Origin of the sequence: Corynebacterium sp. MSK204 (assembly GCF_030229885.1) — a bacterium.
Taxonomy (GTDB): Bacteria; Actinomycetota; Actinomycetes; order Mycobacteriales; family Mycobacteriaceae; genus Corynebacterium.
This window is the reverse complement of sequence record NZ_JASPGQ010000006.1, coordinates 1-57671: the sequence shown is the minus strand read 5'-3', so window position 1 is coordinate 57671 and position 57671 is coordinate 1. Positions and strand designations below refer to the sequence as shown.

At 59.6% G+C, this 57671-nt stretch carries 51 protein-coding genes (1 of these 51 running past the window's edge); 24 read left to right on the top strand and 27 right to left on the bottom strand.

Features of this window, described 5'->3' with window-relative positions; genetic code table 11:
- Together QP908_RS05290 and QP908_RS05285 are read left to right on the top strand one after the other, a co-directional pair.
- Positions 1–376: the 3' portion of a DoxX family protein gene (locus tag QP908_RS05290; protein ID WP_239269179.1), read on the top strand. The gene continues 38 nt to the left of window position 1, outside the view; only the last 376 of its 414 coding nucleotides appear in the window; the start codon falls outside the window, past its left edge; the stop codon is at positions 374–376.
- A complete protein-coding gene (locus QP908_RS05285; protein ID WP_239269178.1) occupies positions 363–1064 on the top strand; it encodes a zf-HC2 domain-containing protein in 702 nt (233 codons plus the stop codon). Before QP908_RS05290 ends, QP908_RS05285 begins: the two co-directional genes overlap by 14 nt.
- A 20-nt stretch (positions 1065–1084) precedes the next feature.
- Here QP908_RS05285 and pmt read toward each other — a convergent pair whose 3' ends face one another.
- Positions 1085–2710, bottom strand: a complete 1626-nt coding sequence (pmt, locus tag QP908_RS05280) for a protein O-mannosyltransferase (protein WP_239269177.1) — start codon at positions 2708–2710, stop codon at positions 1085–1087.
- A 24-nt stretch (positions 2711–2734) separates the two neighbouring features.
- Between pmt and rsmI the strand changes: the two genes are divergently transcribed.
- From rsmI to metG, 3 genes are all read left to right on the top strand, one after another.
- Entirely contained in the window at positions 2735–3583 is an 849-nt protein-coding gene (rsmI, locus tag QP908_RS05275; protein WP_239269176.1) for a 16S rRNA (cytidine(1402)-2'-O)-methyltransferase, read from the top strand.
- A 282-nt stretch (positions 3584–3865) separates the two neighbouring features.
- Positions 3866–5722, top strand: coding sequence for a BCCT family transporter (locus QP908_RS05270; protein WP_284771805.1), 1857 nt, complete (start codon positions 3866–3868; stop codon positions 5720–5722).
- Positions 5723–5856: 134 nt separating this feature from the next.
- Entirely contained in the window at positions 5857–7689 is a 1833-nt protein-coding gene (metG, locus tag QP908_RS05265; RefSeq protein WP_023028548.1) for a methionine--tRNA ligase, read from the top strand.
- 93 nt (positions 7690–7782) lie between these two features.
- On the opposite strand, the gene QP908_RS05260 is transcribed toward metG, so the two are convergent.
- Together QP908_RS05260 and QP908_RS05255 are read right to left on the bottom strand one after the other, a co-directional pair.
- The gene (locus tag QP908_RS05260) at positions 7783–8283 is read right to left on the bottom strand and encodes a GNAT family N-acetyltransferase (protein ID WP_239269175.1); all 501 of its coding nucleotides are present in this window, start codon (positions 8281–8283) and stop codon (positions 7783–7785) included.
- 10 nt (positions 8284–8293) lie between these two features.
- Entirely contained in the window at positions 8294–8788 is a 495-nt protein-coding gene (locus tag QP908_RS05255; protein WP_239269174.1) for a GNAT family N-acetyltransferase, read from the bottom strand.
- Between the two features lie 25 nt (positions 8789–8813).
- Between QP908_RS05255 and QP908_RS05250 the strand changes: the two genes are divergently transcribed.
- The 4 genes from QP908_RS05250 (at position 8814) to QP908_RS05235 (ending at position 13026) form a co-directional block, all read left to right on the top strand.
- The gene (locus QP908_RS05250) at positions 8814–9653 is read left to right on the top strand and encodes a TatD family hydrolase (protein WP_239269173.1); all 840 of its coding nucleotides are present in this window, start codon (positions 8814–8816) and stop codon (positions 9651–9653) included.
- Between the two features lie 269 nt (positions 9654–9922).
- The gene (locus QP908_RS05245) at positions 9923–11098 is read left to right on the top strand and encodes a resuscitation-promoting factor (protein WP_284771804.1); all 1176 of its coding nucleotides are present in this window, start codon (positions 9923–9925) and stop codon (positions 11096–11098) included.
- An 87-nt stretch (positions 11099–11185) separates the two neighbouring features.
- Complete coding sequence (gene rsmA / locus QP908_RS05240) at positions 11186–12046, top strand: 16S rRNA (adenine(1518)-N(6)/adenine(1519)-N(6))-dimethyltransferase RsmA (RefSeq protein WP_239269171.1); 861 nt, start codon at positions 11186–11188, stop codon at positions 12044–12046.
- Positions 12046–13026 carry a 4-(cytidine 5'-diphospho)-2-C-methyl-D-erythritol kinase gene (locus QP908_RS05235; protein ID WP_239269170.1) on the top strand — a complete coding sequence of 327 codons (981 nt, stop codon included), beginning with the start codon at positions 12046–12048 and terminating at the stop codon, positions 13024–13026. The genes rsmA and QP908_RS05235 overlap by 1 nt, the downstream gene beginning before the upstream one ends.
- A gap of 51 nt (positions 13027–13077) precedes the next feature.
- Here QP908_RS05235 and QP908_RS05230 read toward each other — a convergent pair whose 3' ends face one another.
- The gene (locus QP908_RS05230) at positions 13078–14409 is read right to left on the bottom strand and encodes a hypothetical protein (protein WP_239269169.1); all 1332 of its coding nucleotides are present in this window, start codon (positions 14407–14409) and stop codon (positions 13078–13080) included.
- Positions 14410–14500: 91 nt separating this feature from the next.
- Between QP908_RS05230 and QP908_RS05225 the strand changes: the two genes are divergently transcribed.
- The 4 genes from QP908_RS05225 (at position 14501) to QP908_RS05210 (ending at position 19150) form a co-directional block, all read left to right on the top strand.
- Positions 14501–16309: an ABC-F family ATP-binding cassette domain-containing protein gene (locus tag QP908_RS05225; RefSeq protein WP_239269168.1), complete on the top strand. Its 1809-nt coding sequence runs from the start codon at positions 14501–14503 to the stop codon at positions 16307–16309.
- Positions 16276–18009 (top strand): alpha/beta-hydrolase family protein, encoded by a 1734-nt coding sequence (locus tag QP908_RS05220; protein ID WP_239269167.1) that lies wholly within the window; start codon positions 16276–16278, stop codon positions 18007–18009. The genes QP908_RS05225 and QP908_RS05220 overlap by 34 nt, the downstream gene beginning before the upstream one ends.
- A gap of 138 nt (positions 18010–18147) precedes the next feature.
- Positions 18148–18726, top strand: coding sequence for a hypothetical protein (locus tag QP908_RS05215; protein WP_239269166.1), 579 nt, complete (start codon positions 18148–18150; stop codon positions 18724–18726).
- Positions 18727–18826: 100 nt separating this feature from the next.
- Positions 18827–19150, top strand: a complete 324-nt coding sequence (locus tag QP908_RS05210; protein ID WP_239269165.1) for a putative quinol monooxygenase — start codon at positions 18827–18829, stop codon at positions 19148–19150.
- 225 nt (positions 19151–19375) lie between these two features.
- Here the strand turns inward: QP908_RS05210 and QP908_RS05205 are convergent, their stop codons facing one another.
- Positions 19376–22555: an acyltransferase family protein gene (locus QP908_RS05205; RefSeq protein ID WP_284771803.1), complete on the bottom strand. Its 3180-nt coding sequence runs from the start codon at positions 22553–22555 to the stop codon at positions 19376–19378.
- A gap of 138 nt (positions 22556–22693) precedes the next feature.
- On the bottom strand, positions 22694–23491 hold the full coding sequence (locus QP908_RS05200) for an HAD family hydrolase (RefSeq protein WP_239269163.1): 798 nt from the start codon (positions 23489–23491) through the stop codon (positions 22694–22696).
- Between the two features lie 68 nt (positions 23492–23559).
- Between QP908_RS05200 and QP908_RS05195 the strand changes: the two genes are divergently transcribed.
- On the top strand, positions 23560–24594 hold the full coding sequence (locus tag QP908_RS05195; RefSeq protein WP_239269162.1) for a 3-hydroxyisobutyryl-CoA hydrolase: 1035 nt from the start codon (positions 23560–23562) through the stop codon (positions 24592–24594).
- Here QP908_RS05195 and QP908_RS05190 read toward each other — a convergent pair.
- Genes QP908_RS05190 through QP908_RS05180 form a run of 3 tightly spaced genes read right to left on the bottom strand, consistent with a single transcriptional unit; the run spans position 24584 to position 28761 of the window.
- Positions 24584–25765, bottom strand: a complete 1182-nt coding sequence (locus QP908_RS05190) for a DUF6882 domain-containing protein (RefSeq protein WP_284771802.1) — start codon at positions 25763–25765, stop codon at positions 24584–24586. The two genes, QP908_RS05195 and QP908_RS05190, sit on opposite strands and share 11 nt — an antisense overlap.
- Positions 25766–25790: 25 nt before the next feature.
- Positions 25791–26390: a TetR/AcrR family transcriptional regulator gene (locus tag QP908_RS05185; RefSeq protein ID WP_284771801.1), complete on the bottom strand. Its 600-nt coding sequence runs from the start codon at positions 26388–26390 to the stop codon at positions 25791–25793.
- Positions 26383–28761, bottom strand: a complete 2379-nt coding sequence (locus QP908_RS05180; RefSeq protein ID WP_239269159.1) for an MMPL family transporter — start codon at positions 28759–28761, stop codon at positions 26383–26385. Before QP908_RS05180 ends, QP908_RS05185 begins: the two co-directional genes overlap by 8 nt.
- Before the next feature lie 184 nt (positions 28762–28945).
- Between QP908_RS05180 and QP908_RS05175 the strand changes: the two genes are divergently transcribed.
- Complete coding sequence (locus QP908_RS05175; protein ID WP_239269158.1) at positions 28946–29599, top strand: hypothetical protein; 654 nt, start codon at positions 28946–28948, stop codon at positions 29597–29599.
- A 7-nt stretch (positions 29600–29606) separates the two neighbouring features.
- Here QP908_RS05175 and QP908_RS05170 read toward each other — a convergent pair whose 3' ends face one another.
- The gene (locus QP908_RS05170; protein WP_239269157.1) at positions 29607–30146 is read right to left on the bottom strand and encodes a gamma carbonic anhydrase family protein; all 540 of its coding nucleotides are present in this window, start codon (positions 30144–30146) and stop codon (positions 29607–29609) included.
- Positions 30146–30550 carry a hypothetical protein gene (locus QP908_RS05165; RefSeq protein WP_239269156.1) on the bottom strand — a complete coding sequence of 135 codons (405 nt, stop codon included), beginning with the start codon at positions 30548–30550 and terminating at the stop codon, positions 30146–30148. The genes QP908_RS05170 and QP908_RS05165 overlap by 1 nt, the downstream gene beginning before the upstream one ends.
- A gap of 74 nt (positions 30551–30624) precedes the next feature.
- On the opposite strand from QP908_RS05165, the gene QP908_RS05160 reads away from it, so the two are divergent.
- Both QP908_RS05160 and QP908_RS05155 read left to right on the top strand, forming a co-directional pair.
- Entirely contained in the window at positions 30625–31494 is an 870-nt protein-coding gene (locus QP908_RS05160; RefSeq protein ID WP_239269155.1) for a patatin-like phospholipase family protein, read from the top strand.
- A gap of 153 nt (positions 31495–31647) precedes the next feature.
- Complete coding sequence (locus tag QP908_RS05155) at positions 31648–33210, top strand: aspartate-alanine antiporter-like transporter (protein ID WP_239269154.1); 1563 nt, start codon at positions 31648–31650, stop codon at positions 33208–33210.
- Positions 33211–33226: 16 nt separating this feature from the next.
- Here QP908_RS05155 and QP908_RS05150 read toward each other — a convergent pair whose 3' ends face one another.
- A complete protein-coding gene (locus QP908_RS05150; RefSeq protein WP_239269153.1) occupies positions 33227–34861 on the bottom strand; it encodes a peptide chain release factor 3 in 1635 nt (544 codons plus the stop codon).
- A 24-nt stretch (positions 34862–34885) separates the two neighbouring features.
- Positions 34886–35722 (bottom strand): SDR family NAD(P)-dependent oxidoreductase, encoded by an 837-nt coding sequence (locus tag QP908_RS05145; protein WP_239269152.1) that lies wholly within the window; start codon positions 35720–35722, stop codon positions 34886–34888.
- A 117-nt stretch (positions 35723–35839) separates the two neighbouring features.
- On the opposite strand from QP908_RS05145, the gene QP908_RS05140 reads away from it, so the two are divergent.
- Together QP908_RS05140 and QP908_RS05135 are read left to right on the top strand one after the other, a co-directional pair.
- The gene (locus tag QP908_RS05140) at positions 35840–37192 is read left to right on the top strand and encodes a TrkH family potassium uptake protein (RefSeq protein ID WP_239269151.1); all 1353 of its coding nucleotides are present in this window, start codon (positions 35840–35842) and stop codon (positions 37190–37192) included.
- Positions 37185–37877: a potassium channel family protein gene (locus QP908_RS05135; RefSeq protein ID WP_239269150.1), complete on the top strand. Its 693-nt coding sequence runs from the start codon at positions 37185–37187 to the stop codon at positions 37875–37877. Before QP908_RS05140 ends, QP908_RS05135 begins: the two co-directional genes overlap by 8 nt.
- Here the strand turns inward: QP908_RS05135 and pth (QP908_RS05130) are convergent.
- Positions 37874–38521 (bottom strand): aminoacyl-tRNA hydrolase, encoded by a 648-nt coding sequence (pth, locus tag QP908_RS05130; RefSeq protein ID WP_239269149.1) that lies wholly within the window; start codon positions 38519–38521, stop codon positions 37874–37876. The genes QP908_RS05135 and pth (QP908_RS05130) overlap by 4 nt on opposite strands.
- A gap of 35 nt (positions 38522–38556) precedes the next feature.
- On the opposite strand from pth (QP908_RS05130), the gene QP908_RS05125 reads away from it, so the two are divergent.
- Both QP908_RS05125 and QP908_RS05120 read left to right on the top strand, forming a co-directional pair.
- Positions 38557–39552, top strand: a complete 996-nt coding sequence (locus QP908_RS05125) for a nitronate monooxygenase (protein ID WP_239269148.1) — start codon at positions 38557–38559, stop codon at positions 39550–39552.
- A gap of 63 nt (positions 39553–39615) precedes the next feature.
- Positions 39616–41070 (top strand): glyceraldehyde-3-phosphate dehydrogenase, encoded by a 1455-nt coding sequence (locus QP908_RS05120; protein WP_284771800.1) that lies wholly within the window; start codon positions 39616–39618, stop codon positions 41068–41070.
- A 46-nt stretch (positions 41071–41116) separates the two neighbouring features.
- Here QP908_RS05120 and QP908_RS05115 read toward each other — a convergent pair whose 3' ends face one another.
- The 11 genes from QP908_RS05115 to QP908_RS05065 all read right to left on the bottom strand — a co-directional run bounded on the left by QP908_RS05115 (position 41117) and on the right by QP908_RS05065 (position 52639).
- On the bottom strand, positions 41117–42613 hold the full coding sequence (locus tag QP908_RS05115) for an ABC-2 family transporter permease (RefSeq protein ID WP_239269146.1): 1497 nt from the start codon (positions 42611–42613) through the stop codon (positions 41117–41119).
- Positions 42606–43319, bottom strand: coding sequence for an ATP-binding cassette domain-containing protein (locus tag QP908_RS05110; protein ID WP_239269145.1), 714 nt, complete (start codon positions 43317–43319; stop codon positions 42606–42608). The genes QP908_RS05115 and QP908_RS05110 overlap by 8 nt, the downstream gene beginning before the upstream one ends.
- An 85-nt stretch (positions 43320–43404) precedes the next feature.
- Complete coding sequence (locus tag QP908_RS05105; RefSeq protein WP_239269144.1) at positions 43405–44064, bottom strand: response regulator transcription factor; 660 nt, start codon at positions 44062–44064, stop codon at positions 43405–43407.
- Complete coding sequence (locus QP908_RS05100) at positions 44057–45235, bottom strand: sensor histidine kinase (protein ID WP_239269143.1); 1179 nt, start codon at positions 45233–45235, stop codon at positions 44057–44059. Before QP908_RS05100 ends, QP908_RS05105 begins: the two co-directional genes overlap by 8 nt.
- Positions 45236–45265: 30 nt before the next feature.
- The gene (ppk2, locus tag QP908_RS05095) at positions 45266–46141 is read right to left on the bottom strand and encodes a polyphosphate kinase 2 (RefSeq protein ID WP_239269142.1); all 876 of its coding nucleotides are present in this window, start codon (positions 46139–46141) and stop codon (positions 45266–45268) included.
- 100 nt (positions 46142–46241) lie between these two features.
- Positions 46242–47081, bottom strand: a complete 840-nt coding sequence (locus QP908_RS05090) for a fumarylacetoacetate hydrolase family protein (protein ID WP_239269141.1) — start codon at positions 47079–47081, stop codon at positions 46242–46244.
- A 5-nt stretch (positions 47082–47086) separates the two neighbouring features.
- Entirely contained in the window at positions 47087–47620 is a 534-nt protein-coding gene (pth, locus tag QP908_RS05085) for an aminoacyl-tRNA hydrolase (RefSeq protein ID WP_239269140.1), read from the bottom strand.
- Positions 47621–47807: 187 nt separating this feature from the next.
- Complete coding sequence (locus QP908_RS05080; RefSeq protein ID WP_239269139.1) at positions 47808–48467, bottom strand: 50S ribosomal protein L25/general stress protein Ctc; 660 nt, start codon at positions 48465–48467, stop codon at positions 47808–47810.
- A gap of 469 nt (positions 48468–48936) precedes the next feature.
- Positions 48937–49911 carry a ribose-phosphate diphosphokinase gene (locus tag QP908_RS05075; RefSeq protein WP_005279993.1) on the bottom strand — a complete coding sequence of 325 codons (975 nt, stop codon included), beginning with the start codon at positions 49909–49911 and terminating at the stop codon, positions 48937–48939.
- 16 nt (positions 49912–49927) lie between these two features.
- Positions 49928–51373: a bifunctional UDP-N-acetylglucosamine diphosphorylase/glucosamine-1-phosphate N-acetyltransferase GlmU gene (gene glmU, locus QP908_RS05070; protein ID WP_284771799.1), complete on the bottom strand. Its 1446-nt coding sequence runs from the start codon at positions 51371–51373 to the stop codon at positions 49928–49930.
- A gap of 69 nt (positions 51374–51442) precedes the next feature.
- Positions 51443–52639: an MFS transporter gene (locus tag QP908_RS05065; protein ID WP_239269138.1), complete on the bottom strand. Its 1197-nt coding sequence runs from the start codon at positions 52637–52639 to the stop codon at positions 51443–51445.
- A gap of 137 nt (positions 52640–52776) precedes the next feature.
- Here QP908_RS05065 and QP908_RS05060 point away from each other — a divergent pair, with 137 nt between their 5' ends.
- Positions 52777–53493, top strand: coding sequence for a trimeric intracellular cation channel family protein (locus QP908_RS05060; protein ID WP_284771798.1), 717 nt, complete (start codon positions 52777–52779; stop codon positions 53491–53493).
- Between the two features lie 38 nt (positions 53494–53531).
- On the opposite strand, the gene QP908_RS05055 is transcribed toward QP908_RS05060, so the two are convergent.
- Together QP908_RS05055 and QP908_RS05050 are read right to left on the bottom strand one after the other, a co-directional pair.
- Complete coding sequence (locus QP908_RS05055; RefSeq protein ID WP_239269136.1) at positions 53532–53681, bottom strand: hypothetical protein; 150 nt, start codon at positions 53679–53681, stop codon at positions 53532–53534.
- A gap of 119 nt (positions 53682–53800) precedes the next feature.
- A complete protein-coding gene (locus tag QP908_RS05050; RefSeq protein ID WP_239269135.1) occupies positions 53801–54427 on the bottom strand; it encodes an Ltp family lipoprotein in 627 nt (208 codons plus the stop codon).
- Between the two features lie 739 nt (positions 54428–55166).
- Here QP908_RS05050 and QP908_RS05045 point away from each other — a divergent pair.
- Positions 55167–56075: an NAD(P)/FAD-dependent oxidoreductase gene (locus QP908_RS05045; protein WP_239269134.1), complete on the top strand. Its 909-nt coding sequence runs from the start codon at positions 55167–55169 to the stop codon at positions 56073–56075.
- A 367-nt stretch (positions 56076–56442) separates the two neighbouring features.
- Positions 56443–57228: a DUF4300 family protein gene (locus QP908_RS05040; RefSeq protein ID WP_239269133.1), complete on the top strand. Its 786-nt coding sequence runs from the start codon at positions 56443–56445 to the stop codon at positions 57226–57228.
- The last annotated feature ends 443 nt before the right edge of the window (positions 57229–57671 follow it).

The following is a 57671-nucleotide window of genomic DNA, read 5'->3' as shown; positions in this document are numbered from 1 at the left end:
TTTTCGGTTGGTTCTCGGACTCATTTTTATCGCGCACGGCGTGGACAAGATGTTCATGGACGGAATGGATGAGACGGTAGGGCAGTTTTCCGCCCTCGGCATCCCGCAGCCACAGATTGCCGGTTATGCCGCCGCAATCGGGGAAATGGTAGGTGGCGCCTTCCTCGTCATCGGTTTGTTGACCACTTTTGCCGCGGCGGCGCTGGCCGTGGATATGGTGGGCGCGCTGTACTTCGTGCACTGGGGCAATGGCCTTTTTGCTGGCGACGGCGGCATCGAGTACCCCTTGGTGCTGTGCATGTCCCTGCTGATGATCGTCATTTTTGGTTCTGGCCGGGCGAGCTTGGATAGGGCGTTAAGCAATGTTGACGCATAGCCAAGTACAAGCGGCGATTTCCGCCCAACTGGATGGGGAAGACGCGGAGCTTTCCGCCGATGTCATCGACGCCCACCTAGAACACTGCGCGGAGTGCCGGGCCTTTCGCGATAAGGCAGCGGCGCTATCGCGCTCCTTAAGCTTCGTGGAACCGGCGGACTCCGGCATGGCGCCACCGACCGATCTGTCAGAGGTGATCCTCGCAGGTGTAGAACCGGAGTGGAAGCGGGCCTCGAGCGCCAGGCAGGCCAACCTCACGGTGGCGCGCATCGCCTTGGTGGCCATGGGGCTTGTCTTTGCGGTGTGGGCCATCGTGCAGGTGGTACGCGCCTCCGGCCTAGTGCCCATGGGCGCAGAGGGCTCGGTGCTGGATCCGGCAGCCGACCCGGAGCGCGCCAACCTGCTGATGGAGGGCGCGGCCGTGCGCTTTGGCATGGCGTGCGGACTGCTGTGGAGCGCGTGGCGCCCAGCCTCTGTGACCGGGCTGTTCCCGGTATCCGCCACGATGTTTGCGTTTCTTTTTGGCTTTGGCGTGCGCGATATTGCGCTGGGTACCGTCACCATGGAGCAGGTCTATTTGCTCATCGCTACCGCGCTATCGACCATGAGCCTGGGCTGGGCGTGGGCGGCCGAGAAGGGCTACCTGGTGCGCGCGTGGTGGAAATCCCTGAACGCGCAGCCGCACTAAGGCGAACGAGGTTCTGCGAGCTATTTCCAGCTGGGCAACCACATCATGGATTGGTACCACGATTCCGGGATGATGAAGCCGTACAAGATGGGCGCGAAGTAGAAGAACATCGCGACCACCAGCGCGAGGTAGCAGGCGGCGGCAAATGTTCCCCGCCGCATCGGCCCGCCAGCGATGCGCGTTATCCACTGCCACTTGATGGGCTTACCGCGCCCGACCATTTGGCCCAGTATGAGGGCAAGCAGCACGATGACAAAGGGGATAAACGCGGTGGCATAAAAGAAGTACATCTGCCGGTCAAAGGCCGCGAGCCACGGCAGGAATCCGGCCGCGAAGCCCACGAGGGGAATGAGGAAGGCGCGGTTGCGGCGGATGATAAGCGACCACATCCCCCAAAGTACCGCGGGGACCACCAGCCACCAGATCGCCGGGGTGCCAAAGAGGTAGAGCATCTTGCGGCATTCGCCACCGCCGCTGCATTCCAGGTCCGTGCTGGAGTAGTACAGAATGGGCCGGGCCCCGGCCAGCCATGCCCACGGCTTGGAATCCCACGGGTGGTGGTGGCCACCGGAAGAGGTCAAGCTGGCGTGAAAATCCAATACGGATAAGTGGTAATAAAACCAGCCGGCCACAGATTCTGGTAAGTGCATGAGCCAGGAGTCTTCCCCGATGGTCCCATCCACCTTGGCGTGCCGGTAGACCGCGGTTTCTGAGGCGAACCATGCGCGCCAGCTCCACACATAAATCATTACTGGGACGGCAACTAGGGAGGCTAGTGCCGCGGGAGTATCGCGAATGAGCGTGCCCACAATATAGCGGCGAACGCCGTACTTGCGGCGCAATGCGAGGTCACTAAAGACACAGAGCAGGCCGAAGAACATGATGTAGTACAGCCCGGACCACTTCACGGCGAGCGACAGTCCTAAGAAGACGCCGGCGGTAAAGCGCCACCACCGGAAGCCAAAACGCGGCCCGAAGGGGGAGGTGCCCATCCCGTCGCTCAGCAGGGCGTTGTGCAGACGCTCGCGCATTTGTTGATGATCGCGGGCCAGTGCCCAGGCTGCGGCGACGATGAAAAAGACCTGGAAGATATCCAGCATGCCAAACTTCGCGGAGACCAAGAGGACGCCATCGCAGACGGCCAAAATGCCGGCAAAGGTGGCCACCTGCCAGGAAAAGGACAGCCGGCGAGCCAGAGCCATGGTCATCAGGACGGTGGCGACGCCGAAGAGAGCCGTCATCAAGCGCCAGCCCAGCGGGGTATAACCAAAGACCCATTCTGAAATGGCAATGATCTGTTTGCCCAGCGGCGGGTGAACCACGAGCCCAAAGCCTGGGTTGGTCTCGATGCCGCCGATGAATAAGTTATCCCAGCTTTTGACCATGTCCCAGGCTTGGGGGACATAGTGCTTTTCATCGAAGACGGGCGTGCCTTGGGATACCGGCGCGGTAAGCCCCACAAACCGGGTAATCAGCGCGAGAACGGCGATGATGCCGGTGCTAATCCAATCGGCCTTGCCCCACGTATAGGTACGCGGTGCCGGCGGGATCACGCGGTTATGCGGGGTGCGCGGTGAGCTAGCGGGGGCAGCGGTAGCAATAGTCACGAAGAAGAGTTTAGGCCACGAGCCTTCGCGCGGGCGCATAGGAGAATGTGGAATGCTAGAGGCATGTCAGCTTTAGGTCTGGAACCACTTCCGCGCGGCGTTATCCTCGCCGCCACGCCCTTGGGGAATGTCGCTGATGCCTCTGCGCGCCTGATGCAGGCATTGGCGCATGCGGATGTCATCGCCGCCGAAGATACCCGCCGCGTGCGCAACCTGGCGCAGGCCCTGGGCATCGAAATTTCCGGCTCTGTGGTGTCCAACTTCGACCACAATGAGCAGGCGCGTGCGCAGCAGCTTATCGATGCCGCCCAGCACGGCACCGTCCTCGTGGTCACCGATGCCGGCATGCCAATCATCTCCGATCCCGGTCTGTCACTGGTGGCCGCGGCCGCCGAGCGCGATATCCCCGTGACGTGTTTTCCGGGTCCTTCGGCGGTGCCCACGGCGCTTGCCTTGTCTGGCTTGGGCGTGGGCCACTTCCTCTTCGATGCATTCCCGCCGCGCAAGCCCGGCCCGCGAAAGGCGTGGCTGGAATCGCTGCGCAATGAAAAGCGCGCCATCGTATTTTTTGAATCTCCCCACCGCATCGCCGATACGCTTGCCGATGCCGCCCAGGTCCTCGGCGCCGATCGCCCCGCCGCGGTATGCCGCGAGCTGACCAAGACGTACGAGGAGGTGCGCCGCGGTTGCCTAGCAGAGCTGGCCGAATGGGCAAGCGAGGGCGTGAAGGGCGAGATTACCGTGGTGATCGAAGGCGGAACCGGCGCTGCTGTGACCGCCGCAGACCTGGTCCCGCAAGCCTTGGAGCTTGCCGGGGCCGGCATGCGCTTGAAAGACGCGTGCAAGCAGGCTGCCAAGGGGACTGGGGTGTCCAATCGGGAGCTTTATGATGCCGCGTTGGATGCCCGCTGAGCGCCCGCTAATTGAGCTCTTGTTGAGCCGTCCTCAGGTCATTTCTATGTAGCGTATAAAACGTCACAATTACTCGTGCTAACTGGTGGTTTCACGCTTCTATATATGTTATCGAATCGTTATCTTTCCCGGGCGTGTGGCGCCTAAAACCTGTCTACGTGGGGATATGCAGCCTATAAGCATGTAGGAAGTCTTAAGGAAATGCTCAAAAATGTATGTAAGCTGGGGTTTTGATAGCAAAACGGTTTGAAAAATTGGGGTCGCGCCACCAGTCTAGAGAGCATGACTAATACTGAAAATAACGGCGCTGGTGTGCCCGAAGAGGGGAAGGGGCCCGGCGAAGCGCCGGCTGGGACCACTTCTGCTGCTTCGAGTGAACAGCCGATTGAGGATTATCAAACGGTAGAAGAGGCACTGGACGAGCAAACGGCGACGAGCCAGATCCAGGACATGCTCAACTCTGAGGGGTTCCACCCCGAAGAGTATGATGATCCGGAAATCGAAATCGCCGCAGACCGCGATAATATCCCGATTGACTGGACCATCATGGGGATTGCGGGTGTGCTCGTTGCCGCCATCGTTATCTGGGGCCTGGCCGCACCGGATAACTTCGCGGACTTTTCTTCCGCGGCCCTGACGTGGGTCGTCGATAAGTTCGGTTGGGCCTACGTGCTCTTCGGCACTGTCTTCGTGGCCTTCGTTATCTTCATCGCGTTCTCTAAGTTCGGCTCCATTAGGTTGGGCCACATCAATGAGGAACCGGAGTTTTCCACGCCTTCGTGGATCGCCATGATGTTCGCTGCCGGTATGGGCATCGGCCTGATGTTCTACGGTGCTTCCGAGCCGCTGGCGAACTACCGCGACGGTACGCCTGGCCAAGGAACGGAAAACGTGGGCTCGTCCATGGCCTATGCCATGTTCCACTGGACGCTGCACCCCTGGGCTGTCTACGCCATTGTTGGTTTGGCCATCGCGTACTCGACCTACCGCATCGGTCGCAAGCAGCTGTTGAGCCAGGCCTTCGTGCCGCTCATCGGCGAGCGCCGCGCCAACGGCGGATTGGGCAAGTTCATTGACATCCTGTCCATCTTCGCCACTGTCTTCGGCACCGCCTGCTCCCTGGGGCTTGGCGCGCTGCAGATTCAGGCCGGCCTGGAAGCCTCCGGCATCATCGATAACCCAACCCAGTCTGTGGTTATCGGTATTGTGTTGGTCCTGACCTTGGCCTTCTTGCTGTCCGCGCTCTCCGGTGTGGGCAAGGGCATTCAGTACGTGTCCAATGCCAACATGGTCTTGGCTGCGGTGCTGGCTATCTTCGTCTTCATCTTGGGCCCAACCGTGACCATCCTGAACCAGATTCCAGGATCCATCGGTAATTACTTCAACTACTTCACCGAGATGATCGGCCGTACCGCCGAGTCCGAAAACGGCACCGCCGGCGAGTGGCTGTCTAGCTACACCATCTTCTACTGGGCATGGTGGGTCTCCTGGTCCCCATTCGTGGGCATGTTCTTGGCACGCATTTCCCGCGGCCGTTCCGTCCGCGAGTTCTGCTTGGGCGTCCTGCTCATCCCAGCGGGCGTTTCCACCCTGTGGTTCGCCATCTTCGGTGGCACCGCAATCCACATGGAGCAAAACGGCGAATCCATCACCGGCGAATCCGCCGAAGTAGAGCTGTTTAACCTCCTGCACAACCTGCCCGGTGGCTTCATTGCCGGCGTCGTCGCCGTCATCTTGCTGTCCACCTTCTTCATTACCTCCGCAGACTCCGCTTCCACGGTGATGGGTTCGATGACCCAGAATGGTGCCGCAACCGCGAAGCCGTGGCTATCCGCCCTGTGGGGTGCCCTGACCGCAGCCGTTGGTTTGACCCTGCTCTTGGTCAATGAGGACGCACTGTCCAACCTGCAGAATGTCACCATCGTGGCGGCGCTGCCGTTCTTGTTCATCGTCATTGGCCTGATGTTCGCCATTTACAAGGACTTGAGCCAGGACATCATTTACCTCGAGTACCGCGAGGTGCAGCAGTTCCAGCGCAAGATGGCCCGCGAGCGCCGCTTGCACCGCGACTACCAGCGCACGCAGGTGCTCAAGAAGCGCCGCAACGAGCGTTTGAAGAACCCGATGAAGCGCAAGTAGATAGACCATCTACCGCCTTCGGTAGCAGCGCCCGCCGCTTTCCCATACTTGGGAGGGAGGCGGGCGCTTTTCGGTGGTAGAGGTAATGTGCCCTCAACGTGTGTTCGTGCAGGTGCTTCGATAAACTGGACTCCATGACTGAGTCTTTAGTAGTAAATGTTGCCTGGCCATACGCCAATGGCCCGCGCCACATCGGTCACGTGGCTGGTTTTGGCGTTCCCTCTGACGTATTCGCCCGGTTCCAGCGAATGCGTGGCCGCAACGTACTCATGGTCTCCGGCACGGATGAGCACGGCACCCCGTTGCTGGTCCAGGCCGATAAGGAAGGCGTATCCGTCCGCGAACTCGCGGACCGCTATAACCGCCAGATTGTCAACGATCTGGCCAACCTCGGCTTGTCGTACGACCTTTTTACCCGCACCACCACCCGCAACCACTACTCGGTGGTGCAGGAGCTGTTCAAGGGGCTCAATGAGAACGGCTACATGCTGAAAGAGACCACCAAGGGGGCAATTTCTCCATCCACCGGCCGCACGCTGCCGGACCGCTATATCGAGGGCACGTGCCCCATCTGCGGCGCGGATGGCGCCCGCGGTGACCAGTGCGATAACTGCGGCAACCAGCTGGATCCGGTAGACCTCATTGACCCGGTATCCAAGATCAACGGCGAAACCCCGCAGTTCGTAGAGACTGAGCACTTCCTGCTGGATCTGCCATCGCTTAAGGACGAGCTGCAAAAGTGGCTTTCTACCCGCGAAGATTGGCGCCCGAACGTGCTGAAGTTCTCCCTCAACCTGCTGGAGGATATGCGCCCGCGCACCATGACCCGCGATATCGACTGGGGCATTCCCATTCCGGTGGATGGCTGGCAGGACAATAACGCGAAGAAGCTGTACGTGTGGTTCGATGCCGTCGTGGGCTACTTGTCCGCCTCCATCGAGTGGGCGCACCGCACCGGCCAGCCGGAGGCGTGGAAGGAATTCTGGCAGGACCCAGAAACCCGCCACTACTACTTCCAGGGCAAGGACAATATCACCTTCCACTCGCAGATCTGGCCGGCGGAATTGTTGGGCTATGCGGGCAAGGGCTCGAAGGGCGGCGAGCTGCACCAGTACGGCGAGCTGGACCTGCCCACGGAAATCGTGTCCTCGGAATACTTGACGATGTCCGGCTCCAAGTTCTCCTCGTCCAAGGGCGTGGTGATCTACGTTAAGGACTTCCTGGCGGAGTTTGGCCCGGATCCGCTGCGTTACTTCATCGCCGTGGCTGGCCCGGAAAACAACGACGCGGACTTTACGTGGGATGAATTCGTGCGCCGCGTCAATAATGAGCTGGCCAATGGCTGGGGCAACCTGGTCAACCGCACCGTGTCCATGGCGCACAAGAACTTCGGCGAGGTTCCGGTTCCGGCGGCCCTGGAGGAGCGCGACGAGGCCATCTTGCAGCTGGCGGAGGAGACCTTTACCACCGCCGGTAACCTGCTGGAGCAATCCAAGTTCAAACAGGCCATCGTCTCCATCATGCACGTGGTGGGCGAGGCGAATGCATATATTGCCTCCCAAGAGCCGTGGAAGCTGGCCAAGGATGAAACCCAGCGCGAGCGCCTGGCCACCGTTTTGTGGACCGCCCTGCAAGTCGTGTCTGACTGCAACGTCATGCTCACCCCGTTCCTGCCGTTTACCGCGCAGAAGGTGCACGAGACCTTGGGCCGCACCGGCGAATGGGCCGCGCAGCCTGAGGTGCGCGAGGTTAAGGACGATATCCCGGTTGAGCTCGTGGGTGCGGGCCTTCCGCCAGAAAACCACGAATATCCGGTGATTATGGGTGACTACACCCAGCAGCAGGCCAAGTGGGAGCGCATCCAGGTGGCACCGGGTACGACCTTGGCAAAGCCGAAGCCGCTTATTTCCAAGCTGGATCCAGAGCTCGGCGAGACCGGCCCGGAATGGGCGCCGGTGATGAACTAGCTCGGTAACCCCAGCGTAGATACGAAGGCGCGGTGGCCAATCCCTATGAAAAAGGGGAGGCCACCGCGCTTTTGCTATGCCTAAAAGTTCTGCCTAGTGCTGGAAATCGCGCTGCAGGTGAACCAGGCCTAGGCGTACGCCGTGCTTGGTGTGGATATTGGGCATGCGGCCGGTTTCTTTAAACCCAAACTTCTTGTGCAGCGCGATGGAACCGGCATTGGTATCGACGATGTAGGTAATCATGGTCTCGATATAGGGATCGTCGGCGGCGATGTCCATGAGGGCATCGAGAAGCTCAGAGCCCACGCCCTTGCCCTGGGCTGAGGGGGAGATGTACACGGAATCTTCGACGGTGCCGTAGTAGATGGCGGGCGTGACGAATTGAAAGTAGGCGGCCCAGCCGATGATTTCATCATCGTCTACGGCGACAAGCACAGGCGAGCCCGCCTTGGACATGTCCTTCAGCCAATCCTCGCGGTCTGCAACCTCTTCTTGCCAGGTAATGAGGTTATTGGCCGGTTTAGCGGCGGAGGCGGCGTTGTAGATGGCGGAAATGGAAAGGGCATCGGCAAGCTCAGCGGGGCGAATATGCATTAAAAGTCCTTTACACCAGAAGTTCTAAGTGAGTGAGGCTAAGCCAGTGATCGAATTTGTAGGTTACCTCTTTGAGAGTTCCCACGTTTTCAAACCCGAACTTTTCATGCAACTTTAATGATGCCGTATTAGTGGACACGATTAGGGCGAGCAGCGAATGTACCTTGTCATCCGCCCGGGCGCGGTCTACCAGCTCGCGCATAAGGGCGGTGCCCACGCCTTGGCCCTGGGCATTGGGGGAAAGGTAAATCGTGGTTTCATAGCAGCCCTGCCAGATGCGGGGATCGTGGTAGGGGTGATAGAGCGCCCAGCCCAAGTATTCGCCCTCGTCGGTTTCGGCAACGAGGAAGGGACAGTCCAGTTCCTGGATGTGGCGCAGGTGTTCTTCGCGTTCAGCCACGGTGACTGGGGTGGAGTTAAAGATGACATCGGTGTGCTCGATGGCCCAGTTGAGGGTATCGGTCATGGCGGGGACATCGCTCAGGTCCGCTGGTCTGATCAACATAGCTGCCAATATTACAATTGCGGGTATGTCTAAAAAGAAGCCACGTCCTACTCCCATTCCGGCCCCAGGGCTCAGCGGCCTCAGCGATGCACATACCCACCTTTTCTCGCATAAAGATACCGATGAGGTGCTGGTCAACCGCGCCCGCGCTGCTGGGGTATCCCGCCTGGTGACGGTTGGCGATGACCGCCGCGAGTCCGAGGCGGCCCTTGCGACCGCGCATGCTTTTCCCAACGTGTATGCCGCCTGCGCCATCCACCCGGTGCGGGCGAATGAACTAGACGCGCCCACCAAAGCCGCGTTGGAGGAGATGGTGGCGGATCCGCGGTGCGTGGCGGTGGGGGAGACCGGCATGGACGCCTATTGGGTCCACCACGAACCGGAGACCACCGCGAGCTTGGTCCAGCAGGAAGAATCCCTACGCTGGCATATCGATCTGGCGGTGCGCACCGGCAAGACGCTCATGATCCATAACCGCGAGGCGGATCAAGACTTGCTGCGCATTCTTGCCGATGCCCCCACGCCTGAGACCGTCATGCTCCACTGCTTCTCCTCACCGTTGCGGGTGGCGGAAGAAGCATTAGAGCGCGGCTACGTTTTGTCCTTTGCTGGCAACGTCACCTTCAAGCGGAATGCGGAACTACGCCAGGCGGCCGCGCTGGCCCCGGCGGGGCAATTGCTGGTGGAAACCGATGCGCCGTTTATGACTCCAGAGCCGTTCCGCGGGCAGCGCAATGAGCCGTCCCTCATCGGGCACACCTATGACTGCATTGCACGGGCCCGCCACCAAACCACTCAGGCATTGGCGGCGGAGGTCAATGAGACTTTTGACCGTGTGTATGGAATTAGCATGACAGGACAGTGAGGATTGTCACAAAATTAAATCCGCTGGTCGCTGGTGGTATGGGTGCTGGATGTGACAACTGTTTTCGCCCGTTATAACTGTGGCGCACCGCTTCTCGACTTTCCCTACTCGTTATCGTATTGTTATTGATTGTTCGTTGAGGCTTTACGCCTCTACCTTCCCGCCGCGCCGGTTCACAGTGGAGCAGCGCGGCATCGCCGCTGGTTTTCCTTAGCCAGCGGCAACAATTGTGATACTGGATAGACAGCACCACCGGAGATTAACTACACATGGCACCTCACCACATTAAGCGCATCAATAATTCACGTTCCCTGCCCCTGCGCCTGGCAACGGGTGGCGTCTTGAGCACCCTCGCCGTCGGCGGTGTCGTGGCGATTGCCGCGCAGAAAGACTTGGTCGTAGAAGTCAACGGCGACAAGGTAGAGCTGGCCACCTTTGCCGAGGACGTGGACGGCGCCCTGCAGGCCGCCGGCGTCCAGGTGGGCGAAGAAGATATCGTCTCGCCCGCACCATCTGAGTCCGTGGCCGATGGTGATGAAATCTCCGTGCGCACCGCCAAGCCGGTCGCCGTGTCCATCGATGGTGAACAGCAGCAGCTTTCTACCACCGATCTCACCGTGTCTGATTTGCTCAATAACCTGCAGGGAGTAAACCCGGGAGCCGCCGTGAAGTCTGGCGAGGATGACGTGGATAAAGATGCGCAGCTCAAAGACGGCATGGATCTAGAGGTCGTTTCCCCCAAGATCATCAAGATCAACGATGGTGGCAAGAATACCTACACCAAGATTGCCGCCAAGACCGTGGGCGATGTCCTCAAGGAGCGCGGTATTAAGCTCGATGAGGATGACCGCGTCTTCCCAGCCAAGGAAGAAAAGGTCACCGAGGGCATGTCTATCAAGGTAGAACGCATCGACATTCAGACCGAGGATGTCACTGAGGAATTCGACGCCGAGCCGCATTTCGTGGATGACCCCGAACTGGAAGCCGGCGCCGAAGAGGTGCGCGAACAGGGCGAAAAGGGCAAGCGCGAGATCACCCGCAAGGTAACCCTGAAGAATGGCAAGAAGGAATCCGAAGAGGTCATCAAGGACGAGGTCGTTGTAGGGCCAAAGCCTGCGACCATCGCCCGCGGCACCAAGCAGGCGGAGCCGGAGCCGCAAGGCGGTAACTCGGGTGCGTCAGCCCCCGCCGTGGCCGATGGCTCCGTATGGGATTCCATCGCGCAGTGCGAGTCCACCGGTAACTGGTCCATCAATACCGGAAATGGTTTCTCCGGCGGCCTGCAATTCACGCCTTCCACGTGGGCTGGCTTTGGGGGCACCGAATACGCGCCCGAGGCATGGCAGGCCACCCGCGAGCAGCAGATCGCCGTGGCACAGAAGGTACAGGCTTCCCAGGGCTGGGGCGCATGGCCTGCATGTACCTCTAAGTTGGGGCTGCGCTAAAAGCACGCACAGCACCGCGCACTCTGCACCCCGCGTCATTACGGCGCGGGGTGCGATTTTCTGCATTCTTCTACTAGGTTAGAAAACATGACTGATTCCCCGGGCGCCGCGCTTTTAGGCCCAGTAGAAATCCGAGCTTTAGCGGAGAAACTGGATATCACGCCCACCAAGAAGTTAGGGCAGAATTTTCTCCACGACCCCAATACCATCCGCCGCATCATCGCGGCGGCGGACCTGGAACCCACAGACCGCGTCGTGGAGGTCGGCCCTGGGTTGGGGTCGCTGACCCTCGGGTTGGTGGAGACCGTTGAGGATCTCACCGCGGTGGAGATTGATCCGCGCCTGGCGGCGCAGCTGCCGGAAACGGTGGGCGAGCGAGCGGCGGACTACGCTAAGCGCCTGCGCGTGGTGGAAAAGGACGCGCTGCGCGTGACCAGCGAAGATGTCGCGGCACCTACGGCGCTGGTGGCCAACCTGCCCTATAACGTGGCGGTGCCGGTGCTCCTGCACTTTTTGGAAACCTTTCCCTCCATTCGCCGCGTGCTCGTCATGGTGCAGCTGGAGGTGGCGCAGCGCCTCGCTGCGGAGCCCGGCAGCAAGATCTACGGCGTGCCTTCTGTGAAGGCCGGCTTTTATGGCGCGGTGAGCCAAGCGGGGACCATTGGTAAGAATGTCTTTTGGCCCGCGCCCAATATCGCCTCCGGCTTGGTGCGCATCGATGTCTTCGATACCCCGCCTTGGCCGGTTGACGATGCCGCGCGCGCTGCGGTCTGGCCGCTTGTCGATGCCGCCTTTGCCCAACGCCGCAAGACCCTCCGCGCCGCGCTATCGGGCCACTATGGCTCCGGCGCGGCCGCCGAGGAGGCCTTGCGCGCGGCCGGAATCGATCCGAAGCAGCGCGGGGAAAAGCTCGCTGTTGCAGACTTTGTACGATTGGCAGGACTATAGTGAGCGCACCACACGGAAACGAGCCGATTACCTATACCGCGCATGCGCATGCCAAGGTCAATGTGCACCTTGGCGTGGCGGAACCGCGGGAGGATGGCTTTCACGAGCTGGTCACGGTCTTTCAGTCTTTGAGCCTGCACGATACGGTAACGCTGACTGATTTAGGCAATGCCGAAGTGGATAAGCCCCGCGTGCAGTACCTCAAGGTATCCGGTCCGCACGCGGCGGGCGTGCCCGAGGACGATACGAACCTGGCCTGGGCTGCGGTAGACCGCATCATGCAGCACCTGTATGTCACCCGCGGCGGCATCAAGATTCCAGAGGTGGGCCTTGAGATTCACAAGGCGATTCCCACCGCCGGCGGCATGGCCGGCGGTTCCGCGGATGCCGCGGCGGCGCTGCGCCTTGCGGAGCGCTGCTACGGCCGTTATTACGGGATTGATTCGGTAGGAGATCACATTCTGAATGCCTTGGGCGCCGCCCTCGGCTCCGATGTGCCGTTTACCTTGCTGGGCGGCACAGCGCTTGGTACTGGGCGCGGGGAGCAGTTGACCTCCATGATGACCAGGGGCACCTATCACTGGGCGCTGATCGCTTCTGACCGTGGGCTCTCAACACCAAGTGTGTTCAGCAAACTCGATGAATTGCGTGATGCAGGGCGGGTAACCGCGCCGGCGCTTGATACGACGGAGATTTCCCAGGCGCTTATCTCCGGCGATGCCCACCGCGTGGCGGCGCACCTGCACAACGACCTGCAGCCCGCCGCGCTATCCCTGCGCCCAGATCTCCGCAAGACCTTGGAGGCAGGCATGGATGCGGGTGCGCTCAATGGCATCGTCTCCGGCAGCGGGCCCACCTGCGCCTTCTTATGTGCTTCGAAGGAAGATGCGGAGGAAGTCGCAGCGCAGGTCAGCATAGAAATACCGGGCACCAAGGGCGTTGTAGCCCAGGGCCCGGCTGCGGGTGCGGAAGTGCTCTAGCTTAGGGCGAGTAGGGGCATCGCCAAGCACGAGCACTAGAGTGCTGGATTTTTAGAGCACGGCCATTTCGGTGGGCTCAAAGTCCAGCTCGTAGCGGTCGGTTTCCTTACCGCGCAAGAGGTCGATGACGACGAGCTCCTTCTTCTGCGCATCCGTGATGTAGGCATATCCATTGGCGGCCTTCAGGATCGGGCCCGGCTGCTGCCATTCCTCGTTTTCCTTCCACTTGGAAATCGCGTCGATCTGCTTGGTGATTTCGCCGGAGTCTGGGTCGATGACATTGAGCTTGCCATCGGTGGTCAGCACCAGGGCCTCGCCCATTGGGCCGCGCGCCAGCGAGCGGAACCAGTAGGAACCGTTCAAGTCCACCTTCTTGGCGGAGTAGTCCTCGGTATTGATCAGGGTCACGGAGGTGGGGTGCTCGGACTCGGCGTCCTTGTCGGTCTTATTATCGGCCAGGATGACGTTCGATTCCTCAGAACCCGCGGCGTTTCCGGAGCGCTGGTAGCCATCGGCACCGGCGTAATCGGAGACGTCCACCTTGTGGAACTTGGAGCCGTCAAAGACTACGGGGCCGTCTTCGCAGCCAAAGAAGAGCTTTCCATTTCCAGCGGCTGCTTCGCCGTGGACGCCGGGGCACTTGGTGGTCTCATCCAAGACCTTGCCGTCCTTGTCCAGGTGCTGGATGGTGTGGCGCTCGTCCTCGGTACCCTTGGTGATGACCACGGAGCCATCCTCAAGCGGGACGGCCACGCCGTGGTGCGCCTCGCCCGTCTTGACGGTGTTGACGGGCTTGGCGTCCTTGGAGCCGATGTCCTCGGTCTTATAAATCTTGGCTACGCCATCGCCATCAGAAAATAGGGCGGTAAAACCATCGTGGTGGACTACGTGGCCAGCGTGGGGCGCCTTAATCTTGTCATCGCCCAGCTTCGGATCCGCGGTGTAGTAGTGGTTGTGGTCACCGTGGGCCTTGGTGATGAGGCCGGTGTCGTAGGTGAGGAAGTTATCGCCCTTGGTTACCATGACGTGGCGGTCGTTGCCGGCGTCATTGAGGCGAAGGAAGGCATTCATCTCTTCTTCATCGAGGACGTCTCCAGATTTGGCATCGTAGGTGGTCAGACCATCAGCGTGGGAGAAGACGATGCGCGTGGGAAGCTGGGCTACCTCGGTCTGTCCTTCTTCTGCCTCCATGCCGTCGTGGGAGTGGCCCTCGTGATCGTGGTCATGGTCATGATCGTGGTCATGGTCATGTTCGTGGCTTTCCGCGGTGGTGGATTCGCTGGTGTTTTGGGCGTCGGTGTCTTCTTCCGGCGCCGAGCAGGAAGCGATGGTGAGCGCTGAGGCAGAGAGGATAGTGCAGAGGGTAAGTGTGTGCTTCTTCATACACACGCAGAGTATTGCAAGTGAAATTCGGTAGCAACATGTTTGGGAATGCGGGGGTGGCGGTAGGGAGGTATTAAGATGAGTCCCTGTTATGGCAAACCTGATTAACCTCGAGCAAGTCACCAAGTCTTATGGCTTAAAAAGCCTCCTTGATGGGGTATCCCTCGGCGTGCAAACCGGGGATCGCATCGGCATCGTGGGCGTTAACGGCGGCGGTAAGACCACCCTGCTGGAAGTGCTCACCGGCATCGAGCCGCCGGATTCCGGCCGCGTTTCCCACACCTCGGATCTGCGCATGGCCGTGGTGACGCAGCGCTTTGATCTGCCCGAAGAGCTCACCATCGCTCAGGCGATCATTGAGCCCCTCGAGCTCGAGACCTACGAATGGGCCTCCAATGCCAAGGTGCGCGATGTGCTCGGTGGCCTCGGCATCGTGGACCTAGGGCTGGATACTCCCGTGAGCTCCCTGTCCGGTGGCGAGCGCCGCCGCGTGAACCTCGCGGCCGCGTTGGTGCAGGATTTAGATCTGGTGGTGCTCGATGAGCCCACGAACCACCTTGACGTGGAAGGCGTCCAGTGGCTGGCGGATCACCTGCTCAAGCGCAACCTCGCCGTCATCGTGGTCACCCACGATCGCTGGTTCCTCGATACCATCGCCACCTGGACGTGGGAGGTGCACGACGGCACGGTCGATGCATATGAGGGCGGATACAACGACTGGACGTTTGCCCGCGCCGAGCGCGCCCGCCAGGCCGATGCGATGGAACAGCGCCGCAAAAACTTAGCCCGCAAGGAATTGGCGTGGTTGCGCCGCGGGGCACCGGCGCGTACCTCAAAACCGCGCTACCGGATTGAGGCTGCGGAAGCGCTTATTTCTGATGTCCCCGAGCCGCGCAACAAAGTCGAGCTCATGTCCTTTTCCAAGCAGCGTCAGGGCCGGGTGGTCATCGAGCTAGAAGATGCCACGGTGAAGTCCCCGGATGGCCGCACCTTGGTCGATCACCTCACCTGGCGCCTGGCCCCAGGCGAGCGCATCGGCCTCGTGGGTGTTAATGGCTCCGGAAAGACCACGCTGCTGCGCACACTGGCTGGCGAATACGAGCTTGCGGCCGGAAAGCGCATCGAGGGCCAAACCGTGCGCTTGGGCTGGCTGCGCCAGGAACTCGATGACTTGGATCCGCAGCGCCGGCTTCTCGATGCCGTCGAGGATGTTGCCACCTACGTGCAGCTAGGCAAAAAGGAGCTCAGCGCCTCTCAGCTGGCCGAGCGCCTCGGCTTTTCCGCCAAGCGCCAGCGCACCCCGGTCGGTGATCTTTCCGGTGGCGAGCGCCGCCGCCTCCAGCTCACCCGCGTGCTCATGGCAGAACCCAATGTTTTACTCCTCGATGAGCCCACCAACGACCTGGACATCGATACGCTCCAGGAACTGGAATCCCTGCTCGATTCGTGGCCGGGTACCCTGGTGGTCATTTCGCACGATCGCTACCTGATCGAGCGCATTGCGGATAATACGTATGCGCTGTTTGGGGATGGCAACCTGACGAACCTTCCCGGTGGCATCGACGAGTATCTGCGCAAGCGCGAAGAAATTGAGGCCGGCAAGAACACAGGGGTTATAAACCTGGGAGAAAAGAAGACGGGCGCGCCGGCGCCGAAGCCGGAAAAGAAGCTTTCTTCCCAGCAAGAGCGCGAAATCACCAAGAAGATGAACGCGCTTGAGCGGAAGATGCAGAAGCTGGAAAAATCCGCCGCGCAGATCAATGAGAAATTGGCCGCGGCGGCAGAAGAAGTCGATACCGAAGCGATGACTCGCCTCGATACGGAATTAAAGGACAATCGCAGCACCTATGAGGATTTGGAGATGGAATGGCTGGAGTTAGGGGAGAAGCTCGAGCAGTAGAAGCTCGCATCGCCGATATTGTCCGCCACCTCGATCCGTGGGGCATTATCGGCGCCGCCATTCTGTCTACGCTGGGCCTTACTCCGTCCATTTTGCCCCGCGATTGGCCCTATCAAGGCCTGATTTCGGGCCTTGCCGCCGGGTTCGGCTACGTGGTGGGCATCGGCGTGAAGCTGGTGTGGTACCGCTTCGTCGTGAGCAAATGGGCGGATAAGTATCCCTGGCTTGCCGCCTCCGCATGGGAGCCAAAGCACTACCGGTTGCTCGCGCGCATCGCCACAGGTGCGTTCATAGCCTGGCTGGTCGGTTTCGTCATTATCGCCGTGCGCTGGCAGCACGAGCTCGCGAGCGTATATTCCGTGCCCGCGCCGTCCATGTCTAGCTACCTGCTGGTGGTGCCCCTGGCGCTGGCGGTATTTACCGTCTTCCTGCTCATCCTGCGCTCCATTATCTTTCTGGTGCGCTGGTTAGCGCGGCGCTTCCCGCAGCGGTTCCGCTCCACGTACCGCCGCCTCGGGGCAGTACTTATCATTGCGGTTATCGCTATCTACACCGTTGAAAACATCATTCCCGGTGCCATCGTGGGCTTGGGCGATAGGGTATTTACCGCCCAGAACGCCGACCCCGATCCGGACACTCAGCGCCCCACCCTGAGTGAGCGCTCCGGATCGCCTACTTCCGATGTCGACTGGAACGGCGTCGGCCTGCAAGGCTCCCGGTTTCTCAGCTCCGGCGCGCATAAGGCCGAGCTAGAACAGGTGACCGGGAAACCTGCCAAAGAACCCATCCGTGCCTACGCCGGCCTGGGTAACCGCGACTCTAATGAAGGGCGGGCGCAGCTGCTTATCGATGAACTCGAGCGCACCCACGCCCAAGACCGCAAGGCCCTCCTGTTGACCATGCCTACCGGCACCGGCTGGGTATCGTCCTATTCCGCGCAAGCCTTCGAACTACTCTATGGAGGGGATACCGCCATTGCCGCAGCACAGTATTCCGCCATGCCGTCTGTATTCCACTTCCTTGGCGGCGGCGGCCAAGTAGAGCGCGCCGGGGAAGAGTTCATCAACCCCATCGTGGACTGGTGGAATTCACTGCCAGAAGATGACCGACCCAAGCTCTACCTCTACGGCGAGTCCTTAGGCACAACCGGCATCGAGGCAGCCTTTTCCGGCGTGCGCGATATTGCCAATTCCGTCGATGGCATCTTATTGACTGGCCCGCCGCACTTTAACCAGTTGCGCTCGCAGTTTGTGGAGCGCCGCGATCCCGGGTCCACGGAAATCTCGCCGGTCTACGCCGGTGGCCTCGTGGTTCGCTTTGCCAACGAGGTGGACCAAGTCCGCCGCTGGGGACGCGTTCCGGAAGAGGAGTGGGGCAGGACCCGCATGCTGTATATTCAGCATCCTTCCGATCCAGTGAGCTGGTGGTCGCCCGAATTGGCCTTCAAAGAGCCGGATTGGATGAAAGAAGATACCCCCTATTCCCGTGAACGCGTGATGCAGTGGATGCCTATTATTACCTACCTGCAAGTTGCCGCGGATCTACCCGGAGCCAAGGATGTTCCCGATGGTGTGGGCCATAATTACGGGAACTCTGTCCTCGATGGCTTTGCGGCCATCGCCGGGCCCGATGTTGCCCGCTCCATTGATTCGGAGGAGCTGCAGCGGCAATTCGATGAACTCGATGTAGGTATTTATTAGGCCTCCTGGAGGCTTCTTCACTACCGCGAGGTAGCCGAGAACTCACCGAGCGCCGTTTCTATAACAAAGCCATATCGAAGTGCGGTGGAACCGGCGATATGCTTTCGTCCTCTGAAAAGTTATGACAGGCTGAAAATTATGAAGCCGATTCGAAGCGCCACCGCAGCAGTCCTGACCACCGTACTCGCCCTGTCTGGCACCACGGCAGTGGCTTCTGCGGAGCTTAACGCGGTCCCGCAGGTTCAGCAGGTGTCTACCCTTGCTGAAAAGTACAACGTTACTTTGCCCAGCTTTCTAAAGGCCGCACCCGAAGCTGAACCAGAAGTAGCAGCGGAAGAAGCGCCTACGGCTGAAGCCGCACCGGAGCCTGAGGCCTTCGAAGCCCCGCAGGTTGCCGCTGACTTGCAGGTAGCCACCGCTGATCACCTAGCCCAGGCTGGCCACCACCCGGATGAGACCGCAAGCGCTATCGCGCAGGAATGGGCAAACCAGGGTGCAAATGGTGAGCTAAAGTACTACGGCGATGTGGCAAGCGGCGTGACCCACACTGAAGAAGGGCAGGGCAACGTCTACCGTCTGTCCGAAGAGCAAGCCCAAGAGCGCCTCAACTGGTTCAACCGAGGCCTCGAAGTAACCCCCGGACCCGAGTACGGTTATGGCGTCGCTACCGCCTTTGATGGCGAGTTCATCTACATCGCGGAGTACTTCCTCAACTAGTTCTTAGCTTCCGCGGAACCTGCCCCCGATTCTTCCGAGGTCCGCGCGCATGGCAGAGCAGCCATGACGTAGTGGACACATCATTGGTAGAATCGGGGGCATGATTTTGATTAACGTACAGTTCCGCGTAAAGCCTGAATACGCCGATACCTTCCTTGATGAGATCAACTGGTACACCGAGGCTTGCAACGCCGAGTCTGGCTGCATCGACTTCAAGTGGTACCGCGATCCGGAAGATTCTCAGCGCTTCCTGCTGCTCGAGTCCTACGCTGATGGTAAGGACGTAGAGCACGTTCAGGGCGAGCACTTCAAGCGCGCCTGCGACGAATTCCCCAAGTACCTCGTAGAGACCCCAGACATCATCAACGTCCACATCGATGGACGCACCGGTTGGGACAAGATGGGCGAGTTCGCCGTCGATTAATCTCGCTGCCTAATACTAAAGACCGCACTCATGTGAACTATGGGTGCGGTCTTCATTTATGCGTTCACCTACGAGTCAGAACTTTTAACCCCGCTCTTCACGGTCACGGGCGGGGAACCCGCCCGGTGAGATCGAACCACCCCGCGAGCGCGAAGGGCGGGCGAGGAAGGGGCCAGGGTAGGAAGCCGGCGCACATGCGCTAACTGCCTACCGCCGCGCTCTCTGTTAAGCCTGGCATTGTGAGGACACGCTTTTGTCGTATTTGGAATATTGCTTCAGAGCGTCGTAGAAGGCGTCGGAATAGCCGGTGGCGCCTTCGGGAAGCGGGTGGACGCCATCGGAGTAGAGCATGTCCGGATTATTTTCGGCGTAGCCACACCAGTCAGCGATATAGGCATTGTCGTATTCCTTGGCGGCGTCGATGACGTCCTGCTGGGACTGCGCCATCCACTCGCGGTCACCGTAGGGAACCACCATTACCACGGTATGGTCTTTGCCGATGATGTCCATGGCCTGGCTGATTTGATTTGGCTGGGCGGCGCCGTTGGTACCGAATCCCAAGAATACGGTATCGCGCAACGTACCGGCATCCTTCATTTGCTGAAGGATTTGGATACCCACCGTGTAGTGGCGGGATTCCTGGGCATCGATATAAATGCCAGGGAACCGTTGGCTGAGGGCATCACTAGCCGCCAGCATCACCGAATCACCGATCGCGGTAATGTCCGTTCCCTTCGGGATGGGGCGGGTCTTGGCGTCATCCTTTTCCTTCGCCCCGTCTTTATCGTCTTCAGTCGATGCTGTCGACGGAGCGGATACCTCCGGTGGAGGTGGGTTATTGCTTTCGTTTTGCTGCTGGAGCTGGTTGAGTTGCTGCTCCAACTCGGTCTTGTCGCTGGAATTGACCACGCCGTAGACAACACCAACCAGAGAGGCGACAACCAAGAATGGGACCACTGGCCACATGGCCTTGCCAAAGCCATCCTTGAGTTCGCTGAAGCTCGGGCGCGAGGCCCAGTAGCTCTTCCACGTCTTCTTGTATCCGCCGCGGCGGAAAGGGTTCTCGATGAATTGATAAGAGATCTCTGAGAGGATCAGGGAGATGGGGATGGCGATCAAGCCTAGAATCCAGGAGTCCTCAGAGTTCTGATTGCCGTGGAATAGCGCCTCCAAGATCATGATGACCGGCCAGTGCCAGAGGTACAGCGAGAAGGAACGCTGACCGAACCATCGCATGACCTTGGTCCTAAACAGCGGCGTCATCGGGCCATACTCGTGGATGACGCCCCACACCATGAGGGCACCAAGGATGCTGGTAAGGAAAAGGCCGCCGCGGTAGGTAAATTCGGCGTCGTCAGGCATGAGGAATAGCTGCGCAACGTAGCCGATAAGCGCCAAGAAGCCAATGATGCCGGCGGCGCGGGTTTCTACCTTGCCGGTGGTGGCCCAGGAATCCGCGTTGGGATCGGACTTCGTAGAGGTCATTAACAAGGAGAGGACTGCACCGGTCAACAGGCCGAATGCGTGGGTATCCGTGCCGTAGTACACGCGGGTGGGGTCTTCGCCTGGGGTGAAGATAAACCACATGGCCGCGAAAGAGGCAAGCCCCAGCACGCTGGAGACCACGACTGGAAGGCGGCGCGGCTGGCGCGATGAGATGCGGAAAATACCCAGCATGAGCAGCGGCCAAATGAGGTAGAACTGCTCTTCTACGGCGAGTGACCAGTAGTGGGCGAATACCTGGATCTCGTTATCAGCAAAATAGGATTGCGAGGTGGCAATCTGCGTCCAGTTATTGACAAAGAACAGGGTGCCGAAGAATTGCTGACGCAGGCCGACGGCCAAATCTCCGCCAACCCACGCAACGATTGCCGTACAGAAAACGAGCACGGTGACGGCAGCCGGCAGGATGCGCCTAAAGCGTCGGACCCAAAAGTCCTTCAGGCTAATCGTCCCGGATGTGCGGTATTCGCGCACGAGGAGCGATGTAATAAGGAAGCCAGAGAGGACAAAGAACATGTCCACGCCCAAGTAGCCGCCGGGTAGGGCGTCACCGAAAAAGTGGTATAAGACCACAGCGACAACGGCTAGGCCGCGCAGGCCATCAAGGCCCTTGACTTGGCGTAGCCGCGCGTGCCGCTTCTTGCGCACGTTTTTATCCTCTGGCGGTATTGCGAGTACTTCAGAGTCGTTTTGTTGATTCTGCAAGGCATATTTCGATTTATTGGCGCCCTGCTTGCCCTGCGAAGATGACTTCTCTGCAAAGTGATCGGCTGCAGGCTGTTGTTCTCGCGCGTTCTCTTCGGCAGGAATGCGCTGGGGCTGAGAAGCCCCCATAGCGGCGGCCTTTTGCCCAGCAGGAATCCCTGATTTTTGTTCTTGCGCAGAGGCAGACTTTTGCGCAGGCTTGCGCTGCTCTGCTTTCTGACGCCCGGCTCCGGATGCCTGCTGCTCCGGTTGGCGCTGTTCCTGCTGACGCTGCTCCTGCTCACGCTGAACAGGTTGTTGCTGCCCAGATGTTCGTTGCTCTGGCTTACGCTGCTCCGGCTTGCGCGGCTGGGCTTTGCTTTGCTCAGGCTTGTGTTGTTCGGGCTTGCGCTGCTCTGGCCTTTGGGCAGGCCACGACTGCTGGGCAGGAAATTCCGCGGTTCCCTGCGCGGAGTTCTTAGTATTGTCGGAAGGCTTCGCGGAGCCGGTGCCGGTGGGCCGATCGGTTTCGGTGGACCGAGTAGCGCCAGAAGTCCGGGTGGAGTCGGAGGATTTCGCAGAGCCGGTGGACCGGTTGGCGTCGGAAGGCCGAGGAGTGCCAGCGGAGTTATTGGAGCGGGAAGAATTCTTGGAACCGGCGGGAGTGGACGTTCGAGAGGCGCCAGAGGTCCCGGACGCGCGGGAAGTACCGGCGGGGCTGGCGGGAAATTCCTTCGTTTCGGCGGCTGATGGCTGCGGTTTCTGTGGATTCTTGGGCGTGGCCGGCTTTACCTGCTGGTGTGGCTTTGCTCCGGTCTTCTTCTGGGCAGAATTATTCTGCTTGTCTTGGGCAGAGCCTTTGGCCGCAGCGGATTTGGGGGTCTGTGCGCCCTGGTTTCGGGAAGGCTTTTTGTCTTGAGGCGTGGGGTTACCCACCTGGCGGGATTGGCGAGCGAACCCACGGGTAGGATCCGTGGGCTGTGTCTGCGAGGATTTAGTGCCGTCCTGTGCGTTCGAGGTGGGCGGCTGGTGTTCCGTGCGCCCCTCGTGATTATTGCGGGCATGTGGATCCGGCCCCGTAGGGATACCGGATTCAGGCGTGGAAGCCCCAGTGGAGGAATCACCTGTAGGCCCATCTGATTGCCGCGTCGTGGGCGGCGTGGCCTCATTACGCTCGGAATCTTTCTTCCCCAGCAGCGAGCGCAGAAAACGATTCACATGAACTCCCATTGCACTACGAAAATGTACTAATCGGCCAATTTTAGACCGCGAGCAGCGCCATTACTCAAAGTAGAGAGCACGGCGTGGCGCGGGAAATTGGCAATATCTTACGGATAGATGCTGAAAGAAAAGAGTCTAATCCTGTTTGCTGGCAAAAAGCTGATTAAGCACTGTCAGCACCCCATACTCGGTATTGGGTGGGGCGATGGTATCTGCGATGGCCTTGAGTTTAGGGTGCGCATTGTCCATGGCAATGGCGGTTCCAGCGGCCTGGAGTAGTTCGAAATCGTTGAGGAAGTCTCCAAACGCTGCGGTGCGAGATTGGGGGATACCTAGCAGCGACGCCATGGTTTCTAGCGCCACGCCCTTATTGACCCCGGCCGCCATCACATCGAGCCACACCGCCCCAGATACCGCAATATTATGTTCGGGCACAGCCTCGCGCAGCGGATCGTGGAGGTGTTTCTCGCTACCATCGGCGCAGAAGGCCGCGATTTTGATGATCTCCTCATCGAGCAGATCGTGCAGGTCATCCACCCAGCTGATGGATTTATAGTATTTGGAGATCTCGGCGGAGGCTTGGCCGTCGATGCCCCTTTCCACAAACGCCGTAGCCGGCGTGCACAGCACCACGGTGTGGGGTTGGGTTACCGCGTCGAGCGCTGCCACCGCAGCGCGGACGGCCGATGACGGCAGGGGAGTTGTGCTCAGCAGCTCGTTATTGTGCACGACCACGGAGCCATTTTCTGCAATAAAGGTCTCTTCATGGGGAAACATCTGTTGCAGGGTGGCGATCTGGCGCCCAGATGCCGGAACGAGGGTGACGCCAAGCTCGGTTGCGCGCTGGCTGGTCGCCGTGAATCCTGGCGGCAAGTCGCCGTTTCCATCGAGCAGGGTGCCGTCCATGTCTAGGGCGATAAGCTGTGGAAGCAAAATTAAGACCTATCTGTGAAGTCGCAAACGGTAGCTAGGTATATGAGTTGTGTGTCACAATAGAGGATATGACTAATGATGCACCTATCGTGTCCTCAATCCGCAACCATACCGGAGTCATTGAGCTCAACCGCCCAAAGGCTCTCAACTCCCTGAGCCCAGAAATGATCGATCTCATCGCCGCTGCCTTGGATAAGTGGCGTGCCGATGACGAGGTAGAGCAGGTCCTTTTGACCTCTACCAACCCCAAGGCCTATTGCGCGGGCGGCGATGTCCGCTTGGCCCGCGATGGCATCGTCGACGGCAACTACGACGAGGTGGATGACTTCTTTGCCTCGGAATACACCCTCAACGGGGATATTGCGGAATACCCCAAGCCGGTCATCGCGCTGGTCGATGGCATCGCTATGGGCGGCGGGCTTGGCGTATCCGCGCACGGCTCGCACTGCGTGGTCACGGACAAGACCTTCGCCTCCATGCCCGAGATGAATATTGGCTACGTCACGGATGTGGGTATGGCCTATGCCTCCCAAAATGCCGTGGGTACGCGCGGCAAGGCCTCGCCAGAACTCGCGAAGTTCTGGGGCATTACCGGCTACCGCATGTACGCCGCAGACCTCGTATGGAGCGGGCTGGCCACTGACTACGTCAAAGACGGCGATGCGTTTGCTAACGACGTCATTGACAAAGGCATTGATGCCGCGCTGGAACAGCACTCCGTGCAGCCGGAAGACGAGGCCCCACTTGCAGAGCTCATCGAGGGAATCGAGGCTAGCTTCCGCCACGATTCCTGGCAGGACATCACCGCGGCCGCTAAGGAATACCCGGAACTAAAGGAGCTGGTAGAAAAGCTCATCGCGCAGGCCTGCCCAACCTCCATCGTGGCCGCGCTGGAGCTCTACCGGGCAGAGGCGCAGTGCTCGAGCATTCGCGATGCCCTCGAGCTGGAAAAGAAACTCGGCGCTTATATGTATCGCCGCGATGACTTTTCCGATGGCGTGCGCGCGGTATTGGTGGATAAATCCAATGACGCGGCATTTAACCCCGCAAGCGTCGCGGAGGTGGATGTAGACGCTATCCGCGACGTATTAGCTAAAGGTTAATCCCACGGAAGGAGGCGTAGGCCGATCGGGCCTGCGCCTCGTTGATCTCTCGGGGCGGGGTCGCCGCGAGCGTTGCTTCCGTGGCCGCTGACGTGGGCTGCGGCAGATGCAGCGCCTCGGAATCGAGGAGGGCGAGGCCGACGCGGCCATCGGCAAGCGTGGTGCTCACCAGCGTCCACATGCCCAGGATGGGCAGGGCTAGCTGCGGTACCTGCCGGGCGCGCGCGTAGTCCAGCGGCAGCGCGGGCCGGATCAACGCCGGTACCCGGTGATCGATGCCGAAGCGGTACAGGTTGGCTGCCGAGTGCGCGGCCGCGGTGTCCTTGACCGCGGGATCGGCCCAGGACCACAGGAATTGATCCTCCGAAATGGTGGCGATGAGCACCGCCGTGGCCTCGTCTTTCCCGCCAGAGTGGCGGATCTTCGCCGTGGCACCGTCCAGATCGAGGTGCACCGTGGCCTCGGGGAAATTGCCCTGGAAGTACAGCTGGTGCTCCATGCCGTAATAAAAGGCATCCTCGATGATGCGAGTAGCCTTCATGCCCGGCTCGATGGCCGTGATTTGGGGTGCGCCCAGTGCGCTAGAAAAATGCAGCGTCGTTCCCTCGGAGAAATGCTCGGCGGTCTCCGTAGCAGCATCCGCGGCAGATTCCGCGACCGTAATGCCCAAGTGGTGGGCGAGTTCGTGCACCGCGCGCCGCTCATCAGTATCTGGCGAGCTGCGGCGAAGCCCCGCGGCAATGCTGGTGGGAAAGTCGAGCCGCGGATGGAAATCCACGGCGATGATCGCCTCATGATCGCCTTGCCGCGCCCGCAGCACCGGGGCATTGCCTGCCAGGAGGCGGGCGAGGGGGATAAACTTAGCCGGGTCATCCCCGCCCTGCGGCAGATCGGTTTCCGCCTGCATCGCCCACCGCCAGGTGGGCGAGCCGGCGCGATCGATGACGGCGATGCGCGTGCCCTGGAAGTCTTTGACGCCGGAGGATGAGCTGCAGCGGATCTCCACAGGCTGATTGTGGTTAAGGCGGCCCTCGGCATCCGTCGAGGGGGTGAGGAAATTAAATTCCACATCGGTGGTATCGCCCAGGCGGGCCCGGAAGGCGGCATCAAGGCCCGCCTGAATAAAGCAGGCATCGCGGGTGGCCTGGGCAAGCGAATTCGAAGTATCCATAATTGCTTACGAGGATACTGAAACCTCAGGCAAGGCCGCGCAGGGTGGCAAAGGCGTGGTGCACCAACTCATCGCGTTCCTGCTTGTTAGGGGGCTTGCCACCTTCGCAGCGCCTTTTCAGCTCTTGCTGGCAGGCATTGCCGGTGCTGCCGCACGCGTTCAAGATGACGGTGAGCTCGAAGGTCGAATATTCGGGGTAGCGCTCTTGAAAAGCAGCGATGATCCTGTGAGTGACGCTATCGAATTTCTTCTTTTCCTCAGCGGTGTGGCTGAGGTTTTCCATCGCCTCACCGATTTTGAACAGACTGTGCAGCGAGCGCAGCTCCATGTATTCGTTGTCGAGGGCATCAATGAGCGTTAATTCCAAGACCGAAGAGATGGGCTCGCCGGGAAAGGCGGTGGGAATATCCGCCGCGAATGCCTCGAGGACATCCGCGGTGTAGTGCAAGAGGGAATCGGCCACCGAGGAAAAATAATTGTGGAACGTGCGCGGGGAGACGCCGACGGCGCTGGTAATGCCCGAGACCGTGACTGCCTCAGCGCCGCCATCCAAGGCGAGGCGGGCCGCGGCATCGGACATGGCCTGGCGCGTTGCTCGCTTCTTGGATTCGCGCAAACTAGTCACGATGAACCTTTCCTACCTTGTCGTGCTGGAAGTGCAGGAGCGCCTCGCGTTCCTTGTGCAGGGCCTCGCCCTCGATATCCATATTAGGCACGATCTTATTCAACCACTTGGGGAACCACCACGCCTTGTCTCCTAGGAGGAACATGGTGGCGGGGATGACCATCATGCGGATAACGAAGGCATCGATAAGCACGCCCATAGCCAGGGCAAAGCCCATGGTCTTAATGAATGGCTCGTCCATCAGGATAAACGCCGCAAAGACCGAAATCATGATGAGCGCTGCTGCCGTGACCACGCGCGCGCCGTGCTTAAAGCCATTCGAGGTCGCGTTGGCGGCGGTCTTGCCGCTGACGTAACCCTCGCGCATGCGGGTGACCAAGAAGACCTGGTAGTCCATGGCCAGGCCAAAGGTCAGGCCGATGAGCATGATGGGCAGGAAGGACAGCAGCGGCTGCGGATCGTTGACGAGGCCGAACATGCCCTCTTGCCAGATTCCAACGGTGATTCCGAAGGTGGCGGCCACTGACAGCCCGTAGCCCGCGGCGGCAATGAGCGGAACCCAGATGGAGCGGAAGACCAGCATCAACACGATGAAGGCAAGGCCTAAGACGATGGCCACATAGGGAACAAGAACGCTATTGAGGCGCTCAGAAATATCGTCGAAGATCGGGGTGATGCCGGTAATGCCGTAGGAGCCGCCGTCCTTAGAAAACTCGCCCTGGTACTCGCGCAGGCGCTCCAAGGTCTCGGTGGTTTCCTCATCGGTTGCACCTGTCGTCGGCGTAATCATGATCTGGGCGGCATCACCGTTATCCGTGGTTTGGACGATTTGGGCGTTGTCCACGCCTTCGGTGTCGTTGAACTTGTGGAGCAGATCTTGGAAGGCCGGCATGCGGTCTTGCTCGGAGACGCCCTCCACGTTCACAAAGGCGATCATTGGGGCATTGCGGCCGGGGCCAAAGGCCTCTGCGGACATCTCGTAGGCCTCGCGCTGCGGGGTGCCAGGTTTGGCGGAGCCATCGGTGGGCATGGCCAGGCGCATATTCGCAAAGGGAATGGCGAGGATGGCAAGCACGATAACGCCCACGCCAAGGTGCAGCCACGGGTGGGCGCGCACGCGGCGGACCCAGCGCAGGCCCATGGTTGGCTTCTCGTCCTCGGGATCTGGAACCTTGGGGCCGGGCACGCGCCCGGCGAAGATCTTGGTGCCCAGCAGGCCCAGCACCGCGGGGATAAAGGTATTGGCCACTAGCACGGCGATGACCACGGTGCCCGCGGCGGCGATAGCCATGGTGGACAGGAATGGGATGCCGATAATGGTCAGGGCTGCCAGCGCGATGACCACGGTGGTACCGGCAAAGACGACGGAGCCGCCGGCGGTGCCCAGCGCCATGCCCATGGCGTGGGCGCGGGTGCCCTTCTCCATCTTCTTCAGCTCCTTGGCCAGTTCCTTGGGCGTCAGGTTATTCAGGCCGGAGGAGGTGATGAGTTCATTGCGGAAGCGGTTGACAATGAATAGGGCATAGTCGATGCCCACGGCCAGGCCGATCATGGAGGCCAGCGTCGGGGTCATATCGGAGACGGTATCGGTAAAGATGGTGGCCAGCTGCACGCCGAGGATGCCAATGCCCACGCCGATGACGGCGGAAATTAGCGGCATGCCGGCAGCTACGAAGGAGCCGAAGGTCACCAGCAGCACGATGGCGGCAACCACCATGCCGATGAGTTCGGCGCTGCCATTCATGCCGGCATCGGCCATCGCGAAGGCATTGCCCTGGTACTTAACGGAAAGGCCTTCGCCGTCGTGCTGGTGCAGGACATCCGTGACCGCAGCCATATCTTCATCATTGATGTCCATGACGTCCTTGGCATCGAAGGCGATGGTGACGGTGCCGGTGGTCTTATCCTCGCTCAGCGGGGACAGCTGCTGCAGGTTCTTCGCAACCTGCTCTTCGGGCATGCCCTGGGCCCGCATCTGCTCGCCCATCTGCTTTTCCATGCCGGCGGCGGTGAGGACCGGGCTGACCAGCTCATCCTCGTTCTTCAGCGCACCGGTGTCCTTGAGGTCCTGGAGCAGCTTGTCGATGTCCCCGGCAACGGCATCATCGCTCAGCTCCTTGCCCTCAGGGGCCTGGATGACCACGGTGCCCTCCGGGGCACTCATGGCATCGGTGTCTTGATCGAAGTGCTCCATCATCTCTTCTTGAGTGGTGGTGGAGTCCATCTCCGGCATGGCGAAGTTGGGGTTCGGGGTCTTGGCAAAGCCGGCGGTGAGGACGACCATTGCCACCAGGACGATGAGCCAGAAGGCGAGGAAGGGCCATACCGTGCGGTAGGACCAGCTTCCCAGCCGGTAGAGGAATCTGGACATGGGCGATCTCCTTTACGAGTGAGAGAGGTGGGCGCTGCTTCTAAAATCGTGCATAGTCTATGCAATCCTGCACATATGGCGCAAAATAAGGTGCAGATGGGCATAGTAGCTCTTTAGTGTGACCTATAACCCACGCGCGGCCAGAGAGCACAGGGTGGCGGGAAGGATAGGTAGACTATCGCGCATGATTCACGCGGTAAGTTTCGCCCTCTTGGATTCGGTCAATGCCTTGCTCATTGGCATCCTTGTGGCCATCGGCATCATGCTCCCGCGCGGGAAGTACCGCTGGATCGCAGGCCTGGTCATCCTGGGCGATTGGTTGGGAGTTCTTACCGCCGCTGCCGTGGTCATGTTCGTCCTGTTGGGCGTGCGCGAGCAGATCGCGGCCATCTTGGAGTCACCGATTGCCGGCGGCATCCTCATCATCGTCGGTATCGCCCTGGCCTTCGCCGCCTGGCATTCCCAAGGAAAACCCAATGCCTTGATCGGGCGCATGCTGCAGCCGCTGCGCACGCCCTCTTTCGTCACCGTGCTCATCGGCTTTGTGATGGGCGTGGTCCAATCGCTGACCTCCGTGCCGTTTTATTTCGGCCTTATGTTCTTGGCCACCGAGGATCTGTCGCTCGCCGCCCAATACGGCGGCCTGCTGTGGTACGCCACCCTGGCTCTTTCCCTGCCGGTGGTGTGCGGACTCTTTATTGCCGTGGTGCGCGCCCACCCAGACTCAGCTGCGGGCCGAGTCTTTGCGGCGGCGCGCGAAAACAGCACGCGGGTCGCGCTCATCAGCGGCTATGTCGTCGCCGCCTTCCTCATCATCATGGGTGTCGTGAACCTATAAGGATGCGCTAGTCAAAGTAAACATCATCCAGCGTCAGTTCGGTGCCGGATTGCTGCTTAGCTATGTCCACGTAGCGCGCGGCGTGCGGGATAAACGCCGCGGATTGCTCGGCGGAAAGCGCGCGGCGCACGGTAGCCGGGACGCCGGCGGCCAAGGAACGCGCCGGGATATCCGCGCCCTCGCGCACCACCGCGCCGGCGGCGATGAGCGAACCGGGCCCGATGGTGGAGTGAGACAGTAGGGTAGCGGACATGCCCACCAGGCTGCCAGCGCCCACATGGGTGCCGTGGAGCATGGCCATGTGGCCTACCGTGACATCGTCTTCAAGGACGCACGGCGCCGCCCGCTCCACGTGGACAACGCTATTGTCCTGAATATTGCACCGGCTGCCAATACGGATGGGGCCGACATCACCGCGCAGCACGCAGCCATAAAACACGGAAGAATCCGGGCCGATTTCCACGTCACCAATGATCGTGGCATTCGGCGCGATCCAGGCGCTGCGGTGGATGCGCGGGCGCTTGCCTTGAAAGGAATAGATGGGCATTATTCCACCACCACCGCGAGGCTGGGGGATAGCTCGTACTCGCTGGAAGCTGGGGCATCGGCAAGCGGAGCACCCGCAAGCTCGGCCTGGGAAAGCGCGCCCGCCAGCGTTGGCGTGATGGGGATGATCCAGCCGTGCTTGGGGTCTTTGACCGGCAGCACGTCCGTCTTCACGGCGGGGAAATGCGCCGTGGTGGTGGGGGAGATGAGGGTCGCGGACTCGCGCGAGGCGGCGAGCTCATCAAGGGCCCGCGCGCCCTGCCGGCCGGTGATAATGATGATGAGCTGGCCGGCGGTCCTAATATCCAGCCGGTCCACCTGCACGGTCGTCGCCGCGGAATCGGGCCGCGCCAACTGCGGCGCCCCATTCCCGGTGAGCTTGGCAAGAGCATCCAATAATCCCATAGCCCTTAAGTCTAGCCGCGCAGCCAGGTAGCGGGTTGACCGCTGTAACATCGCCGCGCGTACTATGGGAGACCATGATTGATGCCAGCAACACCGCCCTCGTGATCGAAGGTGGCGGGATGCGCAATTCCTATACCGCCGCCTGCATAGTCAAACTCATCCAGGAAAACGTCACCTTTGGATGGGTAGGCGGGGTCTCAGCTGGCGCCTCCCACACGGTCAATTACCTCTCGCACGATGCCAAGCGCGCGGAGGAATCCTTCACGGATTTTGTCAATAACCCCAGCTTCGGTGGCGTGGGCTCGCTGGTGCGCGGCAATGGCTATTTCAACGCGGAATATATCTATGAGCGCTCCGCGGATAAAGATATGCCGTTTGACTGGGACGCGTACCGCAAGCACCCAGCGGATATGGTGCTCGCCGCCGCGCGGGCCGATACCGGCGAATCCGTGTATTGGACCCGCGAGGACGTGAAGGAACCAGAGGACTTGTACGTGCGGGTGCGCGCCTCGTCCACGCTGCCGCTGCTTATGCCGATCCGCGTCATCGGTGGCTCACCCTATGTGGACGGTGCCCTGGGCTCATCCGGCGGCATTACCATCGAGCAGGCGGAAGAAGCCGGCTACGAGAAATTCCTCTTTATCGGCTCCAAGCCGCGCGGGTATGTCCGCCCTGAGGTTGCGCGCCCGGCGATCACCCGCCGCATCTTCCGCAAGTACCCCGCTATTGCCGATGCCCTCATTGGCCGCCCACCCATCTATAACGCGGCCAAGGACCGGCTCCTCGAGTTAGAGCGCCAGGGCAAGGCGCAGCTGTTTTTCCCAGAAGACATGCAGGTGGCCTCCACCGAACGCAACGTGGATAAGCTGCGCGCGAATTACCAGGCAGGCAAGGCACAAACCCATGCCGAGTGGCCAAAGTGGAAGGAATTCCTGCTGGACTAGCTCACCTCTGCACGGTGGTGTGAGATCGCCCTCCTGGTTCTTGGCGGCATCAGGAATAATAACCGTGTGCGCTGCACTAATGGCGGTATTCGGTGCAAAGCGCCAAGCATTATCAGCTAGCTAAATCGCGCCAAGCTCCTAAGATTGCACAGCGTGTTAGCGATTTTTGATGGCCATATTTGGCTGAGCATCTTCTTCATGATCGTGCTCGGCACGCTACTTGGCATGATTCCCTTTGGCCCGCTGCGCTTCGGCGCGGCGGGTACCCTTTTTGTCGGCTTAGCCTTCGGATCCTTTATTGATCTGGATGACAATATCCTCAGTTCCTTGCAGGAGCTGGGCTTGGGCCTCTTTATCTATATGCAGGGGCTCTCTGCCGGCGAGGCCTTCTTCAAGGGCTTTTCCACCCAGCTAAAACACATGCTGCTCGCCACGGTGGCGGTAATAGCCGCGGCGGCCGCAGCGCTGGGCATCGGCAGCCTCATGGGGCTATCGCCACTGGCGGTAACCGGCGTATTCTCTGGCGCGACGACGTCCACGGCATCGCTCGCCGTGGCCCAGCAGCAATCCGGCGAGGAACTGCCCGCCGTGGGATACTCCTTGGCTTACCCGGTCGGCGTGGCCGTGGCCATCCTCCTTGTGGCATTCGTCCTGCGGCATAGCTGGCCCGCACAGAACGACCAAGACCACTCGGCGGAGAAGATTTTCCGCTCGCGGATGATTAAGGTTACCCGCGATATTTCCTATGCTGAGCTGCGCGAGAAATTCGCGGATCATTTCATCATTGCCACCATCCGCCGCGGCCGCGATATCGACGTGCCAGGCGATAATCCGGAGCTGCACCGCGGTGATGTCCTGCGCGTACTGGTGACCAAGGCAAAGGCCAAGGAGCTTACCGATGCCCTGGGAAAGCGCCAGCCCCAAACCCCGTTTGTGGATAAGCGCCTGGTCAATGAGACCGTGGCCATCTCCAACGGGGATATCGAGGGCCGTAAGGTCAAGGAGCTCAACCTCTTTTCGCGCTACGGCGCGCGTATCGTGCGGGTGCGCCGCGGCGATGAGGAATTCCTTGCCACCAACGAGACTCACTTGGAATCTGGCGATGACCTAGAGATCGTGGTCAAGCATGACCGCCTGGGCGATGTCCGCGATTACTTTGGCGATTCCGTGACCGCATACTCGCAGCTTAACTGGGTAGCACTCGGCGGTGGGCTGACCATTGGCTACCTCATTTCGCTCATCGTCGTCCCGCTGCCCGGTGGCGCGTCCTTCGAGCTCGGTTTCGCGCTGGGCCCACTCATCACCGGCCTAGTCCTTGGCGCCCTGCACCGCACCAGCCGCATTCCGTGGCAGATTCCCTCCCCGATCAATACGGCATTCCAGCAGTGGGGCCTTGCCATCTTCTTGGCCTCGGTGGGCCTGTCCTCCGGAGAGGCCTTTGTCTCCACCGCCTTTTCCTGGATGGGGCTAAAGTCCATGGTGCTGGCCGCGATCATCGCCGTTATCATCATCGGGATTTTCGCGGTGGCCAGCCGCTTTATGGGGCAATCCGAAACCCGCACCTCAGGCGGCATTTCCGGGCTTTTTGGCCAGCCTGCGGTGGTCAATTACGCCACGGGCGCCAGCTCGGATTCCCGCATCCTTACCGGCTATGCCTCCACCATTGTGGTGGCGCAGTTCATGAAGATCCTGGTCATCCCCGTCATGCTGCTCTGACGGGGCAGCCGCTCTATTAATCCGCGACCAACGTCTCCATGGTGAGCTCTGGGTGTTCCTTTTCAATGAAGGCGAGCTTCCATTTATCGCCAAAGAGGGCGATGAGCTCGCCGTCCTGGCGGGTGAAGATCTCCACGCCGCGCTGGCGGCCGAGCTCCGGTGCGGATTCGGCATCGGTGCGCCGCGCCACGGAGTAGGGGATGGGCTCGGTGACGGTTTCGACGTTGTACTCGAATTCCATGCGGGCCTGCATGACCTCGAACTGCATGGGGCCGACCGCAGCCATGACCGGGGAGGCATCGCCGCGCTCATCGTTGCGCAGGATCTGCACCACGCCCTCGGCCGAGAGCTGCTCCAAGCCCTTGCGGAAGGCCTTGTACTTGCCCAGCGATTTCGCGCGCAGGATGCGGAAGGCCTCCGGGGCGAATTGGGGCATGGGCTTAAACTGCACCTTTTTGCCGGAGTAGATGGTGTCGCCGGGCGCCAGCGCGCCCGCGTTGACGAGGCCAACGATATCGCCCGGGTAAGCGGTATCCACGGTATCGCGGGTGCGGCCAAAGACCGTCAGCGCATACTTGGTGGAAAAGCTGCGCCCGGATTGGGCGTGGTTGACCTGCATGCCGCGCTCGAATTCGCCGGAGACCACGCGCATAAACGCCAGGTTATCGCGGTGCTTTTGGTCCATGCCCGCCTGCACCTTGAAGACGACGCCGGAAAAGTCATCGGCGACCTCGCGCACCTCATCGATGGCGCTGGTGGCCGCTTCCACGGCCTTGGGATCGGATTCGCGGGAATGCGGGGCCGGGGCGATAGCGCACAGGGTATCCAGGATTTGGTGGACGCCGAAGTTCAACATGGCCGAGGCGAAGATGAGTGGGGAAGTCACGCACTGCTCAAAGAGCTCTTGATCGTGCAGGGCGCCATCGGCTGCAAGCAGCTCGGCTTCTTCCACCGTGGTTTCCCACACATCCTCTTCCTTTTCTTCTGCAGCCGCCGGATCGTAGTGTTCCTCCGGTGCGATGGTGGAACCACCAGCGGTGCGGATGAAGTGGATGTAATTATCGGCCTCGCCGTCGTCGTTGATGTGGGCTAGGCCGCGGAAATCGCCCGCGATGCCCACTGGCCAGTACAGCGGGGTGGGCTGCAGCTGGATTTCGTTCACGATCTCATCAACGAGCTCGAGCGGCTCGCGGCCCACGCGGTCCCACTTGTTGATCACCGTGACGATGGGCAGCCCGCGCGCCTTACAGACGCGGAAGAGCTTGAGGGTCTGTGGCTCGAGGCCCTTGGCGGCATCGATAAGCATCACTGCGGCATCTACCGCGGTAAGCACGCGGTAGGTATCCTCCGAAAAGTCCGCGTGACCTGGGGTATCAACCAGGTTGATCATATAAGGCTCGCCCTCGTGTCCCTCTGGGGCGTATTCAAACTGCAGCGCGGACGAGGCCACGGAGATACCGCGGTTTTTCTCCATGTCCATCCAGTCAGACACGGTGGACTTGCGGTTGCCCTTGCCGTGGACCGCGCCGGCCTCATTAATCACGTGCGCGTGCAGCGCCAGCGCCTCCGTCAGCGTGGACTTACCGGCATCCGGGTGGGCGATAACGGCGAACGTGCGGCGGCGCGAGGCCTCAAAAGCGACAGAACTCATGCGCCATAGTCTAGTGCTTGCGCGCTACCACTCCACATTGAGGCGGCGGCCCAGATCCTCAAAGACGCGGTGGGCCACGGAGGTGTTCTTCGCAATCGGGCGCTGCAGGCCCAGCGAACGCCTATTATTGTAATATTCCCCGGACTGGAAATGGATGCCCTCGGTGCCGGTGAGGAAGTAGGCCAAGTTCTCGCCGCCGGCCTCTGCGGTGCCAAAGGCTTTGCCGATGACCCCGGAGTACACCTTGCCCGTAAGCCCCTTGGAGGACTTGCCAAACTCGGTGGCTAAAACGCCCGGGTGAAAGGACACCGCGTTGATGCCGTGGGCATCGATAAACCTGGCGAGCAAGATATCCGCCAGCTTGGCATTGCCGTATGCGCGCTCTGGGCTGAAATGCTCCAGCGTATTGGGATCTGCCGGATCGAAATTCGAGATCAGCATATTAGCTAACGACGCCGTGTTGACCACGGTGGCGTTACTATCGCGCAGCTTTTCTTGCAGCAGCGACGTCAGCAGGAACGGCGCGACGACGTTGACTTGCCACGTGCGCTCGAAACCATCGGCGGTCATGGTGGGGCCATCGAAAATGCCGCCGCCATTATTGCCCAAGGCATCGATGCGCTCCAGTTGTTGCAGATCATCGGCCAGCTGGCGGACCTGGGCCAGCGATTCGAAATCGGCGAGGAAATACTGCCCGCCTACTTCCTGAGCAACGGCCTTGGTCTTGTCCGGATTGCGGCCGATGATGACGAGGTTATCCTGCGGGCGGGTGCGGTGAATTTGCCGGGCGGCCGCGGCACCAATGCCTGACGATGCCCCGGTAATCACGATGGTCCTAGCTGCGGAGTACGGCGAAGTCATAGGCCCGATTTTAGCCGCGGACGTGATATCCGTCCGCGACATTCGTTCGTGATATTTGTCCACTGGGGGCCGCCTAGCAGTTCCGCTTGGGGCTGGACAGGTCTATACTTCCGGCTTGTGAAGCGCCTGCTTTTTCTGCGGCAGTGGGGACCAGCGCGGCTAACCGCCACCGGGTTTCTACTGCTCATCTTGATAGGAACGGTTCTGCTCTTACTGCCGTTCGCCGAGGCCGGAGATTCCCGCGCCTCGTTTTTATCTGCCCTTTTTACCGCGACCTCCGCGGTCTCACTGACCGGCCTGGTCGTGGTCGATACCGGCAGCTTCTGGAGCCCGGCCGGGCAGGTCGTCATCTTGGCCCTGATCCAACTGGGTGGTTTGGGGATTATGTCGCTGGCCTCGCTATCCGGCCTGCTTTTGACCGGCCGGATTAGTTTTAAGGCCCGCAAGACCGGCGCCTATGAAAGCCGGCCCATCCTCGCCGGTGGCATCCGCCGCACCCTGATTTTTACCTTCGCCTTTACCGCGGTGGTAGAAAGCATTATCGCCGCGGCGGTCACCGCGCGGCTTATGGTGGGCTACGGGCATTCCTTCCCGCGGGCGTTATGGGAGGGCATCTTCCACGCCATCTCGGCCTTTAATAACGCTGGGTTTAGCACCAATAGCGATAATCTCGTGCCCTTTGTGGGCGATGCCTGGATCCTCTTGCCGCTGGCCGGGGCGGTCATCGGCGGCGGGCTGGGTTTTCCGGTCTGGGCGGAATTGGTGCGCCACGTGCGTCGCGGGTCGGAGGCGACGCGCCGCATTTCTATCACGGCGCGCATGACCTTGGCGGCCACCGGCGTGCTACTTGTAGTCGGCACGATATTTTTCGCTTTGACGGAGTGGAATGGCGTGCTGGCGCCGATGTCGTGGGGCGAGAAAATCCTCAACGCGTTCTTTGCCAGCGTCTCCCCGCGCACGGCCGGATTTAATACCTTCGACTACGGTGAGGTTCACCCGGTAACGCTCATGGGCACCGATACGTTGATGTTCATCGGCGGCGGCTCTGCCGGTACCGCCGGCGGCATCAAGGTCACCACCGCGTGCGTGCTGCTAGCCGTCATGGCCGCGGAGTTCTTGGGCAAGGAAAAGACCTCGATCTACCACCGCAGCCTTCCCCACAGCGTTACCCGGCAGGCGCTAGCATTGAGCTTCGCCGGCGTGCTGGTGGTGACCCTCGGTGTGGCGGCGCTGCGCTTTTTCGATCCGCAATTTAGCGGCGATCAGGTCTCCTTCGAGGTCATGTCCGCCTTCGCCACAGTGGGCCTATCCACTGGGATTACCGCCAGCTTGTCCGCACCCTCACAAATCGTGCTGTGCTTCATCATGTACCTGGGCCGCGTTGGCCCAACCACCCTGGTAGCAGCGCTGGCGGCAAAGAATTTAAGCCGCCGCTACAGCTACCCCGAAGAAAGGCCCTTCATTGGCTAGCATTTTTAAGGCGTTGGGCCGCTCCCGCGCCACCCTCGACATCGCCCCGGTCGTCGTCATTGGCTTGGGGCGGTTTGGTTGTTCCCTGGCAAGCGAGCTCATGGGCCATGGGGTAGAGGTTCTCGGTATCGATTCCGATGAGAAAATCGTGCGCGAACGAGCGCCGCATTTAACCGAGGCCATCTCGGCCGATACCACCGATCCGGCGGCGTTGCGCCAGCTGGGCATCGACGAGGTGGAGCGGGTCATCGTGGGCATTGGCTCGCACCTGGAGGCCTCCATCCTCACTGTGTCTAACCTGGTGGAGCTGGGGGTCAAGGATATTTGGGCCAAGGCGAATTCGGAGGCCCACGAGCGCATCCTGCGCCAGATTGGCGCCCACCACGTCATCCGCCCGGAGCGGGACACAGGCCGCCGCGTGGCCTACCTCTTGGGCGGGCGCTTCCGCGACTTTGCTGAGATCGCCCCGTACTACGGCGTGACGCAGATGGCCGCGCCCTCCTCGGTCACAGGCCGCCCGCTCGATCTGGGCGAGGTTTGGCGCACCTACCACGTGCAGTTGGTCTCGGTCTGCCAGGCAGAGGGTGCTTGGGCCCCGCTTGCCGATGCCACCCAGCTCGCCCCCACTGACTTCATCGTCGCCGCCGGCAGCCCGCAGGCGCTGGAGAAATTTTCCCAGTCCTAGCGTGAGTGAATGCGGTTTTGGGCTTGTACGAGCCCTTGCGTGGCGATGAGCTGGGCAGCTTCGGCGGCGGTGGCGATGGCGGTATCGAAGCCGGGGCCGGCATCGACAGGCGCTAAGACATAATCCGGAACCGACGAGCCCTTGGGCGGGCGCGCGATGCCAATGCGCACGCGCACATAGTCCCGCGTGCCCAGGTTGTGCGTGAGCGACTTCAGCCCGTTGTGCCCATTTTCATTGCCACCCTGCTTCAGACGAATCTTATTGGCCGGCAGATCGAGCTCATCGTGGATGACGATGATGTGGTCTGCCGCAATGCCCAAAGCCTGCGCCAGCGGGGCAATCGGATCGCCGGAGAGGTTCATAAACGTCGTCGTGCGCACCGCCAGCGCGCGGGTATCACCCCAGCGCAGCGGGGCCACCTCGAGGTCCATCCCGCGCACCGGCTCGAGCACGTCGCCGCCTTGGGCAAGCACATCATCGACGGCCATATAGCCCACGTTATGGCGCGTGGCGGCGTACTTCGCGCCGGGATTGCCCAGGCCAACAATGAGCCAGTCTGCCTCTAACTCGGACGGATCCAGCCCCTGCTGCGCTGGCGAGGGACCGCCGAAAATCCGGGCAATAATATCTGTCAAAGCTGCCACGAATGTGCCTTTCTAGCTTGGTACAGTGGTTTCCTATGAGCAAGGTTATTCAATCTTTGCGCCGAACCGTAATGCCAGCGCCCATGGCGGGCGGGCCTACCACCGTGGATCTGGTGCGCGCCGCGCATGCGGCGGGCTCCTTTGGCACCTTGGGGCTTGGGTCTGCCAGCGTGGATTCTGCCCGCAGCCAGATTGATGCCTGCGCCGGCATCCCCTTTGGGGCGAACCTGTTTTGCCCGCAGGATCCGTTAACTCCTGAGCAGTTGGCCGCCGCCGCGGACCTGGCCGCGGCCGAAGGCACCTCGCTACCGGATCCCGATTATTCCTTCGGCTTCCGCGACAAGCTCGAGCTGGCGTTGCAGGGCGGCGCGCGCGTCGTGTGGTCCATGTTCGGCACCTTTGATGCAGCGCAGCTTGCCCGCATCCACGCCGCGGGTGCCGAGGCTTGGACCACCGTCACCACACCCGATGAGGCCCGCGCCGCCGCCAAACTGGGAGTGGACGCGCTGTGCGTACAGGGCCCTTATGCCGGCGGGCACCGCGGCACGTGGGACCGCACCGCGCTTCCCGATGATCGACCTCTGCCAGATCTCATCGCCGCCGTCCACGAAGCCGTCCACACGGTCGCACCAAACATCTCGCTGATTGCCGCAGGCGGGTTGCGCACGGCAGGAGAGGTAACCCAGGTTTTAAGCCTGCCCGGCGTGGCCGCCGCGTCGTGCGGCTCTGCCTTTTTGCTGAGTAAAGAAGCCGGAACCAGTGACTACAACCGTAAGCTTCTCCAGCGCGGCGGGGCCACCGTCTCCACCCGCGCCTTTTCGGGGCGCCATGCCCGCGGTTTAGAGACCGACTACACCCGCGCCCACCCCGATGTACCTCCGGTATATCCCATGCTTAATTCCGTGCTCAAGGAACGCCGAGCGCAGCACGATGACGCCGTAGCCTACTGCCTCGTAGGTGAGCCGGCCGCCAAAATCCGCGGGGGTAGTGTCGCAGACATTCTGGACTCCCTATGCCAAAACAAACACTGATACACGCTAAAATTTGGGGCGAAGATTTCTAGCCACCCCCGAAATAGAAATGGATGGAGCCTCGTGACTGCGAACGCACATATTGGACATGATGACTGGAACGAGCGCCTCGAATTGGCGCAACAGATGATTCCCCTCATCCACCAACTGCACCGCAATAACAACGTCGTCGCCACCATCTTCGGCCGCCCGCTGGTGGGGCAGACCGATATCGACATCATCAAGTCCCACCGCTACGGACGCCGCATTGCCCAGCGCCAGCTCTCCACGGCAGAAACCCTGCCCATCCTGTCCGAGTTAGCGGATATGAACCTAAGCTCCGCGTCCATCGACGTCGGACGCCTCCTCCTGGGCTTTGAAGAGTCAGGCGAAGAAGACCTGCGCCGCTACCTCGAAGATGAACTCACGGAAATCTTCGGTGCCGGCGAGGATATCGACCCAACCGATGTCGTGCTGTACGGCTTTGGCCGCATCGGCCGCCTCCTTGCCCGCATCCTTGTTGCCCGCGAGGCCGCTTACGGCGGCGTGCGCCTGCGCGCGATTGTGGTGCGCAATAAGGGCGAAGGGGACATTATCAAGCGCGCCAGCCTCCTGCGCCGCGATTCCGTCCACGGCGCCTTCAACGGCACCATCAGCGTGGACGAGGAAGAACAGGTTATCTGGGCCAATGGCACCAAGATCCAGATGATCTACGCCAACGACCCAGCCACGATCGATTACACCGAATACGGCATCAACAACGCCGTGCTGGTGGATAACACCGGTGTTTGGCGCGATAAGGAAGGCCTGTCCCAGCACCTAGAGGCCAAGGGCGTGGCCCGCGTGCTGCTGACCGCGCCGGGCAAGGGCGATATCAAAAACATCGTCTTTGGCATCAACGATTCCGCCATTACCGATGACGATAAGATCCTCTCCGCCGCATCGTGCACCACCAACGGCATTACCCCGGTGCTCAAGGTGATCAATGACCGCTACGGCGTGGCCCACGGCCACGTGGAAACCGCGCACTCGTTTACCAATGACCAAAACCTCATTGATAACTACCACAAGGGCGAGCGCCGCGGCCGCGCCGCTGGCCTGAACATGGTGCTTGCCGCCACCGGTGCCGCCAAGGCTGTGGCCAAGGCTCTGCCGGAGTTCGAAGGCAAGCTGACCGGTAACGCCATCCGCGTTCCTACCCCGGATGTGTCCATGGCGGTGCTTAACTTGGAGCTGGAGCAAGAGGTCGACCGCGATGAGGTCAATGACTTCTTGCGTAACGTCTCCCTGCACTCTGATCTGCGCCAGCAGATTTCCTACATCGCCTCCCCAGAGGTCGTCTCTAGCGACTTCGTGGGCAATACTAATGCCGGCATCGTCGATGGCATCGCCACCATCGCTTCCGGCAAGCACCTGGTGCTCTACGTCTGGTACGACAACGAGTTCGGTTACTCCAACCAGGTCATCCGCGTGGTGGAGGGGCTTTCTAATGCCCGCCCGGTGGTCCTGCCCAAGCGCGTATCTCCCTCTGAGCTTTAAGCTTGCATAGTTTAAGGCCCGCGGAGTCCCTGCGGGCCTTAGTTATTTAAGCGGTGGGGCGAAGTGCCCGTGTGCGCAGCAACCGCTTGGCGGCCCAAGAAGTAATGGCGGCGAAAAGCAGAGTCATCATTGCCGCAGCGGCGTAGCGGTCGGGAGAATCCGCATTCATCGGCCAGGCTGGGAAGGCAATGAGCCAAAGGATAGTCTTCGCGAGGACATCGCCGCCTACCGTCACGGAGACAATGGTGCCGATGATGGTGAGAGCAAGCGAACTCCAGATACCAAAGCGGATGATGACGATGAGCGACACCGCCGCGAGGACGTACCCGACGCCGATGGCCAGCGGCAGTTGGGCGAGCACAGCTAGGGTGGTTTCACCGGCAAAGATAATCGCGACCGAAGCACAAGTGCACACCGCTGCGATGATGCCCAGTAACCACAGGAGAAGGGCAGTAGAGCAGTGGCGAGATTCTGTATAAACAATCGGCCACGCGCCCGAGAACCCCGGCCAGACCAGTACAGGAAGTACACCGGCACCCACAGGGAGAAGCAAAAATACGTAGAATCCCTGCACATAACGTGGTGGATAGATAAGGGCAATAAAGATCAGCGCTAAGGCGCTTAATACCAAGCACGTAATGACCACTGGCGTCATTATGGCCCGGTGAAAGCCACGCAGCGCATCGGCACGGCGCGAGCGGGCAGCGGCACGAGGGACAGCCGCAGGCTGCCATCCCTGAGCCGGAGTGGCGACGGTACTGACCGTGGATATCGCCACGCGGCGGCGTCGGGAAAGCGGACGTACTCGCCGAGGCGTCATAGTCGCGGTCAAAGCCCCCGCTACAGCGAGGATGAGGCATAACGCCAGTGCAGGAAGCGGACTTTCCAGCAGGAGTGGATCGCCAGGATCGAGCGGAACCGAATTTTGGTGGATACGTAGCGCAGGCAACAGTAACCGCAGCGGCCACGCGGGTGGGAAGGCCCACCATAGCTGCCCTTCGACAACGCGAGGAAGCACACTAATGACCTGCCAGATAACCGCGAGGATAAGCGTGACGGCAAAGCCCAGCCTGCGGGCGCATGCGGTCGCAAGCCCTGCGATGCCGATGGCTCCGAGGAAAGAATAAGCCCCAGTGATGAGAAGCAGCTGGTGGTCTGCACGCCCTTGCGCTGCAACCGCAGCCCAGGACAGACCGAAATTAAGAAGGTGAAAGACTGCGAGGCTTGCCACGACGATGAAGAAACGGGAGGCGTGCTCGTAGCGAGGATGAATCCGGCGCCATAGGGTGCCGCCGCCGCGGCTGAGCACCTCGCGGCGCTCTGGAACGCCAGCAAAAAGCGCAATGAGCGGCGCGTACATCCCGGTGATAAACATGGACTGCCAGCCAAGAACCCCGGTAGCGTCTTCAGCGGAGGAGGCGAACGCAGAAAAGAATACCGTCATTATCACTAGGGGCAGGGCGAGCAAGGGTAACCACTGCAGGGCGCTGCCGCGGCAACGCAATAGTTCTGCTGAGAGATACCGTCGATACTGGTTACTCATCGGTCTCACCATCTGCAGAAGTCAGGCGGAAGAATTCGGCTTCCAGTTCACCGCTGGGGGCCAGTTCCTGCAGGGAGCCGGAATACCGGATGGTGCCTTGGGACAGGATAGTGATGTCGTGGGCTAGGTGAAGGACCTCACCGAGTTGATGGGAGCTGACCACGACGGTATGGCCAGCGGCGGCGAGCTGCTGGAGGAGCTTTCGCAGCTCCGCGATGCCCTGTGGATCGAGTCCATTTTGCGGCTCATCTAGCAATAAGATTTCCGGATCGCCGAGCAAGGCCTGAGCTAAGGCCAAACGGGCTTTCATCCCAGTGGAAAAAGACTTTGCCTTCTTAGAACCAGCCCCGGCTAGACCAGCAATGTGCAAGACACGGTCGATTTCAGTATCGGGCAATCCGAGCAGACGGGTATGCACGCGGAGGTTATCCGTGGCGGACAGGTGGCCATAGAAAGCCGGCCCGTTAACCGAGGCGCCAACATGGTCGAGAACTTCCCGCGACCATGGTTTTCCGGCCACGCGCACCGTTCCCGAATCGGCGGGTAGCAGACCGAGGAAAATGGAAAACAAGGTGGACTTGCCGGCGCCATTTCTCCCGAGCACAGCGTGCACGCGGCCAGGTAAGACCTGAAAACTGATATCCCGCAGCACTGCCTGGGAACCAAAAGACTTTGTGATGTGTTCGAAAGCAACCTCATAGCTCATACCAAAAGTATGAGCTGCGCAACTATCGAAATCTTCCGCCTGCGAGACGGTCTTCGCGCCGGGGTAGTCCTACCACAGTAGGAGGCTAAGCAATGCCAGCTTTGTGCGCCAGCAGCACCAAAGCCACGCGGTCGCGTGCAGCTAGCTTGGACATCAGCGCAGAGACATGCGTTTTTACCGTGGTATCTGCGATAGACATGTGGCCGGCAATCTCGCGATTCGTGGCACCGCGCGCGATGAGCGAGAGAACCTCCATCTCGCGCCGAGTAACTAGGCTAAGTCCTTGGCGCTCGTGCGGACTAAGCTGGCTGTGCGTTAGCGCCTTGCGGTAGCCCTCTAAAACAGGGCCCGTTACCTGGGAGGCGAGGACAGACTCTCCCTTAGCAACGTCGCGTACGGCTTCTACCAGCACCTCTGGATCCGCATCTTTTAGCAAGAATCCATGCGCCCCCGCGGCAATAGATTGAGATACCAGATCCTCTTCATTGAACGTGGTGAGCATGATGATCCGGCAGTCAGGGGTGCGGGAGAGAATGGCTTGGGCTGCGGCGATTCCATCCATGCCAGGCATGCGTATATCCAAAATGGCCACATCAATGCGGTGGCGAAGTGCCAAGGAGACGGCGTCGCCTCCGGAGGCTGCGGTAGCCACCACCTCAATATCTTCCTGCGCGTTCAAGATGGTCGATAAGGCAGCGACGAGCATCGCTTGATCGTCTGCAAGCATGACGCGAATCTTAGGCATGGTTGTCCTTGTGTAATGGTAGTTCCGCAGCCAGTGTAAATTTCTGGGCATCGCCACTGCTGGTTAAGTGCCCGCCCAAGGCTTGGGCGCGTTCCTTAACTCCCACCAAACCCACGCCGCTGCCGGATACCTCACTGGGAGTCGGGGAAGAAGCGGTGGAGGTGAGGGTGACCCGTGCGGCATCGGAAAGCGTGAGCTTTAGCTGCACATGCGTGCCGGGGCCTTGGTGGCGCAGGGCATTGGTCAGCCCTTCAGAAATAATGCGCACCAGGGCCAGCTGAGTCAGCGCGGAAACCTCGTAGGAGGCAGGCAATTCCGCGTCAACCTCCAGGCCAGCGGTGCGAAAACCGTCGATGATGCCCTGTACGTGCTCGAGCTGGTGCGCGGGTTCTAAAGCCGCAGGCCCCGTGCTGCGTAGCGCCGTGACGATGCCGCGCACTTCCTCCAGCGCGGAATCCGCACCATCGCGAATGCTCTTCAAAGTGTCCTCTGCGGCGGTGGTATCAGTGCGCGCGGCGATAATCCCGGCATTAGCTTGGACCTTGATCAGGGTGAGGGAGTGGGCCAAGACATCGTGCAATTCCCGCGCGATGAGTAAGCGCTCTTCCTCCTGCGCTTGGTGGAACCGTTCTTGGGCTAAGCGCTCGCGTTGCCTATCCAAATCAAAATAGCGTGCGGCGATGAAATAGGCGCTGCCGAGCACCGCCCAATGTACCACCAGCAAAGTGATGTAGCGGCGATCGAGCTGGAAAGATAAGAGAAAGGACTCGGGGTCAATGCGCCACATCGCAGGCGATATAAAGGAACCCAAGAACGCGGCGGTAAGCACCGCGCGGGGAATTGAGCGGCGTTCCACGTAGCGGGAGGTAGCGTAGACGGCCATCGGCGCGGTCATTGCCCATGGAGTGACCCCGAGGTTCGCTGGTAGCTGGCTTATCCACGCCGCGGCCCACGCACCAAGGAGGACGATAAAGCCGGCTGCGCTGAGTACCGGTTTGGTACGCCAGACCCAGATGAAGGGCAAGAATAAAAGCGAAAGCGCTGCTTGGATGAGCTCGATAGCTCCTGGAGCCGCCCAAGCCCCGATGAGATAAAACAGCGCCATGAGCGCTGCCGCCGCGGTGAGGATTTTATCTCCCAAGCGTGCTTTGGCGACGGTGTCAGTGCTCATAGCAGGACATAGTAGTACGCCTTCGGGGGACTACTTCTTTTTGTCCTTCTTCTTGCCTTTCTTCTTATCCTTCTTTGTAGACGAGGCCTCTAGCTTGGCAGCTACATCCGGTACGTAGCGGAACTCTTCGCGGTCTGGGCGCTCGTAGGTCTTGCCATCGGAATCGGGACGGTGTGGGATCTCCGGCAGCTCGCGCTCGATCTTCTCGTAAGGGATGGTATTGAGCAAGTGCGAAATGACGTTGATGCGCGAGCGCTTTTTATCCTCGGACTCCACGGTGTACCACGGTGCGGTCGGGGTATCGGTGTGGATGAACATGGCATCCTTGGCGCGGGAATAATCCTCCCAGCGAGTAATGGATTGGAGATCCATGGGGGAGAGCTTCCAGCGGCGCAGCGGATCATTGCGGCGGGATTCAAAGCGCTTAATCTGCTCTTCATCAGAGACAGAGAACCAGTATTTGCGCAGGATAATGCCGTCTTCCACAAGCATCTGCTCAAAGGTGGGAGCCTGGTGCAAGAAGCGGACGTATTCTTGGTCGGTGCAAAAGCCCATGACGCGCTCAACGCCGGCGCGGTTGTACCAGGAGCGGTCAAAGATGACGATTTCGCCCTTGGTGGGCAGCTTTTCTACGTAGCGCTGGAAATACCACTGGCCCTGTTCGCGCGAGTTCGGGGCCGGAAGCGCCTCGATGCGGCAGGTGCGGGGGTTGAGGTACTGCGTGATGCGCTTAATGGCAGAACCCTTGCCGGCGGCGTCGCGGCCTTCCATGATGATGACCACGCGGGCGCCGGTCTCAACAACCCACTGTTGCATATCGACGAGCTCTGCTTGCAACCGCTCGAGCTCTTTTTCGTAGGCCTTCTTATTCAGCTTCTTAGGGGATGTGCTGCTTTTGGTGCTCATTCTTCCAGCTTAACGGCTTGGTGGCACTATCTAGAAAACTGGTGTGCCCTCGTTGGAGTGAGAACCCAGCCACAGCTTGTGCGGGGTATATGCAGCAGGCTTAGAGGCCGGGCTCGCCGTAGCGAGTGGTATTAGAAATATGGCCGAGCCCTTCGACGTCGATGGCTACCGTATCGCCATCCTGGAGGAATTGTTGCGGGTCGCGGGCAAAACCAACGCCTTCGGGCGTACCGGTCACGATGACATCACCGGGGTTGAGGGGATAGAGCTGCGAGCAGAATTCGATGAGCTCAGCGATGGAAAAGATGAGGTCATCAGTATTGTCCTGCTGGCGCACCTCGCCATTAACCGTGGTGGTAAGGCGCGCGTTACCACCTGGCGCCCATTCATCAGGGGTAGTGAGCCAAGGTCCAAAGCCTGCGGTGCGGTAAAAAGACTTGCCTGCGTGGAATTGGCTGGTCTGGCGCTGAAAATCGCGCAGGGTGTAATCATTCATGATGGCATACCCCGCCACGTAATCTAGTGCATCCGCGCGGGTTACGCGGTGCGTGCGCTCGCCGATGACCACCGCAAGCTCACCCTCATAGTCCAGCTTCTGGGTAGCGTATTCGGGGATATAGACGTCATCGAAGGGGCCGGTCAGGGCATCGGCGAACTTGATAAACAGCGTGGGGTGCTCGGGAAAGTCGCGGCCCATTTCCCGGATATGCTTGGCGTAATTAAGTCCTACGCAGATGATTTTTCCTGGCGTTGGGACGACTGCTTCTAAATCATGCTGATCAAAGACTATCGGCTCGCCAGATAGTTGTGCGGCCTTGCGCCAATCTTCGCTGCGCAGCAGCGCCCCTACGTCTTCGTAGTCCAGCTCCACACCCACATTATCGCCTTCAATGCGGATTGCGGAGGTGCCGAACGCGGTGCGAAGAGTAGCCAATTTCATGCCAGCTAGTCTAGCGCACTCCTTATTTCTGCTACCGCGTCAGCGCAGAGGCTGGGGATCTCCACCTTTTCTTGCTTGGACCACGGCTTGAGCACAAACGATGACGGATCCATCCGGCCTGGCGGCCTTCCGATGCCGATGGAAAGACGCTGATAGTCCTTAGTACCGAGCGACTTCGTAGTAGAGCGCAGACCGTTGTGCCCGTGATCGCCACCGCCTTGGCGCAATTTCACGGTCCCGAAGTCGAGCTCTAATTCATCGTGCACCACCACAATATCTGCGGGTGCCAGATGGAAGTACTGGGCGAGTGCCTTGATCGGCCCACCAGACAGGTTCATAAAGGACCGTGGTTTAGCGCAGATGACCTTGCGGCCGGATAGCATTCCTTCCGCGACCTCGGTATTCGTCTTCTTATGCACCGAAAAGCTGCTCATTAATTCACCGGCGAGCTCATCCGCAACGTCGAAGCCGATGTTGTGCCGCGTGCCGGAATATTTCGGGCCAGGATTGCCAAGGCCTACTACGAGTAGTGGAGTCACTGCATTATTGTCGCATAGATTGAAATTCTATTGGAAATACAAACCTATGCGGCACTGAATATGAACTTGAGTAGTAAGCCCAGAATTCGTGAACTTGCCGGACAAGATTTATAAAACCATCTATAAAACCACGACATCGCCGTGAGCAGCAATGCTCACGGCGATGTGTGCTTGAGGGGGTGAGAAATTACTCCTCGGAATCGTCGGATTTGGAGGACTCGCCCTCTTCGTCGACGGAGTCGGCACCAGCGTCGGCTCCGCCTTCCTCAGCAGCCTCAGCGGCCTCTTCGAGCTCCTCGTCAACCTCAGGCAGGGAGATGGAGAGGATAACGGTCTCTGGGTCTGCCACCAGGGTAGTGCCTTCCGGCATGGTGATGTCGGCGGCGGTGATGACCTCGCCGTCCTCGAGGCCCTCGATGGACAGCTCGATCTCTTCCGGAATGCTCAGTACGTCAGCCTCAACCATGAGGACGTCTGCGTCCTGGATGTGCATGGTGCCCGGTGCGGACTCGCCGGTCAGGGTAATCGGAACCTCAACCTCGACCTTCTCGCCGCGCTTAATCAGCAGCAGGTCAACGTGGTCGATGTCCATGGTGAGCACGTTCTGGTCAACGTTCTTGACCATGGTCAGGTACTGCTCACCCTCGATCTCGAGCTCCAAAACGGCGTTGACACCGTTGTTGCGAACGAGGGACTGGATGTCCAGCAGGGGCACTGCGAAGTGTACTGGCTCCTGGTCGCTACCGTAGATTACGCCGGGAACTTTCCAGTCGCGGCGCAGGCGGCGGGCGTAGCCCTTGCCAAAGACGGTACGTGGTTCTGCTTTAATGATTGGGCGCTCTGCCATGATGCAATCTCCTTTGTCGGTGTAGTGCGGCGAGGCTATCGAAGTTATAAAAACGACGAAAGCCTGCCGATGAACGTCTTGGACGAGTCATCGCAGGCGTCAATAAAAGCAACATGCTCTAACTTCAATCGCGTCGATAACGGCTTCCCAATTTTTGAGTCGCCCTCGCCGAGACTGAGTTAGATTAGCATCTCTCGGTCGATGAAACCAAAACCCGCCCCGTTAGTCTTCCTTCGCGCCCGTCCCGCCCGTCGCGCCCTTCGCGCTCACCGGCGGCGCGTATGACTGTAGCTCGGGTTGCGCGGTGAGCGCGAGGGGAGGGTGGGGAGAACGGCAGGCGGTAGTGCGGTAGTGCTTGCGTATACCTGCGACGCCCTTGGCGCTCACGGGGATGGAAAACACCGACACCCCGCCGTTCACGGTGAGCGCGAAGGGCGGGGTGTGAGGTGTAGTGCGATCGGTGGAACGCTTATGCGCGGTCGAAAAGGGTAGTTACAGAACCGTTTTCGAAGATCTCGTGGATGGTTCGAGCCAGCAGTGGGGCGATGGACAGGACCTTGAGGTTGGACCAGCCTTCGGTGGACTGCGGCAGGGTATCGGTGGTGATGACTTCCTCGGCACCGCACTCGGACAGGCGCTCGCGGGCGGGGTCAGAGAATACGCCGTGGGTACAGGCGATGATGACCTTCTTTGCGCCCGCTTCCTTGAGCACGCGCACGGCGCCGGCGATGGTGCCACCGGTGTCAATCATGTCATCGAGAAGCACGCAGTCCTTGCCCTCAACTTCGCCCACAACGCGGTTGGAGACCGTCTTATTGGCCTCGGTATTCGAGCGGGTCTTGTGCACGAAGGCCAGCGGGGCATCGCCCAGGTCGTGGGCCCACTTTTCGGCGACCTTCACGCGGCCGGCATCGGGGGAGACGACGGCGATGTTATCGGTGGCGTACTTGGACTTGATGTAGTCCGTCAAGATGGGCTGGGCGTGCATGTGATCCACTGGGCCGTCGAAGAAGCCCTGAATCTGGTCCGTGTGTAGGTCCACCGAGACGATGCGGTCCGCACCGGCTGCCTGCAGGAGATCTGCGACCAGGCGGGCGGAGATGGGCTCGCGGCCCAAGTGCTTTTTATCCTGACGCGCATATGGGTAGAACGGCAAGATCGCGGTGATGCGCTTGGCGGAACCACGCTTCAACGCATCGATCATGATGAGCTGTTCCATCAGCCACTTATTGAGCGGCTGGGAATGCGATTGCATGACGAAGCAGTCAGCGCCGCGCACGGATTCTTCGAAGCGGATGAAGATCTCGCCATTGGCGAAGTCCCGGGCGGTGGTAGGAACCAAATCGGTGTTAAGTTCCTTTGCCACTGCCTCTGCCAATTCTGGGTGTGCGCGCCCAGAAAAGAGCTTCATGTTTTTGCTACTACCAGTTACCTTGCCAGTCATAGGAGAATATGCCCCTTTACTTTTCGTTGTCCTGTGCACGGGCTGCGGCTTCTGCCGCTGGGGTGCCCGGACGCTTCTTTTCAACCCAGCCTTCGATATTGCGCTGTTTGCCACCGGAGACTGCGAGTGCTCCCGCGGGAACATCGTCTTTAATTACTGTACCCGCACCGGAGTACGCGCCATCACCGACATTGACTGGAGCGATAAACATCGTATCCGAGCCGGTGCGCACGTGGCTGCCAATGGTGGTGTGGTGCTTGTTCACACCGTCGTAATTGACGAAGACAGAGGACGCACCGATATTGGATTCCTCGCCCACGGTGGCATCACCAATATAGGTAAGGTGCGGCACCTTGGTACCGCGGCCGAGCTCGGCATTTTTCGCCTCCACGAAGCCGCCGAGCTTGCCGTCTTCGCCCACGATGGTATTCGGGCGAATAAAGGTAAAAGGCCCAATCTTGGCGTTGACGCCGATGACGGAATCGCTGCCGTGTGTGCGGACCACGGAAGCGCCTGTACCAATCTGCATATTCGTCAACGTGGAATCCGGGCCGATCTCGGCATTATCGGCGATGCTCGTCGCACCCCATAGCTGAGTGCCGGGGTGGATGGTGACATCGGTGCCGATGGTGACATTAACGCCGATCCAGGTGGTCTCTGGATCGACGATGGTGGCGCCACCGCGCATGGCCTTTTCCACCATGCGGCGGTTGAGCTCGCGGCCGGCAGCGGCCAGCTGCACGCGGTCATTGACGCCGGCTAGTTCCTGTGGATCCGCGGCCACGTGCGCACCCACGCCATGCCCGGCGGTGCGGGCGATTTCGAGGACATCGGTAATGTACAGCTCGCCCTGCGCATTATTGGTATCAAGCTTGGTCAGGGCATCGCGCAATGCTGCCGCATCGAAAGCGAAAACACCGGAATTGACCTCATCAACCAGGCGCTGTTCTTCGGTGGCATCCTTGTGCTCCACGATGGCGGACACAGACCCATCCGTGTCGCGAATGATGCGGCCATAACCGGTGGGATCTGCAAGGCGCATGGATAACACCGTGACCGCATTGCCTTGAGCGGTGTGGGTATCGCGCAGCCCCTCGATGGTTTCTGGGGTCAAAAGCGGCACGTCACCATTGGTAACGATGATGGTGCCTTCGAAATCAGAAATCGGGGAAATCCCGCAGGACACGGCATGGCCGGTACCGCGCTGTTCATCCTGCACGGCCTGCACGATCTCACGGTCTAGCTCATTCGAAATCTTTTCTACGACGGGTGAGACCTGCTCGCGCTGGTGGCCCACGACGGTCACGAGATGGTCCGGATTGATTCCCGCCGCGGCGTGCAGCGCGTGTCCAAGCAGCGTGCGACCGCCAATTTCGTGCAAAGTCTTTTGCTTTGTGGATTTCATGCGCGTGCCGGCACCCGCCGCGAGGACGACGACGGCACTTGGAATAGTTGCTTCCACGGTCAACAAAACTCCTGGGGGTTGAGTTTGATTAGTTCTTCGGGCTTCATCTTATAGTCCCTATTTCAACTATGTGCGAGAAACCTCCTTAAGGCTGCCCGCGCGCCACACTCCAATAAAGCCAACGAGCGCCAAGAAAATCAACGCCGCTTCTGGTCCCGCGAGAGCAATGACGGAGGAAATACCACCCATGATGAGCAAAATGATGCCCATCATTGTATTCGCGGCACCCACGTACTGCGTCCTTTTATCGCCGCCCGCCATATCCACCACGTAGGTCTTTCGGGCCACGCGGACTGCCGTATGCGCGAGGTTGACAGCAAAGAAGCCGAGAGGCATGACCCAAGCATTCACGGAGTCTGGGGCCCAGTGGGAACTAGCCACGATGAGCAGAATGATGACGGAGGAAATGGCCGCACCAGCCGCCATAGTGTTCTTGGAGGATCTATCCGAAAATATGCCAGAAACGCGCCCGCCTACGAGCGAAGCCAGGCCGGAGGCAAGCACGAAGCCGTAGATGCCGGAAAGGTCATCGTGCAGCAGTATGATAAATGCGGTAGAAAGCGCCGAGACCAGCAACAGAGCGCGAACGATGACGAAGTTGCGGAACTGGGCATCGCCAGTAAAAAGCTTCCAGGTATCTGACCACCAGCTCTTATCGATGCCTTCTTGTTCCCCCTCCGGCACTGGCTCTTCCACGTGCGAAAATACCCACGTGGCAATGCCCCAAGTAGAAGCGCCGACCAATAAAACGATGCCCATAGTGGAAATCGTGAGATCCCCCAAGAGGAATAAGATGACACCGGCCAGCAGGGTGGCCCCGCCGCCCAAGGCCGCTGCGGATCCGGTGACCCGGCCGCGCTGGCCCTTGGAAATCGTGCGCGCCTGCACGTCCTTGCCGGCGATGGAACACAACGCGCGGAACAGGGAAAGCGCCGCCAGGGCGAGAAGCACGACCACGCCCAGCCATGCGCCGCGGATAAAGAATGCGGCAAGGGCAATCACGGCGGCGGAGATGGCTTGGCCGGTCGAGCCGATCATCCACAGGCGCTTGCGGGCGCGGTGCGTGGTCACCCAGGGGGTAAGAGCGGCCTGCGGCAGCATGGAGCCAGATTCCCGGATAGGGGTAAGCAGGCCGGTAAAGAAGGCGGGGACGCCTGCCGCATTAAACAGCGCTGGCAGCACCGTTTTGGAAGCAACGATCTGGTCGCCTAAATTTTGCAGGCCATTGGACCAGATGAAGTACCTAGCATTTGAGTTAGACATGAAAGAACTTTCGAGATAACCGAGACAAAGCGGGATAACACTGTAATCCGGTCAGAAGAGACCGTCGATCAACTTTACTCGCTTCCTACCCCTGGAAAGGGCGAAACCGCTGCGATCGGCTATGTTCAGTAGTTGTTATGCATGACGTGGATCCCCTCATCAACACGATGTACCAGGCCTTCGATCTGATCGGAGTGGCCTTGAACGGCATCATCGGTGGCACGATTGCTCGCCGCCGCGAATTCGACATCGTGGGATTTATCTTCCTCGCCTTATTTTCCGGCCTGGCTGGCGGCATGATCCGCGACATGCTTATCGATGATGGCCCTGCCGCCGCTATTTCAGATCCTTGGTACTTGGGCCTTGCCTGTGCCGGGGCGCTGACCGCCTTCCTCATGGAGCTGAAGGGAAAGGCGTGGGAGATTTTCCGCGAGCACGGCGATGCCATCATTTTGGGTATGTGGTCTACCACCGGTTGTGTGAAGGCACTGGCTGCGGGTATGCCCATGATCCCGTGCGTGTTTTTAGGTGTCTTAACCGCCGTCGGCGGGGGAATGGTCCGCGATGTCGCCTCTGGACAAATCCCGTCCATTTTTGGCGGCAGCCCCCTCTATGCGGTGCCTTCTATCGTCACAGGCATCGTCATGGTGACCTTTGCATCCAATGACCAATTCGCCATGGGGATGGTGGTTTCCCCAATCATCGGCAGTGGCATGGCCATCATTTCCTACTGGCGGGGATGGTTCCTGCCCCGCGCCGGAGTCGCGCCAGTGAACTACACCGCGGCACAGGTGGCCGCGATTGCGAAGAAGGCGGAGCTAAAAGGCTTTCGCCGCGGTCGGCGCAAACGCTAGCGGTTTAGACGGCGCGTAGGACCGTACCGTGGCCGACTTTAAGGCAGGTTGGTGACGATGGCGATGATGACAAGGATAATAAGGACAAGAACGCTCCACCTAAGGAACGGATCCTTGGTTAGGGGCAATGGCTTCTGGGAATCGTCATCACCAGGTTCCGGGGTAGACGTGGAGTGTGGATCGGTCATGGCAGGAATCCTTTCGAGTGCAACATTGCCGCAATGCTAGTGAGGGCGACTATAAGCGTCGCCCTCAAGCAAGAGCAAGGTCCCTCGGCGGAGTTGCGCTAGTACCCTGTGGGGTACGACTACAGATTATCCACTGCGTACTGTGCTTCTTCTGCGGTGAATTTTTCACCGTATTCGCTGACGAGTTGGTCATAGATAGCATTGGGTGACATGCTCATCGTTTCTTCGTAATCGCGGGCCGTTTGAAGAGCATTATCGTGGTAGTCCGCTTCCAAATTATCAATGGCGTACTGGGCGGCTTCCGGGCTGAATTGTTCGCCGTACTCGCTGCTGAGCTGGTCGTACAATCCCTGCTTGGACATGTGCATGGTATCTGAGTACACCTTGGCACTCTTCAAAGCATTCTTGAATTCGCGCGGGACATCTTGGTCTTCGCTTCGTTCTTCTGGCTGATTGTCGTGCTCATCGCGAGCATCGTCGTCCGCGTTTATTTCTTGGGCTTCTTCCTCCGGGGCGGCCTCTACAGTGCCTTGCTGGGTGGTCTGGTCCGTAGAGCTTTCGCTGGTTTTATCGTCGCTACCGCCCATATTGGCGATGATGGCGATAATGATGAGGACACCGATGATGATTGCGCCCCACTTGAGGCAGCCGCCCTTTTTCTTTTGGGGCTGCTCAGAAGCCGGCTGCCCAGCTGCTGGTTGACCAGCCGGTTGAGAATTATCGGAATAGGGGGATGGAGAGGACATGGTGTGGGTTCCTTTCAAAGTGAGTGAGAGAGGGAAAGAGGAAAGTTTTCCGACATTGGCTGCAAAAGCGCAGCAGTGGTCGAGAGCGATTAGCGCAGCGGATCCTTGGCAACGGACGGTACTGTCTTGAATATCTCCCAAATCAACGACAATGTTGCAGGAATAGAACTCTCGGACTGGAGTGCCAAATCCATTGGGAAAATCAACGTGGCCGAAGGCGTGGTATGTACGTGGCGATTCAGTTATTGAATCTGCCGACTGGATATCAATATCTTCTGGAAAACTGACTCCACCGGGGTACTTGGCACGGCGGGTTACATCCTCGCGGCATTTGTCTAAAGCGGCCTCAGTGTCTTGGGCTTCGCTTATTTTCAGCATGGAAAAAATAAAGGCCACAAACACCACGAGGGCGGCCCCAATAAACAATAGCCAGAACCAACCACCGCTTTAAAAGCGGCTTTTCCACGTTTGCTGATGGAAGTGGCGCAGGAGTTTCAAGGGAGGGAGACGAGTAAGGAGAGTTGTCCAACGCTTTGGTCTTTCGGAAGAGAGATAATGAGTGATTATTGCCGATGCACACCCCCAGCATCTGGCTGTAGTGTGAAGTAGCAATGGTTTAACTAAATCAACTGGTTCGGACATAAGTATGCAGGCGAGCAAGGAAAATCGCCTATGTGTACGAAAATTGTAGATTGCCTTGACTTTCCTTGGCTTAAAGTAGGGTAAGGAAAAGATTTCTATGAGAGTGGACGTAGTAATTATTGGTGGCGGATTCGCGGGCACTTCTGCGGCTATTACCTTGGCTCGCGCGAATCGGTCTGTCGCGTTAGTGGACTCAGATCAGCCACGCAATAGGTTTAGCGAGCATTCCCACGGAGTTTTAGGATTCGAATCTGCATCGCCTGTTCAAATGCTGGAAAGTGGCCGCCAAGAATTTCAATCGTTCGGCGGAGAGGTCATCCCTGAAACTGCGAAGTCGCTTATGCCTGCTGAGGACCACTCGCATAGGTGGAAAACCGAATTGGAAAGCGGCGACGCCATTTACTCGAGCCATGTAATCGTAGCTACAGGTATCACTGACAAATTGCCGGACATCCCTGGCCTTGAACAGTTGTGGGGCAACCGGGTCTTTCACTGTCCTTATTGCCATGGTTATGAGGCCAAAAATAAGAACCTGGTCGTTATTGGTGGGAAGAACCCTCCATTTACTTTCCGTATAACGAAGCTGCTCACTAAGTGGACGGATCGAGTGACTTTCTATCCACATGGGCTGGAGCTTTCCCAGGATGAAAAACGCCTTATGGAATCGCTAGGAATCACAATTGAACCTAATTCGGTGCAAGGGGTTAGAGAATCTGAACGCTTTGATGGCGGCGTAGTACTTGACGTTGGGCAGAAAAAGAAGGAATACGAAGCTTGTTTTACCGGTCCCGAATTTGTTCCTAATGACTCACTACTTAAGCAAGCCGGATGCGCTGTAGAACACGGTTGGGTTAAAGCGGACTCTGGGATGACGTCACTGGAGGGTATTTGGGCTGCAGGAAATGTCATAAGCTCCCCAGACCAAATGCCGCAAGCCATGGGCGCTGGAGCCGCCGTTGCCATTAAGGTGGATCAGAAGATGTTTGATGAGGATATCTCCGGCTGAAGGATTTATACTTTTGTTGCTCATGCTGGAGATTGGATAGTGGTGGCTTCTCCTCAAAGAACAAACAAGTGGTGAACCGAGATGCGTTGGGAGTCCTTGCTACCCGATTTTTCGAGGGGGCTATCTTGTGTGGGCCATTTTTCGCTAGCATGTGATGATGCGCTTTTCCTACCTGGCTGTCCCTACCGTGACAGCGTGTTTATTGTTAGCGGCTTGCTCGAATCCAGATAGTGGGGAGACGAATCAGGCTGCGAATAGTTCCGACTCTGCGTCGACCTCCAGTGCCGGCGCACAGTCAAAGGCGGCGAGCGAACAGCACACGGAGATTCCGACCGCAGATGCCGATGCGGCGCAGCTACTGGCGGGGATGACTATTAGCAATCTCGTCGATAAGCAATCGCAAGAGGTGGCCCGCACTGCGCTTGCCGGTGCCGGAGTGCCACAACAAAGCATCGATGGCTTTTTTGAGCTGGTAGACGAATACAACACTGCTGTACCGACGGACAGCATGGTGACCGAAGGCTTCGCGGAGTACAGGAAGCAGGACCCAGAATACGATGTGGAGGCCATTTCAAAGGCGTGGAATGACCACCATGCGGATTATGTGGGTACCAATTGCCGCATCAATACCTTTACCCTGGCGGATTCGCTCTTTTCCGTTGATGACCAGGACAACCCCAATGACTCCTTGTTGTTCCTAGACCAACAGTCCCTAGACAACGCGCCGGATCAAATCTTTGATGAAGCCGAGCGCGCCAAGTTTGAGGCCTTCTATGGGAATGTGGAAACTACCATGGAGCAAGATCCCGGACAGCACATTGCCGATATCAAGGCTTATTTTAAAGACCGCGGCATCGAGTTTGCGGATACAGATGCCCGAGTGGTGTCGGTATTCTCGCACGATACCTTGACAGAACCGGCCACGCTTTTCATCGGGCATACCGGCGTTGCCGTGCCGTATGAGGATGGCTACCTATTCTTGGAGAAGCTTGCCTTCGACATGCCTTATCAGGCGGTGACGGTGAAGGATATGCAGCAGCTTAATGATTACCTGATGCATAAATACGATGACGGCCCCGATCTGGAATACGGCCAACCCATTATCTTTGACAATGACGACGTGATAGAAGGAATGCGCTACGCCAAGAAGTAAAAGGGCAGTTTAACCCTGTGTGACAGTAATCAACTGCTTCCCGTTAAGAGACACGTGACGTTTAGTAGCTAAATCACGGCGGAATAGTTCGAATACTCGCGGCGGGAAGTACTTTCCCGCCTTTTCCGAACAGTTGCTGCATATTCAGGCGTCAGTGGGTGATATAGGAACCTTGGCAGTTGAATTCTTCTTTTTAAGCGATGCGCGGTCTAAACTGTCAGATGCGAGTTTTTGGTACCGGTGTTCTGGGGACCCGGTACTGTCGTGTTCTGGGTAGTTGGTACTGGGGCCGGGCCGACTTCGTCGGCCCGGCTGTTTGCTTTATTTGTCCGGTTCTATTGGGGCGGTGGCTTTGCGCATGTCAGTGGACCTGACCCCCAGATGGTGGACACCTTGAAACCAGCATCTCGCTGGGAAGTGAGGTACCTTTCCACCATGCCACG

Excerpts from the sequence above, each read along its gene's own strand:
- QP908_RS05285 (WP_239269178.1), top strand. The coding sequence starts at position 363 with ATGTTGACGCATAGCCAAGTACAAGCGGCGATTTCCGCCCAACTGGAT.
- pmt (WP_239269177.1), bottom strand. The coding sequence starts at position 2,710 with ATGCGCCCGCGCGAAGGCTCGTGGCCTAAACTCTTCTTCGTGACTATT.
- rsmI (WP_239269176.1), top strand. The coding sequence starts at position 2,735 with ATGTCAGCTTTAGGTCTGGAACCACTTCCGCGCGGCGTTATCCTCGCC.
- QP908_RS05270 (WP_284771805.1), top strand. The coding sequence starts at position 3,866 with ATGACTAATACTGAAAATAACGGCGCTGGTGTGCCCGAAGAGGGGAAG.
- metG (WP_023028548.1), top strand. The coding sequence starts at position 5,857 with ATGACTGAGTCTTTAGTAGTAAATGTTGCCTGGCCATACGCCAATGGC.
- QP908_RS05260 (WP_239269175.1), bottom strand. The coding sequence starts at position 8,283 with ATGCATATTCGCCCCGCTGAGCTTGCCGATGCCCTTTCCATTTCCGCC.
- QP908_RS05255 (WP_239269174.1), bottom strand. The coding sequence starts at position 8,788 with ATGTTGATCAGACCAGCGGACCTGAGCGATGTCCCCGCCATGACCGAT.
- QP908_RS05250 (WP_239269173.1), top strand. The coding sequence starts at position 8,814 with ATGTCTAAAAAGAAGCCACGTCCTACTCCCATTCCGGCCCCAGGGCTC.
- QP908_RS05245 (WP_284771804.1), top strand. The coding sequence starts at position 9,923 with ATGGCACCTCACCACATTAAGCGCATCAATAATTCACGTTCCCTGCCC.
- rsmA (WP_239269171.1), top strand. The coding sequence starts at position 11,186 with ATGACTGATTCCCCGGGCGCCGCGCTTTTAGGCCCAGTAGAAATCCGA.
- QP908_RS05230 (WP_239269169.1), bottom strand. The coding sequence starts at position 14,409 with ATGAAGAAGCACACACTTACCCTCTGCACTATCCTCTCTGCCTCAGCG.
- QP908_RS05225 (WP_239269168.1), top strand. The coding sequence starts at position 14,501 with ATGGCAAACCTGATTAACCTCGAGCAAGTCACCAAGTCTTATGGCTTA.
- QP908_RS05220 (WP_239269167.1), top strand. The coding sequence starts at position 16,276 with ATGGCTGGAGTTAGGGGAGAAGCTCGAGCAGTAGAAGCTCGCATCGCC.
- QP908_RS05215 (WP_239269166.1), top strand. The coding sequence starts at position 18,148 with ATGAAGCCGATTCGAAGCGCCACCGCAGCAGTCCTGACCACCGTACTC.
- QP908_RS05210 (WP_239269165.1), top strand. The coding sequence starts at position 18,827 with ATGATTTTGATTAACGTACAGTTCCGCGTAAAGCCTGAATACGCCGAT.
- QP908_RS05195 (WP_239269162.1), top strand. The coding sequence starts at position 23,560 with ATGACTAATGATGCACCTATCGTGTCCTCAATCCGCAACCATACCGGA.
- QP908_RS05190 (WP_284771802.1), bottom strand. The coding sequence starts at position 25,765 with ATGGATACTTCGAATTCGCTTGCCCAGGCCACCCGCGATGCCTGCTTT.
- QP908_RS05180 (WP_239269159.1), bottom strand. The coding sequence starts at position 28,761 with ATGTCCAGATTCCTCTACCGGCTGGGAAGCTGGTCCTACCGCACGGTA.
- QP908_RS05175 (WP_239269158.1), top strand. The coding sequence starts at position 28,946 with ATGATTCACGCGGTAAGTTTCGCCCTCTTGGATTCGGTCAATGCCTTG.
- QP908_RS05170 (WP_239269157.1), bottom strand. The coding sequence starts at position 30,146 with ATGCCCATCTATTCCTTTCAAGGCAAGCGCCCGCGCATCCACCGCAGC.
- QP908_RS05165 (WP_239269156.1), bottom strand. The coding sequence starts at position 30,550 with ATGGGATTATTGGATGCTCTTGCCAAGCTCACCGGGAATGGGGCGCCG.
- QP908_RS05160 (WP_239269155.1), top strand. The coding sequence starts at position 30,625 with ATGATTGATGCCAGCAACACCGCCCTCGTGATCGAAGGTGGCGGGATG.
- QP908_RS05150 (WP_239269153.1), bottom strand. The coding sequence starts at position 34,861 with ATGAGTTCTGTCGCTTTTGAGGCCTCGCGCCGCCGCACGTTCGCCGTT.
- QP908_RS05145 (WP_239269152.1), bottom strand. The coding sequence starts at position 35,722 with ATGACTTCGCCGTACTCCGCAGCTAGGACCATCGTGATTACCGGGGCA.
- QP908_RS05125 (WP_239269148.1), top strand. The coding sequence starts at position 38,557 with ATGAGCAAGGTTATTCAATCTTTGCGCCGAACCGTAATGCCAGCGCCC.
- QP908_RS05115 (WP_239269146.1), bottom strand. The coding sequence starts at position 42,613 with ATGAGTAACCAGTATCGACGGTATCTCTCAGCAGAACTATTGCGTTGC.
- QP908_RS05110 (WP_239269145.1), bottom strand. The coding sequence starts at position 43,319 with ATGAGCTATGAGGTTGCTTTCGAACACATCACAAAGTCTTTTGGTTCC.
- QP908_RS05105 (WP_239269144.1), bottom strand. The coding sequence starts at position 44,064 with ATGCCTAAGATTCGCGTCATGCTTGCAGACGATCAAGCGATGCTCGTC.
- QP908_RS05100 (WP_239269143.1), bottom strand. The coding sequence starts at position 45,235 with ATGAGCACTGACACCGTCGCCAAAGCACGCTTGGGAGATAAAATCCTC.
- ppk2 (WP_239269142.1), bottom strand. The coding sequence starts at position 46,141 with ATGAGCACCAAAAGCAGCACATCCCCTAAGAAGCTGAATAAGAAGGCC.
- QP908_RS05090 (WP_239269141.1), bottom strand. The coding sequence starts at position 47,081 with ATGAAATTGGCTACTCTTCGCACCGCGTTCGGCACCTCCGCAATCCGC.
- QP908_RS05080 (WP_239269139.1), bottom strand. The coding sequence starts at position 48,467 with ATGGCAGAGCGCCCAATCATTAAAGCAGAACCACGTACCGTCTTTGGC.
- QP908_RS05075 (WP_005279993.1), bottom strand. The coding sequence starts at position 49,911 with ATGACTGGCAAGGTAACTGGTAGTAGCAAAAACATGAAGCTCTTTTCT.
- QP908_RS05065 (WP_239269138.1), bottom strand. The coding sequence starts at position 52,639 with ATGTCTAACTCAAATGCTAGGTACTTCATCTGGTCCAATGGCCTGCAA.
- QP908_RS05060 (WP_284771798.1), top strand. The coding sequence starts at position 52,777 with ATGCATGACGTGGATCCCCTCATCAACACGATGTACCAGGCCTTCGAT.
- QP908_RS05055 (WP_239269136.1), bottom strand. The coding sequence starts at position 53,681 with ATGACCGATCCACACTCCACGTCTACCCCGGAACCTGGTGATGACGAT.
- QP908_RS05050 (WP_239269135.1), bottom strand. The coding sequence starts at position 54,427 with ATGTCCTCTCCATCCCCCTATTCCGATAATTCTCAACCGGCTGGTCAA.
- QP908_RS05045 (WP_239269134.1), top strand. The coding sequence starts at position 55,167 with ATGAGAGTGGACGTAGTAATTATTGGTGGCGGATTCGCGGGCACTTCT.
- QP908_RS05040 (WP_239269133.1), top strand. The coding sequence starts at position 56,443 with ATGACTATTAGCAATCTCGTCGATAAGCAATCGCAAGAGGTGGCCCGC.